Source organism: Nocardia transvalensis, from assembly GCF_015477765.1.
In the GTDB taxonomy this organism is placed as follows: domain Bacteria; phylum Actinomycetota; class Actinomycetes; order Mycobacteriales; family Mycobacteriaceae; genus Nocardia; species Nocardia transvalensis_A.
In genome coordinates, this window is the sequence record NZ_JADLQQ010000006.1 from 57,403 (window position 1) to 115,073 (window position 57,671).

The window sequence follows — 57,671 nt, forward strand, 5'->3', positions numbered from 1 at the left end:
CCACCCGTGCCGACGAACCTCCGCTCGGATATGACGTTTCGGTTCTGCGTCTCGACGAGGTCGACGCCTCCGCGGCATTGTCGCCGGTCGCCGCGGGCACTCTGCCGCAGGCGGCACCGGACAATCTGGCCTGCTTGGTCTTCGGAAACACCCCGACCGAGGGGATGGCGGTCTCGCACCGGTCGATCGTGGCCGACCTGCGCTGGCGGCAACGGCGCTACGGGCTACGGCCCGACGACATCGTGCTACAGCAGGCACCCGGCATGTCGGTGTGGGAGTTGTTCTGGCCGTTGCAGATCGGAGCGCGCCTGCTGATCGCCGAGCCCGAAGGACACGGTAGACCCACCCATCTGATCGACACCATTGCCGAAAAGCGGGCAACCGTGGCGCATTTCGCGCCCTCGATGATCGCCGACTTCGTAACCGCGGTCGAGCGTGATGCGCGGCAGGCCGACATCCGGTCGCTGCGGCTGGTTTTCACCTCCGGCGCGGAGTTGTCGGCGGTCACGGCGCGGGCCTTCCTCGATATCAGCGGCGCGCTGCTACACACCCTGTACGGGCTCATGGCCGTCGACGTGACCGGCCACGAGGTGACCACCGAGGATCGGCCGGCCGTACCGATCGGTGCCGCCGCCGACCACGCCGATCTGCTGGTCCTCGACCGCGAGCTGCGCCCGGTTCCGCCGGGCGTGGCCGGGGAGTTGTACGTGGCGGGCGTGCAACTGGCGCGCGGCTATGCGGGCCGGGCGGCGCTGACGGCCGAACGGTTCGTCGCCAACCCGGAGGGTGCGCCCGGCGATCGCATGTACCGCACAGGTGATCTGGTGCGATGGGTGCCCACCGGGCATGCAGGACCGCGGGAACTGGAATATCTCGGACGCCTCGACTTTTGCCGCACCGCAAACGGTTCGGCTCGGACGGTGAAAAACGCGCAGCTATTTATCGTCAATTTGACGATTACAATCTGTTTCATGGGCAATGCGTTTCGCCTCAACGCGGCGGTGGCGGTGGAGCTGGTCGTACTCACCCTCGGTGCGCGCGCAGTGCCCAACGACACCCTCTGCGCCCTGCTGGTCCAGCGATTGTTCGCGCCCTATCGCGGGCGCTGGGGACTGCCGGGTGGGCTGGTGCAGCAGGACGAAAGCCTGTCGGCGGCGGCCGTGCGGGTGTTGCGCGAGGAGACCGGGATCCGAGGCGACCGGCTGCATTTGGAGCAGCTGGCCACCTATGGCGAGCCGGGACGCGATCCGCGCGGGCGCATGGTCAGCATCGCCTACTTGGCGCTGGTACCGAACCTACCGGCCCCCAGCGCCGGACCCGATGCCGCGGCCGCCGCGATCTGGTCGGTGGAGCAGCTGCTCGCCGATCGCGGGCGCCTGGCCTTCGACCACCACCGCATCCTCACCGACGGCGTCGAACGGGCCCGCGCCAAACTCGAATACACCCCGCTTGCCACCGCCTTCTGCGGCCGCGAATTCACGGTGGCCGATCTGCGCCGCGTGTACGAGGTGGTGTGGGGCTCCACCATCGATCCGCGCAACTTCCACCGAAAGGTAACCAGCACACCGGGTTTCGTCGAGGCGACCGGCCGCACCACCTCGCGCGACGGTGGGCGCCCCGCCCAGCTCTACCGGCCCGGCCCCGCCCGCCTGCTCCATCCGCCGATGCTGCGACCAAGCTGAGTACCCCAGACCGACAGGAAGCTCCCAGCAAAACCGGAGCAACGGTGGGGTATCGACTTCGGGTGTTGTTGCGTGGGTGCGTGTGCCAGAGGATTGCCAGTGGTAAACCAGCAGTATGACGGAGGTGACTGCGGGGGCGCCGGTGACCAGTGGGCGGTCGGCGGAGTTCTGGGGTTACGTGATGTGGGGACTGGCGGGGCTGGCCATTCTTGTGCCCGAGATGGTGGCGGTATTCCACCTCGCCGACTGGCCGACGATCTCCGAGACGATCGGTCATCTGGCGCGCCAGAACGACTGGGTGCGGGTGCTCGTGGTGTTCGTGATCGTGGTGCTGGCCTACTACTCGGTACCGCAGTTGAACCGGAATCCGGAGTTGCCGAGCGTCGTCGCCGGGCGGCAGGTGACAGCCAACGGCAGGATCACCCCGGATATCGACACGGTCGGCTATCACGGCATGGGCGGCTATCTGGTGCTGGCGCTGATTGTCTACACCGCGGGTGTGGTGTTCGCCGCCGGTGCCCGGGAAATGCACCCGGGCACCTTCGTCGGCGCCTACGTCCTCTACGGCCTGATCGCCCTCATGTGGGTGATTGCTCCCAGTGTGCTGGCAATGTTCTTCTCGCGAGAAGTGCCCTTCCCCACGCTGTTTCGCACCATCGGCTACCTCGAGCGCCGCTTCCATCCCCTGGGCGCGGTCCTGCTGGCCCTGCTGGTGATCCTACTGATCCACTTGGCCTTCTACCCGTGGCCCCGGATCGAAACCTGATCACTGCGGCAGCGGGTGCCCGAACAGGACGACTTCCAGCAGCCGAATCACTTTGTCCTGCGGGCAGATTCGATCGTCGCCACCGAACGCGCGACCGAGGTCGACCACCAGCCCGAAGGCGGCCTGGACCAGGATGCGGGCCTGGGCCTCCGACAGTTCCGGCCGCACCTGGACCAGCAGCTTGACCCATTCGGCCACGATCAGCCGCTGAATATTGCGCAGCACGGTGCGCTCCTCCGCGGGCACATGGCCGAATTCGGCGTAGTAGACGAAGGTCAGCTCCCGCTCGGCGAACGAACCCGCGACATACAAGTCGATCAGCTTGGACAGCGCCTCGGCCGGGGTGCTCGACGACGCCGTCGCCGGCCCGATGGCCCCCGACACCCTATCGGCGGCACGACGGAACGCGGCGGCCAGCAGGTCACTCTTGCTGCGGTAGTAGCGATACACCGCCGACGCCGCCGACAGATCCGCCGCGGTCGCGATGTCCTCGACGCTGACATTCGGATAGCCGCGCTCGTGGAACAGCTCCACGGCCTTCTTCAACAGCAACTCGTGTTTGAACGATTGCGGAATCTCGACAGCGCGCGGCGGGCGCGACGAGCTCTCGCCCGTCGGCAGATCGGCTCGGATCAACGCCCATGCCGCCGAATTCAGCACGGCGGTAAGGGGTTTGACGGGAAGAGTGGCGTGGTGATCGCCGATGCTGCTGATCACGCTGAACACCGACACCGAGCGCACCACCCGGTCGCGATGCGACAGGTCGGGCCGCACCTCGCCGATCAGATCCCGCACGATGGCCACCGCGGCGGCGAACTGATCGTCGAGGGTCGTGCGATCGGTGTCGTCGAGATAGCGGCGTTCCCACCGCACCAGCGCTACGGTCGGTCGGTTGGCGATGGTGTCGGCGATCATGCGGTCGAGCACGTGGCCGAGTCGCTGCTCGGCCGACCAATCGGCCGCCTCCTCGGGTAGTGTGACTGCCGCCACCGTCGCGCTGCCCAGTCGCAGCAGCTCCTCCCGGAACAGTGCGTATTTGCTCGGGTAGTGCCGGTACAGGGCGGCGGAGGAGATGCCGAGCTTGCTCGCGATGTCCTCCATGCTGACGCCGTGATAGCCGAGTGAGCCGAACGCGGCCGCCGATGTGGCGGCAATTTGTGCACGGCGATTCTTCGGGCGGCGGCGGATCACGCGCTCCTTCGGTTCAGCCGCCGGCTGCTCTGTTCGCGGCGCGGTTCCGCGCGGTGTTCGGCTCAAGGTGTCGGCCTGTCTCTCGGTAACGGCAGGTCGCGCCGGGTTCGGGCGGACCTGCTCGGGTTGCGGGGCACCGTCGCGACGGCTTCGTGTGCTCCGGCGCTCCTCGACATTCATGCTCGCTATCGTAGCCAGCGAGGGTTGTCGCGCCGTTCAGTGTTACCGACGGTTTCGTCTTACCCGCGGGTCCTCGGCAGCGTCGGCGGTCGGCCCGGTATCGAAATCGCATCGGTTCGATCCGTAGCTCTGGTTCGCCGCGCCGTGCTGGCCGTAGGCTCCGCAGGAATCTCGAAGCCCCCTTGATCCGAACGGAGTGCCCATGCGCACGGTGGACCTGGAACGCACCATCCAGGCGCCCATCGCCGACGTGTTCGAGTGGCTTACCGATGCCACGAATTTCCAACGCGTTCCGCTGATTCGACGTGTGACCCTGGTGCGGCCGGGCAACGTCGCCGAGCACGGCGTGGGCGCGGTCCGGTTACTGGTGACGCCGCTGATGCGGGTGACCGAGGAGATCGTCGAATACGATCCGCCGCGGCTGATGCGGTACAAGATTCTGAATGCCTTTCCGCCGCTGCGCTTCCAGGACGGCAGCCTCACCTTCACCGAGGTGGAGAACGGCACGCGGGTGCGCTGGCATTCGGAATTCGAGGTGGCCGCGCCGATTTTCGGCGGACCGTGGACGCTGGCGTTGCAGCCCCTCGTCGCCCTGGGGATCCGGCTGGTGCTGTCCACCGCCGACCATGAACTGCGCCGGAGTTGACGCGTCCCGAGCGGTTACATGAGCCGGCGCATGAAGTAGGTGTAGCGCAGCGCCGTCGTGACGGCCGACTCGTCGATCGTGGCGCCGGTGCCGTGGCCGCCCTCCGAACCCTCGTAGAACAGGTAGGGGTAGCCCAACGACGCCAGCTTCGCCGCGAACTTGCGCGCATGCTGCGGACCGACCCGGTCGTCCTTGGTGGTGGTCCAGATGAACGGCTCCGGATAGTGCATATCGGGCTTCAGCTGCTGGTACGGCGAGATGGAGGCGAGGAAGGCGCGCTGGGTGGGGTCGTCGACGCTGCCGTATTCCCCGACCCACGACGCACCGGCCGCAATCTGCTCGTAGCGCAGCATGTCCAGCAGCGGCACCCCGATATCGACGGCATTCCACTGTTCGGGATGCTGGGTGAATTCGACGCCCATGAGCAGGCCGCCGTTGGAGGCGCCGGTGATGCCCAGACGCCGCGGCGTGGTGATCTTGCGCGCCACCAGATCCTTTCCGACGGCGGCGAAATCGTCGAAGGCGCGCTGCCGGTTGGTGGTGAGGGCTGCCTCGTGCCAGGCCGGTCCGAATTCGCCGCCGCCGCGGATGTCGGCCAGGGCGAACACCCCGCCGCGTGCGAGCCACAATCGGCCCAGATCGCCGTCGTAGTCCGGGGTCATCGCCGCCCCGAAACCGCCGTAGGCATTGAGGATCGTGGGATTGTTGCCGTCGAGAGGCATGTCGGCGCGGTGGACGACGAAATAGGGCACCTGGGTGCCGTCCGGCGAGGTCGCCTTCAGCTGTTCCACCACCAGGTTCGAGGAATCGAATTGCGGAGCAACGGTTTTCGCCTCGTTCAGGGCGCCGGTCGCGGTGTCCAGATGCCAGAGCGCGGGTGGGGTGAGGAATGAGGTGACCGTGAGGTAGGCCAGGCTGCCGCGGCTGTCGGCGGCGGCCGGGGTGAGGGTGGCGTTGTCGGGCAACGCGAGTGGGGTGGCCGACCACGAGCCGTCGGGCCGCGGGGTGTAGGTCGTGGCGCGGCCGCGCACATCGTTGAGTGACAGGACCACCGCCTGGTCGCGGGTGGTCATCACATCCTGGAAGGCGTCCGCCGGGCCGGGTGTGAACACCGCCGTGGGCTGCGGATGGCCGGGATCGCGTGCGACCGCTTCCGCGTCCAGCGACACCAGTGATCCGGCCGGGAAGGTGGTCCCGTCGGTGGTCCACTCCTGCTCGAGCGACACCAGGAGACGGTTGGCGACCATCCCCTGCAATTCCGCTTTGGCGGGCAGCGCCACCGGCTGTAAACCATTGGCGAGCAGGCGATATTGGCGTTCGAAGAAGGACGGGCTGCGCTCGATGAAGGCCATCCGATGGCCTTGCCCGTCGGTCAGCACGAGTGGAGTGGTGGCTACGTCGGTGCGCTCGCCGCGACCGATCTCCACCGCGTCGGAGAGGGGTTTACCCCGGTCCCACTGGTTCACGACGTAGGCGTACCCGGAGGTGGTGAGCTCGCCGGGCTGCCATTCCCGCGCGACCAGCAGGGTGTTGTCGTCCAACCATGCGATGTCCTGTTTGCCGCGCGGCAGAATGAAACCGTCGGGGACGAATTGCCCCGTGATGATGTCGAATTCGCGAACCGTGACGGCGTCTTCCCCGCCGTCGGACAGCACGATCAGGCACCGGGTCTCGCTGACCGGTGAACAGTCGACACCCTTCCACACCCAGTTCTTGCCTTCGGTGTTCGCCAGGGCATCCAGATCGAGCACGGTCACCCAGTGCGGTTGCGCCGTTTCGTAGTCCGCGACCGAGGTCTTCCGCCAGATACCGTGCGTGTGCTGGGGATCCCGCCAGAAGTTGTAGACCTCACCGTGGATGATCGTCGGCTCGGCCAGCCGATCCGGCGAATTCCCCACCTCCCGCGCCTGTGCGAGATTGTCGGCGTAGCGCGGATCCTGCTGCAGCACACCGAGGGTCTTGCCATTCTCCGCGGCCACCCACTGCTGCACCCGCGCGCTGTCGTTCTGCTCGAGCCACTGAAACTCATCACCGGGCTCCGGCGCCGAATTCCCGCACGCCGCCACCACACCCGCAACCAGCACGACCACTACCCGGAAAACCCAAGAACGCCCCACGCCCGCCTCCCCAAGATCGCTCCGTCGCCCCAGCGTAAACCACCCCACCGACTTCCAACCCCAGCCGCACCCCTCGCACACATACGCACCCACTACAACCGTCCGCACAGGGTGCGAACGCCAACAAAGAGTGCGGCTGCCTCCGTCCCGGCGTCGCCTCTGCCCGTCTCCCGGCGTCGACCCTCCTCGTCTCCCGGCGTCGACCCTCTTCCTCATCCCGGCATGCTTTTGGCCGGGATCACCCCAGGGCGGACAAGGCCATGCGGCGGAGGATGGGGCGGGCGCGGCTGGCCAGGGCGGCCGAGGCGCTGTGGGGGGTGGAGTTGAGTAGGCCGAAGATGGCGTGGGCCTGGACGCGGGCTGCGGGTTCGGCAAGGCCGGGGTGCAGGTCGCGCAGAACGCTCACCCACACTTCGACGTATTGCCGCTGGGTGCGGCGGACCTGGCGGCGGGCGGCCTCGGGCAGGTTCTCCAGGTCGCGATCCTGAATTCGAATCAGCTCCGGCTCGCCGAGGGCGAAATCGAGATGGAATTCGATCAGCCCGGACAGCGCATCCTCGGGCGTAGCGGACTGCGCCACAACGTCTTTCCCGCCCTCGAGCAGCCGCTGGCTGACTCCGACGAGCAACTCGACCAGCAGCGCCTCCTTGTTGGGGAAGTGCCGGTACACCGCGGGCCCGCTGATGCCCGCCGCCGCACCCAGGTCGTCCAGCCGCACGCCCGGGAAGCCGCGGTCGGCGATCAGCCGCGCACCCGCCTCCAGCAACTGCTGCCGGCGCTGCGCCTTGAGCTGCTCGCGCCGCGTGGGCGCGACGGAATCGCTGCTGGTCATCGCGACTCCTCTCGCTTCGTCTGGACAACTCGGTTAGTGAAGATTATCTTAGATTTCAGTTATTGGCGATTAACCGATCTGGCAGGATGGCGTGATGACGGTTACGCAGGACACGCACGTCGACAACCGGGCGGCGCATCTGGCGCTGGTCGAGGACCTGCGCGCACGGCTGGCCGCGGCCGCTCCGGGTGGTCCGGAGCGGGCGCGCGAACGGCACGTCGCGCGCGGCAAACTACTGCCACGGCAGCGGGTGGATCGGCTGCTCGACGCGGGCAGCCCCTTCCTCGAGCTGTCACCGCTGGCGGCCACCGGCATGTACGACGACGATTGCCCGGGCGCGGGGATCATCACCGGAATCGGCCGAGTGTCCGGGCGCGAATGCGTGATCGTCGCCAACGACGCCACCGTCAAGGGCGGCACCTACTACCCGATGACGGTCAAGAAGCATCTGCGGGCGCAGGAGGTCGCCCTGCAGAATCGCCTGCCCTGCATCTATCTCGTCGACTCGGGCGGCGCCTTTCTGCCCCGTCAGGACGAGGTCTTCCCTGATCGGGAGCATTTCGGCCGCATCTTCTACAACCAGGCGACCATGAGCGCCAAGGGCATCGCCCAGATCGCGGCGGTGCTCGGCTCCTGCACCGCGGGCGGCGCCTACGTCCCGGCGATGAGCGACGAGGCGGTGATCGTGCGCAACCAGGGCACGATCTTCCTCGGCGGCCCGCCGCTGGTGAAGGCCGCCACCGGCGAGGTGGTGACCGCGGAGGAACTCGGCGGTGGCGAATTGCATTCCCGCACTTCCGGAGTCACCGACCACCTGGCCGACAGCGACGAGGACGCCCTGCGCATCGTCCGCCGAATCGTGAGCACGCTGGGCCCGAAGACACCCGCACCGTGGGAGATCACGCCTCCGCTGGAACCCATTGCGCCGCAGTCCGAACTGTACGACGTGGTGCCGGTCGACCTGCGCACCCCCTACGACGTCCGCGAGGTCATCACCCGAATCGTCGACGGTGGCGAATTCGACGAATTCAAGGCCGAATACGGCCGTACCCTGGTGACCGGCTTCGCCCGAATCCACGGTCACCCGGTCGGCATCGTCGCCAACAATGGCGTGCTGTTCGCCGAATCGGCGCTCAAGGGAGCACATTTCATCGAACTGTGCGACAAGCGCGTCGTCCCGCTGGTCTTCCTGCAGAACATCACCGGCTTCATGGTCGGCCGCGACTACGAGGCCGGCGGCATCGCCAAACACGGTGCGAAGATGGTGACCGCCGTGGCCTGCGCGCGGGTGCCGAAGCTGACAGTGGTGATCGGCGGCTCGTACGGTGCGGGCAACTACTCCATGTGCGGTCGCGCGTATTCGCCGCGATTCCTGTGGATGTGGCCGAATGCGCGGATCTCCGTCATGGGCGGCGAGCAGGCCGCCTCGGTGCTGGCGACCGTGCGCGGCGACCAGGTGGGCGATTCCTGGTCCACCGAGGAGCAGGAGGCGTTCAAGGCGCCCATCCGCGACCAGTATGAGCGGCAAGGCAATCCGTACTATTCGACGGCACGGCTCTGGGACGACGGCGTCATCGACCCCGTCGATACCCGGACCGTACTCGGCCTGGCCCTGTCGGTCTGCGCGCAGGCGCCCCTCGAATCCGTCTCCTACGGCGTCTTCCGGATGTGATCACGATGATGCACAAATCGCAGCCCGTCCCGTTCGACACCGTGCTGGTCGCCAATCGCGGCGAGATCGCGGTGCGAGTCATCAGGACCTTGCGGGACATGGGAATTCGTTCGGTCGCGGTCTACAGCGACGCCGACGCCGCGGCCCGCCACGTGCACGAGGCCGATGTGGCGGTGCGGCTGGGACCGGCCCCGGCCCGGGAGAGTTATCTCGACATCGATCGCGTCGTCGACGCGGCCAGGCGCACCGGGGCGCAGGCGGTCCACCCGGGATACGGCTTCCTGTCGGAGAATCCGGCATTCGCCGCCGCCCTGGCGAAGGCGGACATCGTCTTCCTGGGGCCACCGGCGCGGGCCATCGAGATCATGGGCGACAAGATCGCGGCCAAGAATACGGTTTCCGAGTTCGGCGTCCCCGTGGTCCCGGGAATCGCCCGGCCGGGCCTCACCGACGCCGAATTGATCGATGCCGCAACGGAAATCGGCTACCCGGTGCTGGTGAAGCCGTCGGCCGGTGGGGGCGGCAAAGGCATGCGGCTGGTGCACGCACCCGAACAACTGCCGGATGCCCTGGTGAGCGCCCGTCGTGAGGCAGCCGCGGCCTTCGGCGACGACACCCTGTTCCTGGAGCGCTTCGTCACCCGGCCGCGGCACATCGAGGTCCAGATCATCGCCGACCAATACGGTCACGTGCTGCATCTGGGCGAGCGGGAATGCAGCCTGCAACGGCGGCATCAGAAGGTGATCGAGGAGGCGCCCTCTCCACTGCTGGACGCCGAGACCCGGGCCCGGATCGGCGCGGCGGCCTGCAATACCGCGCGCAGTGTCGACTACGTCGGCGCGGGCACGGTGGAATTCATCGTCTCCGCCGACCGTCCGGACGAATTCTTCTTCATGGAGATGAACACCCGCCTGCAGGTGGAGCATCCGGTGACCGAGCTGATCACCGGCGTCGACCTGGTCGAATGCCAGATCCGCGTGGCCGCCGGGCAGAAGCTGGCCGCCGGCCAGGACGATATCCGCCTGACCGGACATGCCATCGAGGCCCGCGTCTACGCCGAGGATCCCGGCCGGGACTTCCTGCCGACGGGCGGCACCGTGCTCGAGCTGTCCGAGCCGGAAGGCTCCGGGGTACGGGTGGATTCGGGCCTGCGCGTGGGCACCGTGGTCGGCAGCGACTACGACCCGATGCTGTCCAAGGTCATTGCCTACGCTTCCGACCGCACCGAAGCCATCGCGAAACTCGATCAGGCCCTGGCGAATACGGTCGTGCTGGGCGTGCGCACCAACACCGACTTCCTGCGCTTCCTGCTCGCCGACCCGGATGTGGTTGCGGGACGGCTGGATACGGGCCTGCTGGACCGCCGCGCCGTCGACTTCCGGCCCGAGCCGGTATCGGACGAGCAGTTCATCGCCGCAGCGGTCTTCCGGTGGTTGCGGACCTGGCCGACGGCTGCCTCGGACCCCTGGGAGATCCCGAACGGCTGGCGGTTGGGGATGGCCGCACCGACTACGTTCCGCCTGGCAGGCGGCGACCGCACGGTGCACGTCTCGATCACCGGTGACCCCGATACTGCCCAGGTGTGGTTGGAGGACGCCGAAAAACGCGCTCTGGCTGCCGAATTCGTCACGTCGTCGTCCGGCAACGGCTTCCCGTCGGTGAGCCTTGTGCTCGACGGCATCCGAACCACCTATCGCGTCGCCGAACACGACGGCCAGGTGTGGATCGCCGACGCATCCGGCGTCGCCTCGGTGCGCGAGGTGGCCGAGGTGAGCGCCCGCTCGGCCGCCGAACACGTCGGTGATGCCGAAATCCGCAGCCCGATGCCGGGTTCGGTGATCGCCGCCCCGATCACCTCCGGGGCGGTGGTCGCCGCGGGCGCACCCGTGGTCGTCGTGGAGGCCATGAAGATGGAACACACCCTCACCGCCCCGATCGCGGGAACCGTCGAACTGCTCGTCACCCCCGGCACCCAGGTCCAGGTGGACCAGATCCTCGCCCGCATCGTCCCCGCCGCGGACGACCACCCTGATTCGAAGGACACCTCCGCATGACCGACTTCCTGTCCACGGGCACCCTTCCCGACGAGTATCGCGAACTCGCGCTCACCGTCCGTGATTTCGCACGGCAGGTGGTGGCGCCGGTCGCCGCGAAACACGACGCCGAACACTCCTTCCCCTATGAGGTGGTCGCGGGAATGGCGGATATGGGCCTGTTCGGCCTGCCGTTCCCGGAGGAATACGGCGGTATGGGTGGCGACTACTTCGCCTTGTGTCTGGCCCTCGAGGAACTGGGCAAGGTCGACCAGAGCGTCGCCATCACCCTGGAGGCCGGAGTGTCACTGGGCGCGATGCCGATCTACCGCTTCGGCAACGACAAGCAGAAGCAGGAATGGTTGCCGCAGTTGACCAGTGGCCGTTCGCTGGCCGCCTTCGGCCTGACCGAGCCCGGCGCGGGCAGCGACGCCGGCGGCACCCGCACCACGGCCGTTCGCGACGGCGACGACTGGATCATCAACGGCAGCAAGCAGTTCATCACCAACTCCGGCACCGATATCACCCGCCTGGTGACGGTGACCGCCGTGACCGGGCAGGTCGACGGCAAGAAGGAGATCTCCACCATCCTGGTGCCCACCGACACCCCCGGCTTCGTCGCCGAACCGGCCTACAACAAGGTCGGGTGGAACGCCTCGGACACCCATCCGCTCAGCTTCACCGATGTCCGTGTGCCGCAGGAGAATCTGCTCGGCGAGCGGGGACGCGGCTACGCCAACTTCCTGCGCATCCTCGACGAGGGCCGCATCGCCATCGCCGCCCTGGCCGTCGGCGCCGCCCAGGGCTGTGTCGACGAAAGCGTGCGGTACGCCTCCGAACGCGATGCGTTCGGCCAGGCGATCGGCCGCAACCAGGCCATCGCCTTCAAAATCGCGCGGATGGAGGCGCGTGCCCACGCCGCCCGCACTGCCTATTACGATGCCGCGGCGCTCATGCTCGCGGGCAAGCCTTTCAAGAAGCAGGCGTCGATCGCGAAACTGGTCGCCAGCGAGGCGGCGATGGACAATTCCCGCGATGCCACGCAGATTTTCGGCGGCTACGGCTTCATGAACGAATACGCTGTGGCCCGGCACTATCGTGACAGCAAGATTCTGGAAATCGGCGAGGGCACCACGGAGGTGCAGTTGATGCTGATCGGACGGGAGCTGGGCCTGTGAACGAGCCGATCCGCCGGGTGGTGCAGCGCGGCCTGTGGTTCGAGGAATTCGAGACCGACGTGCTGTACGAGCACCGGCCCGGTCGCACGATTACCGAGGCCGACAATGTGCTGTTCACGACCCTCACGATGAATACCCAGGCCCTGCATCTGGACGCGGCTTTCGCCGATGAGCTGCCGCCGTTTCATCAGCGCCTGGTCAATTCCATGTTCACGCTCTCCACGCTGGTCGGCCTGTCGGTGGCGCAACTGACCCAGGGCACGATCGTGGCCAATCTCGGTTTTTCCGATATCGCCTTCCCCAAGCCGCTGTTCCACGGCGACACCCTGTACGCCGAGACAGCGGTGACCGATAAGCGGGAATCGAAGAGCCGACCGGGGGAGGGGATTGTGACCTTCGCCCACACCGGCCGCAATCAGCACGGCGACGTGGTGGCCACCGCGATCCGCAAAACTCTCGTCCGGAAGAAGCCCGCATGAGGCAGACCTGGCAAATGCCCGGCCCGGCCTGGCTGTTCTGCCCCGCCGACCGCCCGGAACGCTTCGAGAAGGCCGCCGCCGTAGCCGACGTCGTGATCCTCGATCTCGAAGACGGTGTGGCGCAGGCAGACAAGGCCGCGGCCCGCGAGGCCCTGCTCTCGACGCCACTCGACCCGGATCGCACGGTCGTCCGGGTGAACGCGGTCAGCACCCCCGACCACGCCGCGGACATGAAGGCCGTGGCGCGCACTCACTACCAGCGCATCATGCTGCCGAAATGTGAAAGCGCCGACCAGGTTTCGAACCTGTACTACCAAACGATCGCCCTCATCGAATCCCCGCGCGGTGCCCTGGAAGTCGACCGCATCATGCAGGTCGACGACGCGATCGGCGTCATGTGGGGCGCGGAAGACCTGATCGCGGCCCTCGGCGGCAACGCCAGCAGACACCCCGACGGAACCTACCGCGACGTGGCCCGCCACATACGCTCCACCGCCCTGCTCGCCGCCAAGGCCTCCGCCAAGTTCGCCCTCGACTCGGTCTACCTGAACATCCCCGACCTGGACGGCCTGCGTGCCGAGGCCGAGGACGCGGTAGCGGTGGGCTTCGACGCGAAGGTGGCCATCCACCCCAGCCAGGTCCCGGTGATTCGCGAGACCTACGCGCCCTCGGCCGAAGAATTGGACTGGGCTCGAAGGCTCCTGGCCGAGGTCCCGAACAACCGCGGCGTCTTCACCTTCGAGGGCCGCATGGTCGACGGCCCGGTCGTCCACCACGCCGAACGCATCGTCCAACGCGCTACACCCACCCACCCGTAACCCTGGTAATGGGCGTGGGCGAGCATCCAAGTCGGCGAACGTCGAGACGCGGGCTGCGAGGTTGCTCGGTCGGGCCGCCCGCCGGGCGGGATTGCGTCACAATCGGGTGGATTTCCTGAGCTAGGAGAGTGATGGCGGTGGTGGAACCGCAGTGGGTGCCGAGTGCGGAGGATGTGGCCCGGGCGCGGGTCACCGATTTCGCGCGGTTCGTGGCCGAGCGGACGGGTCGCGAGTTCATCGACTACCACGCACTATGGCAGTGGTCGGTCGATGATCTGTCCGGATTCTGGGGGGCGGTGTGGGCGTACTTCGGTCTCGGGCCCGCGCCGCAGCAGGTGCTTGCGAGTGCGGAAATGCCGGGTGCGCAATGGTTTCCGGGGGTGCGGCTGAACTATGTCGATCAGATCGTGCGGCAGGCGCGGTCGGATCGACCGGCCATCGTCTACGCGAGCGAGGACGGTTCGCTCACCGAGATCTCGTGGGCCGAACTGCTCGGCCGGACGGCGGCGTTGGCGGGTGTTCTCCGCGGTCAGGGGGTACAGCCCGGTGATCGCGTGGTCGGCTATATCCCCAATATTCCGGAGGCGATCATCGCCTTCCTCGCAACGGCGAGCCTCGGTGCCGTCTGGAGTGCCTGCGGCCAGGACTATTCGGCGAAGGCGGCCCTCGATCGCCTGGGCCAGTTGGAGCCGGTCGTTCTGGTGACCGCCGACGGTTACCGATACGGCGGCAAGATCCACGACAAGACCGCGGAGATAGCCGAGCTGCGTGCCGGTTTGCCGACGGTGCGAGTGACGGTGGTGGTGTCCCGGATCGACAGCGAGGTGCCCAACTCGCTCGAGTGGGAGCAGATCACCGAGCCGATCGGCACCGATATCGACACCGGCCAGGTCGATTTCGACCACCCGCTGTGGGTCCTGTACTCCTCGGGCACCACCGGCCTGCCGAAGGGCATCGTCCACGGCCACGGCGGTGTCCTGCTCGAACATCTGAAAGCCGCTGCGCTGCAGGCCGATATCGGGCGAGACGACACCTTCTTCTGGTACACCAGCCCGAGCTGGATGATGTGGAATTTCCAGATCGCCGGTCTGCTGGTGGGCGCCACCATCGTCTGCTACGACGGCAGCCCGTCCGCCCCGACGCCGGATGCGCTGTGGGACCTCGCCGCTCGCACTCGCACCAGCGTCCTCGGCACCAGCCCCGGCTATGTGCTGGCCTGCATCAAGGCCGGTGTCGTACCGCGCCGCGATCACGACCTGTCCGCACTGCGCACGGTCGGCATCACCGGCGCGTCGCTGCCGGCGTCCTCGTCGCTGTGGCTGGCCGACAATGTCGGCGAGCGCGTCCAGGTCTCCTCGATCAGCGGCGGCACGGATGTGGTGTCGGCCTTCCTCGGGGGTGTGCCGACCGTTCCGGTGTGGCCGGGCGAGTTGTCGGTGCGATTCCTCGGTGCGGCGGTCGACTCCTGGGATCCCACCGGGCATCCCATCCGCGGCGAGGTCGGCGAGCTGGTGATCACCAAGCCGATGCCCTCCATGCCGGTGAAATTCTGGAACGACCCCGACGGATCCCGGTACCGCAGTGCCTATTTCGACATGTTCCCCGGCGTCTGGCGGCACGGCGACTGGATCACCATCACCGACCACGGCAGCATCATCGTCCACGGCCGCTCCGACTCGACCCTGAACCGCCACGGCATCCGCATGGGCTCGGCCGACATCTACCAGGCCGTCGAATCGCTCCCCGAAATAGCCGAGGCCATGGTCATCGGCGCCGAACAACCCGACGGCGGCTACTGGATGCCCCTGTTCGTCGTCCTCGCCGAAGGGACAGAGCTCACCGACGAGGTGGAGCAGCGCATCAACGCGACTATTCGGACCCAGGTGTCCCCCCGTCACGTTCCCGACGACATCATCGTCGCCCCCGGCATCCCCCACACCCGCACCGGCAAGAAGCTCGAGGTCCCCATCAAGCGCCTGTTCCAGGGAGCCGACCCCGCCCGCGTCGTCGAACGCAGCGCCGTGGACAACCCGGTCCTCCTGGACTGGTACGCCTCGATCGAGATGCCGAAGCCATAGACCTGTCGCTCTCAAGCGGCTAAATCGGCAGAGTTGTCGAGCGACAGGACGCCGTCGACCATGCGGTAGACCGCGGTCATCTGGTGAAGGTGGCTGCGGTCGTGGGTGACCAGCAGGGTGGCGGCGCCGTGGTTGTGGACCACCTCGAGGATGAGGTCGATGATGGCGGCCCCGCGTTCCTGGTCGAGGGCGCTGGTGGGCTCGTCGATGACCAGCAGTGACGGGTCGTTCATGAGGGCTCGGGCGATATTGACGCGCTGGCGTTGACCGCCCGAGAGCTGGGCAGGGCGCTTGTGTTCGTGGCCCGTCAGTCCGACCGAGGCGAGGAGATCCATTGCCTTGCCGTGGGTTTCACGTCGCATGCGGGGTGTGACGAACAAGCGCCGGCCGAGATGGATCATTGCTTCGAGCTGTTCCACGGCCGTGAGAGCCGGAATCAGATTCGGTTGCTGGAAGACGATTCCGATGTGTTCACGGCGCAACCGCGCCGCCTCGCGGCCGCTCACCGTGGCCAGATCGACAGTGCCCGTACCGGTGTCGAGCCGGACCTGGCCGGAGTCCGGACGAATCAGCGTCGACACCACCGCCAGCAGGCTCGACTTCCCCGATCCGGACGGCCCGGTGATCGCGGCGACCTCACCACCGTGGACTCGCAGGTGCACCGCATCCAGTGCGGTGATGCGTTCCGCGCCGTCGGGGTAGGTGAGGGTGACGTCCGAAACAGTCAGCGAGGTCATCGAAATCTCCTGTAGACCTGGGTAATTCAGCGAGCCTGATTGAGCGCGGTGAGCGGATCGGTGGTGGTGAGGAAACGCAACGCGAACGCGGCGCCGAGCAGCCCCAGCCCGATCAGCGCCACGCCTGGCACGAGAGTCGTTGCGGCACTGAGGACGAACGGCACGGCATCACCGATGAACACCGCCGCGAGGGCGGTACCGCCGACGCCGACACCGACACCGGCCAGCAGCACGATCAACGCCTGCCCCAGCGCATCGCGTACCAGGGATCCGGTGGTGGCGCCCAACGCCTTCAACGTCGCGATATCGGGCGTGCGCTGAATCGTCCACACCGTGAAGAACGCCCCGATCACCAGCGCGGAAATGGCGAACAGCATCACCGTCATCAGCGTCAGCGACTTGTTCTCGGCCTGATACGACGCGATCGCCTGCAGCGACCCTTTCACACTGGTCGTGGTGGTGTGCGCGGCCTTGTTCACCGCGTCGAGATCGTGGACGCCGGACACGACCAGCACGGTTGCCGCACCTCCGCGCGGAGTCACCGACTGCCAATCCGACAGCGGCATCCACACCACCGGCGTGTGCGCGAACCAGTCGTCGCCCCCGATCGCGGCCACGGTGAAGGTGGCCGAGCCGAGCGACACCGGGTCCCCGGTCGCGGCCGACAGCTTCTTTGCTGCCGGTTCGGAGAGCACGACCGTCCCCGGCTGTGTAGCCATCCGATTGCCAAAGGCGTTCCCCTGGACTCCGAACAGCGCAACCTGCGTCGGTGCGGAGCCATCGACGGTTGCTCTGGCGCGGCTGATACCCGTGGGGTCGACCGTTGCGCCCGTCTGCTCCCATGCCCGCACCTGCTCGGCGGTCAGGGCCGAGGAATCGAACGACGGCGACGACCCGGTATCGGCGAACACCACTGCCTCTCCGGACATGCGCTGAACAGCGGAAATGTTCTGATGGGCGAGTCCGGCCGTGAGACCGCTCAGAAAGCTCACCAGCAGCGCGATCAACACGACCACCAGCATGATGAGCAGGAAGCGGCCGCGGGCGGCCCGCAGATCTCTGAGCGCGACGAACATGCCTCCACCCTGGCCTCCGCACCCGCCCCGGCCATCGCAATCCGGAACCATTCCCCGACCAGCCAACGGTGGGGAGTCGATTACACCTTTCGATGGATGCCGTGCCGGTAACCGCGCATAAGCTGGCACCGTGCACCGGTCCCCGCTCACCCCTGTCTTCGCCGCGCTGCAGGTCGGGCTGCATGCCCTGATGGTGGTGTTGACGGGTGTGGTGGTCGGGCGGGGCGTGGTGGCCGACAGCGGCCACCGATGGGGGGTCGCCGCACTCGCCGCGGTGTTCCTGATCACGTATTTCGGCGGTGTGGCACTGCGCGGCAGGATCACGGCGTCCCGGGTGTGGTTGGGCGTGCTCACGCTGATGTGGCTGGGTCTGGTGGCGCTGGTGCCGGACGCGGTGTACCTCGTATTCGGTCTGTTCTTCCTGTACCTGCATCTGCTGCCGCGCTTCTGGGGCGTGCTGGCGGTCGCCGCCTCCACGGCCGCCGCGGTGATCGGCTACGAACTGCACAAGGGTTGGAACGTGGGCGGCGTAATCGGGCCGATCGTGGCCGCATTCGTCGCCATCGCGATCGGATGGGGCTATCGGGCGCTGTTCCGCGAGGCCGCCGACCGCCAGAAACTGATCGACGAATTGCTCGCTACCCGGGCCACTCTCGCCGAACAGGAACGCACGGCGGGCAAACTCGCCGAACGCGAACGGCTGGCGCAGGAGATCCACGACACCGTCGCCCAGGGACTGTCGAGCATCCAGCTCCTGCTGCACGCGGTCGAGCGTGCGGCACCGGAACACCCCGCCCTGCAGCAGATTCGGCTGGCCCGCGACACCGCCGCCGACAGCCTCATCGAAACCCGCCAGCTCATCGCGGAACTCACCCCGGCCGCGCTGGAGGGTCAATCGCTGACTGATGCGCTGGAACGAATAGCCCAGCGGGCCAGCACGCCTGGACTGGACACCCAGCTGCTGGTGGAGGGCACACCCGAGCGGCTGCCGATGCCGATCGAGGCCGCGTTGGTGCGGGTGGCCCAGGGCGCGGTGTCGAATGTGGTCCGGCACGCGAAGGCCGACCGCATGCGCATCACGCTCACCTACGCCGACGATGCGGTACACCTGGACGTCGTCGACGACGGTGTCGGTATCGACCCGGAGGTGTTCCGGCGCGGCACATTCGGGCTCAACGCCATGCACAGCCGGGTCGAACAGCAGGGTGGCAGCATGAGCGTCGAATCAGAGCCCGGCCACACCGCCGTGACCGTGTCGTTCCCGCTGGAGGAGTCATGATCCGCCTGCTGCTCGCCGATGATCACGCCATCGTCCGCGCCGGACTGCGCGCGTTGCTGGATTCGGGCGAGGACATCGAGGTGGTCGGCGAGGCCGCCACCGCCGAGGAGGCCGTAGCCTTCTGCAGCACAACCGAAGTCGACCTAGTGCTGATGGATCTTCGCTTCGGGCCCGGGAAATCGGGAGTCGATGCCACCGTGGCCCTGCGTGCCCTACCCGACCCACCCAATGTCCTGGTGGTCACCAACTACGACACCGACGCCGACATTCTGGGCGCCATCGAGGCCGGTGCCTGCGGTTACATCCTCAAGGACACCCCGCCCGCCGAACTGCTGGCCGCCGTGCGGGGCGCCGCCTCGGGGGAGAGCGTGCTGTCCCCCTCGGTCGCCTCCAAGCTCATGACCCGAGTCCGCAAACCCGATACCACCTTGAGCCCCAGGGAAATCGAGGTCCTGCGCCTGGTCGCCGACGGTCACTCCAATCGGGAGATCGGCAAGCGCCTGTTCCTCAGCGAGACGACAGTGAAATCCCACCTGGTGCACATCTACTCGAAGCTGGGCGTGAAGTCCCGCACCTCCGCGGTGGCCCGCGCCCGCGAGCGCGGCGCAATCTGACGTGTATGTTGCCAAAAATTTGCTGTTGAGTCGTATCCTGCATTCATGCTCTCACTCGCCGATCCCGAGGTGCGCGAATTCCTGACCTTCGGCACCCGCACCTGCAAGCTCGCGTTCGTGGCCACCGATGGACGGCCGGTCATCAATCCGGTCTGGTTCGTTCTCGAGGGCGACGAAGTGGTGTTCACCACCGGCAAGGACTCCGCCAAGGGCCGGGCAATCCTCCGCGACCCGCGGGTGGCGGTCTGCGTCGACAGAGAAGAAACTCCGTTCGGTTACGTGCAGATCCAGGGCGTCGCGGCCCTCTCGGAGGATCTGGACGAGATGGTCCGCCTGGCCACCGCAATAGGCAGACGCTACATGGGGGCCGATCGCGCCGAGGAGTTCGGCAGACGCAACGGCGTGCCGGGCGAGCTGCTGGTCCGCGTCCGGCCGGTCAAGGTGCTGGGCAGCCTGGACCTGTCCGGTTAGCGAGTCGCTTGCCAAGGGTTCCGCATGCTCCTCGTACGCTGAACCCATGGCCTCCATCAACGATCCCGAAGTGCGTGAATTCCTCTCCCACGGCACCCGCACCGGCAAGCTCGCATTCGTGGCCACCGACGGCCGCCCGGTGATCAACCCGGTCTGGTTCATCCTCGAGGGCGACGAAATCGTCTTCAACACCGGCAAGGACACCGCCAAAGGCCGGGCAATCCTGCGCGACCCCCGCGTCGCCCTCTGCGTCGACCTGGACGAACCCCCGTACGGCTACTTCCAGATTCAAGGCACCGCAACCATTTCCGAAGACCCCGATGAACTCCTCCGCACCGCCACCATCATCGGCGGCCGCTATATGGGCGCCGACCGCGCCGAGGAATTCGGCAAACGCAACGGCGTCCCCGGCGAACTCGTCGTCCGCATCCGCCCCACCAAAGTCCTCGGCGGCCTCAATATGACGGCCTGACGGACAGGCGATACTCGGCCACTGTTGCTGCGACCACTGCCTCGACATCCTCGGGTAGCAGAAAGCCTTCTTCCGCAAGGTTATTCGCCACAGTGCGGACGGTGGCGGCATACGCCTCGCGGGTGGGGTAGCGATTGCGGACCGACGGTCGGCCGGGCGGGAAGGGGAGTTTGCTGCCGAGGCGTTCGTAGGGGACGGCCGGGAGGCCGTCGACCGGTCGTCGCGGGTTCCAGCCCGTGTAGACCGCGAGCGGGGCCGCCACCGCCGGGAGGCGGATACCGGCGATCTCGTTGCCGTCCTCGTCGACCGCGGAAACCAGCATCGGGTAGGGCTCGCCGCGTCGGGCCGGCCAGCGGCCGATGCCGCGCTCGGCGTCCGGGCCCAGGTCGAGTCGGCGGGCGCAGGGCAGCAGGGCGGGGTCGGGGCGGGCGACGTGCCCGAACTGGTCGAGGACCTTGGCCGGCGGCACGGCGGTGCCGTCGCCGGTGCGCGGTACTCGGCTGTGTGGCGGCTCCACCCCCTCGCTCACCCACTGCTCGAGCGCGATGAGCAGTGCCCGCAGTACCGGGGTGACATCGAGTTCGTTCACCGGGTTGGCCACGGGCAGAATGCTTTTGAGAGGGTTGGGGCCGAAGTGGTCCGCGCCCGCGAGGGCGTAGGTCCGGACATCGGGATCCTCCGGAAGGTCCTGCCCCGTCACCGAATCCACGTGAACCAGAGCGCCGTCGCCGCGCCAATATTCCGACGAGCTGTTGGTGAAGATCGTCTTGGGCACGCCACCCAGCGCCCGCTGCCGTGCCAGCAGACCGGCACTGTCGAACGGCGGCAGCGCTCCGAATCCGTCGTCCTGGGCCGCCGACGGCTGGGCATAACGGTGATTGAACTGGCCGCGTGCTCCGCTGGCGATGTGGGCGAACACCCCGTCGAAGACCATCGCTCCCGATTCGTCGAGATTCAGCCCCTCCCAGAGGAATTGACGCAGCAGCCGCCCCGATTGAGAGATCCCGAACGCATAGGCGTGTTCGATTCCGTCGCTCCGCAGATGCGAGACGACATCCCGGATCGCCAGCATTCCGCATCCAGCAACCGGTGCCCGAGAGGTGCGGTAGATGAGCTCGTACCAGTGAAAGGGCCGGAAGCCACCGTCCAGCGCGACATGCGTGCTGTCGGTGAATCGCCAACTGCCGCGCGGTATTTCGGTGCGATCGCCCTCGGGCGAGGTGCGCACCGTCAGCACGGCATCGGGGTCCGCGATATCGGCGGTGGGGTACTCCGCGAATTGGAACAGGGCCCCCGTCCCCGGCATGACGTCGCGGAGCGGATGACTGGCCTCGGCGGTATCGGCCCGCCAATCCAACCGCATCCACCCCGGCCCGACCTGGGCGTCGGGCACGGTGACACCCAACTCCCCGGGCCCGCGCAGCACATCCCACTGCCACCCACACCAGGCAATGGTCCACCCGCGATCCAGCAGAAACCCGTCCCCCGGATCGAGCCGCTCCGGATTCGCAAAATCGATCTCGGCCCCCAGACTGAACGGCACCCCGGCCCCCAGCCTGCCCCGATTGGCCACAACGAACAGCAGATTCCGGCTCCCACCGTCCTTCGGCCGCAAAAGCCGCAAATCCGCCTCGAACCGCACCAGCCCGTCCCCATCACGCGGCGCCAACTCGAGATCGACAATGCGCCGATTCCCCGGATGCCCCGGGTCCACCGCAAACGCCACGGTCCCGCGCACCCACTCGTACCGCGGGTCGGCGTACGGCCCCACGGATTCGATACGAACCGCCTCGACAGCCACGAATAACTCCCCTCGGTCCGAGTAACCCAGCCGAGTCTATGAGCGCCCCCAATCCACACCCCGGCGTCCGTGACCTAAGTCACCGGCAAATCAGGGACCGCCTGGCAAGCGCCGACGGCCGCTCGCAACCTCCTCCACCAGGTCTTCGTACCCGACCGCGAGTTCGGCCAGCCCCTCCCACACCTCGCCGAGTTCGCAGTCATCGGCACTCGCCAAGGCCGCATAGGCGGACGCCGTGAGTAGGGAGAGCCGATCGACGATCGCCCCCATGGTCTCGGTGTGAATGCGTGCGGAACCCGGAGCGGGCGGGAGATTTTCGTGTATCCACCGGTCGATGCGCCGAATCAGCCGGGCCCGCAGCTCGTCGATCTCGGCCTTGCGCACGGGATCACAACCCAACCGCTGCTCGTGCAACTCGGTCAACGCATGGGCGGCCCGCAACATCGGGTGGTTGTCACAGCCGATTCCCCGGCAAGCATGCAGTAGTTGCTGTTTCGTCGGCAACGGTGCGATCAACACGGCGACGTCCTCGCCGCGCAAATCTTTATCTCCTGGACGACGACCATCCCGGACGGTCGAAAAGTATCCCGCGGCGGCACAATCCACTGCCGAAACCCGGCCTGCGCATCCTGCGGCGAGGGCAACGCAATCTCCCCACCCCTCGGAACAAGACTGACATCGAGCCGAAACAGCACCGCGAACAACGACATATCCTCCGGCAAATCCGGCCGAACGAGATACGTCCACCGCCGCGACCGCACATGAGACACGATCGGCCCCACCGTAATTCTCTTGTGCAACATGTCGTCCCGCACTCGCTGCCCCAACGCCCCGGGCACCGTAATCGCCCCCACCACACCCGCTCTGATGACTATGCGCCCCGTCTGCGGATGAATCCCCGCCGGTAACCCGCAAGTACGCCGATAATACGCACACCGCGAAGCAACCGTATCCGCGAATGCCAGGTAGTCCATGGGGCCCCCATCGGCCGGTGTTCGGGCGGTTATGGATCCGTGCTCGCCGTAGCATCTGCGGCGCTGACGGGTACGACCTCAAGCTGAACACGCCTCTCCCCCCTGAAGATCCCATCGTGGGAATCCCATCATTTTGCCCTCAAAGTCTCAGAGTGGGTGCCACCATGGGAAAGTTCGTTTCCCACGACAGGACAGCGCTAGGAGCCTTGGGATGACTGATGGAGGCGGCTCAACCCTTCCCCGGCGGCAGATCGGGAAGCTGCTTCGCGATGGGCGCAGCGAGGTCGGGTTCACCCTCGAACAGGTCGCGGCCATGATGCAGTGGAGCAAAAGCAAGTTGTCGCGCATCGAAAAGGGAGGGGGCGGAGGAATACTCCGCGAAGTCGATATGCGCGAACTGGGCCGCATCCTCGAGTTCGACGACGAGAAGGCGGAGGCGCTGGTCGCGCTGGCACAGCAGATCGACGCCAAGTGCTGGTGGCACACCTTCGATGATGTGATCCGTAAGAGCTTGAATATGTATGTCGGACTCGAATCGGCTGCCACGTCGCTGGAGATCTTCCGACCCGACATAGTTCCGGGGTTGTTCCAAACCCGTGACTACGCAAGAGCGCTCGATCGGACCTATTTCTCAAACGAATCCGATGAAGAGCTGGAGCGGCGCGTGCAACTGCGGATCACACGTCAGGCCATCCTCACCAGGCGCAGGAGACCGGTAACGGTTGAGCTGATCCTGCACGAGTCGGTGCTCCGGACCGTTGTTGGTTCTCGCCGGGTGATGGCAGCTCAGTTGCGCTACATCGCAGACCTCGGTACTCGCGAGAATGTCACTGTACTGATTTTGCCCTCCGAGAAAGGGTTTCCGGTTGGATTTCCGGTCGGGCCATTCGTGATCTTGAACTTCGGACAAGACACCAACGGCAACGAATCCTCCCCGCCAGTGGTCTACGTTGAGGCGCTCACCGGCGACATGTACCTTGAGAGAGAACAAGATACGAAGGAATACCGCAGAGCTTCCGCGATTCTTCGCCAGGCAGCGCACGACGCCGTAGCCAGCCGGGGCCTGCTGCGGCGGATGGCAAGGGAGTACGAAGCGTGAGAGTTGACCTCTCGGCCGCAAGGTGGTTCAAGAGCACCCACAGCGCCGGCGGCGGCGAATGCGTAGAGGTCGCCTTCCTGGCCAGCGGCCACATAGGCATCCGCGACTCCAAGAACCCCACGGGCCCAGCTCTCATCTTCACCCCCACCGAGTGGGATGCCTTCACGAGGACCATCACCACAGACGCCCTCCCCCACCCCTGACCCAACCCCCCGACCGACCCCGCCCACCCTGGCGGGGTCGTCCCGTGTCCCCCAAAAAAGGGCGTGAACGAGCATTCATGTGAGTAAACGTCGAGAAGGGGACTGCGTGGTTGCTCGGTCGGTGAAGGTGTCGGTGGGGTGGGGGATGTTTGGTGGGTATGGGGGGTTAGAGGAGCCGTTTGTGGGGAAGTGGGCCGTCGCTACTGGGCTGGTTACGCGGTGGCAGTTGCAGCATGACTTCGAGAGGGTCGCGCCAGGGGTTTATGTGCCCCACGGGGTTCGGCTTGATGCTGTGGGGAGGGCGAAAGTGGCGGGGCAGTGGGCGAAGGGGGAGGGGGTGCTCGTTGGGTACTCGGCGGCTGCGTTGCTTGGGGCCAAATGGATCGATCCCGAACTTCCGGCCGAGATTGCGCTCCCTACCTGTCGGCACGCGCCCCCGGGCATACGTGCGGTGCAGAGTCGGATCGCCGACGATGAGTGTTGCGACAGAGACGGCTTCACCGTGAGCACGCCGGTTCGGACCGCGTTCGATCTCGGGCGGTGCCTTCCGCGCGACAAGGCCGTGCCGGTCCTCGACTCACTCTGCCGGGCGACAGGCTTGTATCCGAACGATGTGCTCACCTTTGCCGAGCGGTATCCCGGGGTCCGCGGCGTGCGGCGGCTTCGTACCCTCATACCCCTCGTGGATGCGGGTGCGGAATCGCCGCAGGAATCACTCACTCGCCTGTTGATCATCGACGATGGACTCCCACCCCCAACCACCCAGATAGTTATCCGCGACAGCTACGGAACGCTCATCGCCCGCGTGGATATGGGTTGGGAGGAGTGGCGTATCGCCGTGGAGTACGACGGGATCCAGCACTGGAGCGACTCACGTCAGCGGACAAAGGACATAGACCGCTACGCTGTCCTGCAAGAGCTGGGCTGGCTCCCCATCAGGGCCAACGCCAACCTCCTCCACCACCGCCCCCATATCCTTCTCGACCGAATCCGCTCGGCCCTGTTCTCCCGCGGTGCTCCTATCCGAAAACCCTGGGCGAGGTAGCGATCACGGGGACGGCGCCCGTGCGCCAGGTGATTCGGAGGGACAGCTCACGCAACCTCCATCCGTCGGCCGTGCGGGCGGCCTGTCCTTCGAAGACACCGCCGGCGAGGAAGTGGGATTCGAGGGCGAATGCGTCGCTGCAGTCCTCGGCCCAGAGATGCATTGCTGTCATATTGGCGCGTAGGCGAGCTGTATCGCCTTCGAAATCGATGAGGTGGTCGGTTATCACGTGATGGGTGGCGCGAAATTTCGTGACGACCGTGAGCTGTTGCTCGGTGATGGCCTCGCGGCCGACCAAGGCCGTACCGGTGGGGTTCACCAGCCGCCCGTCCACGGTGAACGTCGCATCCACCAGCGCCCGATCGAGCCGTTTGTCGTCGATCGCACCGTAATAGCGGCTGAGCAGTTCCTGTACCTGTACCCGGTCTACCGAAGCTGTTGCGGCAATTGTCATGTCAGAGACAATCGCCTGTCGCGCTTGCGTGGCTCTTGCTTCCCGGTTGCGCCCGTCTAGGCGGGGCGGTGGGTCAGGACAGCGAGGCACATCCACGCGGCTTCGGCGGCCAACTCCGCCGTGGTCATGTCGATCGTGCCGTCGAGCCAGGCTTCGATGAGTTGGTTGACGCCGCCGGTGATGAAAAGGGCTGACCTGTGAAGTAGTTGCGGGTCGGGGGTTTCGCCGAGGGCGTCGGGTGCGTTTTGGACAACCAGGTCGGCGATCGTCGCGAGCACATCGCGGCGGCGCTGGGCCAGGCCGGGGACTCCGGCCGGGTCGCTGGCGGCGATTCTGTGCACATGCGGGTCCTCCGCGATCGCATCGAGAAAGGCACGCAGCGCCGACTCCAATTTGTCGCTCGCCGAGCCCTCTTCGGTGAGGCCCGCCTGCACCATCACCGCGAGCAGCTGATCGCGCACATCGTCGGCGACCGCGACCAGGAGTTCCTCTCGACTCGCGAAATGCTCGTAGAAGTAGCGGTCGGTGAGCCCGGCGGCCTTGCAGATGCCGCGCACGGTGACCGCGGCGAGCCCGGATTCGCCCCATACGCGCCGACCTGCCGCTATGAGCCGGGCGCGGCGGTCGGCGCGGCGCTCCTCGGCGCTGACGCCGCCGTAGCTGCGGACCGTGCCAGATCTCGTCATTGACACGACTCTAGGCCAACCCTAAATTGGAGGACATACGTCATCAGATGACAGGCGTCGTCAGATTCGACTCGAAGGAGCGCCCACGATGACAGTCACTACGCCGGGCCTGTACCGCCAGGTCTACGCGCCGCTGTTGGACGAACTCGACTACCGCGTCGACCAGATCGACGGGCGCCTGCCGAAGGAGTTGACCGGAACGCTGTATCGGATCGGGCCCGGCAGGCATCAGGTCGGACGTTCCTTGCTGCACAACGTTTTCGACGGCGACGGGATGATCTCGCAGTTCGTGCTCGACGGCTCCTCGGTGCGCTACCGCAACCGGTACGTGCGGACCCGGCACTTCATGCACGGACAGCGCTCGGACCGGATCCGATATCGCGGTGTGGGAGATCAGATTCCGGGCGGCCCGTTGGCGAACATCGGACGCCTGCCCGCGAATGTGGCCAACACCAACATCGTCAACTATGCCGGAGGACTCCTGGCGCTGTGGGAGCTGGGGAACCCGCATCGGATCGATCCGGACTCACTGGAAACATTGGGGCCCACCGACTTCGACGGCAAGCTCGGGTTTCTCGGCGCCTTCTCGGCGCATCCGAAATGGGATCCCGACACCGGCGACATGTACAACTTCGGCTTGGATCTGCTGCCGACCCCGCGCATCCGCACCTATCGGGTCGACCGAAGCGGAAGGCTGCACCGGCTCGCCTCGGTGTCGATGCTCGACCTGCCCTGGAACCACGACTTCGCCCTGACACAGCGCTATCTCGTCTTCGTCCTCGATCCGATCCTGCCGAACATCGCCAAGCTGGCCTTCGCTACGCATTCCTTCATCGACTCACTGGACTTCAAGCCCGCCAAGGGGACTCGTTTTCTCCTGGTGCCGAAATCGGGTGGCAAGCCTCGCATCATCGATCACGCGGCGCTGCTGCACCTACACGTCACCAACGCCTACGACGAGGGCGACGATGTGGTGGTCGAACTGGTACGCCTGGACACCGCCTGGTCCGAGATCCGCCGCATGACCGGCATGGTCAACCGCGACCTTCTCGACACCCCGCAGTTCCCCGACTCCCGGCTCATGCAGTACCGAATAACAAAGAGCGGCAAGGTAATCGAACGGCAACTCACCGAACACCCAGGCGAATTCCCGCAATACGACTGGCGCCGCTCAACCCGCAAGCACCGCTACAGCTACCTGTCGGGCGCAGGCGGCCCCGTCGGCCTCTTCAACTCCATCATCAAAATCGACCACCACACCGGAGCTCTCACCACCTGCGACCTCGGTCCCAGCTCAGTCGGCGAACCTCTCTTCGTCCCGCGCGCCCCCGATGCCCCCGAAGACGACGGCTGGCTCCTGGCCCTCAACCATCACCTCCCCGAAAACCGCTCTCAACTCCTCATCCTCGACGCCCGCCACCCCGACCGCGGCCCCCGAGCCACCGCCTGGCTCAACCACCCCATCCCCTGGGGCTTCCACGGCACCTTCACCCACCGCCTCGCCACCCTCTAGCTCGGCCGGCCGTGATAGGCGAGCGGACGTGCACAAAGGAGTTATCCACAGGGGGTGGTTGCTCGCTTGTGGTGGCGATTGTAAGGTTTTCGCAGGTAGCGGGGGGTTGGTTGCCCCGTCGACGCTCTGCCGAGAGTGAAGGGGTTCGGATGAGTCGCACGTGGAAAGCGTTGTGTGCGGTTGTGCTGGCCGTCAGCGCGGGGGTGGCGCTGGTGGGGTGCGGGAAGTCGACGGATGGTTCGCCGACCTCCGCCCCGCAGACGGCCGTTGCGAGTACGACTAGCGGGTCGGGTGCTGTGGCGTCCTCGGCTGCTGCCGCGGCGTGGGATCCGTGCAGTATTCCGGATTCAGCGATCGGGGGGCTCGGGCTGGATGTGAGCACCAGAGACAACAAGCTTGCAGGTACCGAGTTCGATGGATGGAAGGTGTGCCACTGGCGGTCGGTGGCCAAGACATTCGACTTCGCGATCCTGTCATCGGACCGCACTCTGGCGGAGTCGAGGCAGCGGACCGACTACCAGGACTACACCGACCTAACTGTCGGTTCCCATGCGGCGCTTCAGTTTCGACCGGTCGGCTCAGCGCACGATCTAGAATGTCTGATCAGCGTCGAGGTGCCCCATGGCTTGGTCGACTTTCAGGTTGTGAACCGGTATGGGGCCGCAGGGGCGGGGGAGCCGTGCGCCGAGGTGCGTCGGCTAAGTGATGCTCTGATTCAATATTTGCCCAGCTAGCCGAGGAGGGGGAGGATGAAGCTCGGTGTTGATCCCAACGAATGGAAGCGACTGCTAGATCAGGCTAATGCAGGCGCACTCTCATTGGACCCGGAGGTGGGGAAAGGTCTGGACAAAGTCTGCGATGACCACATTGAGAAGCTGCAGGACGTCATCTTTCTGATCCGTGGTATCACTCGCATAACAGGCTTCGGCGCGTTCGACTCGGGCCGGACACTCGAAAACAAGTTCTCCCTGACGGCCTCGGGTACCGAACGTTCACTAGATACCGTGATCAAGCAGCACATCGATGCCGTCCAGACCATGAAAGAGGTTGTCGCCAAAGCGATCGCGAACTTCGTTGCTCAGGATGAAGCTGCTCGTGACCGGATTGCGGCGGTGGAGGGGGCCGAGTGAGTTACGAGGAGTATCGGCGGCGGATCATCGATGCGCAGCAGCAGTGGAATGCCGAGCGGGACTGGATTTACAAGACGCAGGCGCAGGGGAATTACAGCGGCATTTTCGATGGGGATATGCAGCCGCCGCATCTGACCAAGTCGGACAGCTTCGAGCATATGAGCATCGAGCAGATGCGGGATTCGGTGGCGGCGATGAAGCCGAAACTGGTGTACGACGCGGTGTCTGCGTGGGCGAAGATCGGAATGGACCTCGCCGGAGCGTTCGCGCTGTTCGAACGCGAATTCGGAAGAACCACCAATGGGGGTTGGACCGGGGTCGCAGCCGATGCCGCAGTCGATGCGGTCAAACGGTATTCCGAGCGGTCGACCCCGCTGTCCCAGGCGGCGACGGCGATCAGTTTGAAGCTGTCGGAGATGCGAACCGGCCTGGAGGAGACCCAGGCCCTGATGCCGGGTGTCCCGGAGCGGACCATCGTCAGCGGTAAGACGCTGCCCAAGGACGGCGTCATGAAGATCGACGATCACAACAGGGCCGAGGCCGAGGAGGAAGGGCGGCGGATCCTTCGCACAATCTATGGGCAGGTCGCCGCCCAGACCGATGTCGGGATGCCCTACATGCCCTCTGCTCCCAAGATTGTGGACGGTGTGGGCGTGCCGAGCGGTCCTGTCGGGCCGACGAGCGTCGATCCTGGTGGTACCGACCAGGGTGGGAGGGGCAGCGATACTGACGGCCAGCCTGGTGATAGGCCGGGCGAAGGCGGTCAGTCGGGGGAGAGTCCGCAGAACGGTGAGTCCGGAGACCAACAAGGTGACACTCGAACCGCTTCTGCTGGAATGGATTCCACAAATTCGGCTGGTATGTCGCAGCAGAGTTCAGGCCAGCCATCACAATCCGGCTCGGCGAGCACGTCTCCTGCGGGCTACACCCCAGGTGGTACGTCGGGAGTGCCTGGGGTTGGGGGTTATTCGGGTGGGCGCTCGGGGCCGGGTGGTCGTGGCAGTAGCGCGGGGCCTGGTGGTGGCGGAGGCCCAGGAAGCCGGGTGGCCGGTGGGCCCGGTCGCAGCGTGCCGGGCGGGGTGATCGGAGGTGCTCCGGCGGCTGCTTCGGTGCGACCGGGAATCGGTGCTCCTGGTGCCGCGGGCATGCCCGGGATGGGTTTTCCGGGGCATGCGGGGAAGGGGCAGGACGAGGAGGAACGGACGAAAGGCGTTCCTGATTACCTCATCACGCAAGAGCACGGTAACGAGTTGATCGGTGTCGATGAGTTGCCGAAGGCCGTGCCGCCGGTGATCGGTGGGGACGATGCACAGCGTTAGGTACACCGGGCAGGAGTTCGAAATCCTCTGGGCGGGGTATGGGCGGGATCGGCTTCCGTACCCGCTGCAGTATCGGCCCGACATCGACGGCTTCGATGAGCTGAAGAAGTTCCGGGAGGCCGCGGTGGAGAGCCTGCTCGGGAAGTATGCCGTCGAGGTGGAGCGGGCGATCGACGTGTTGTTGGAGCCCGATGTTCGGGTGGAGGCCAAAGGGTTTGGGGGACGGGATGCCTCGGAGGTCTATCGGTTTCACGGTGCTATCCGTGGGCAAGCGGGGGTTGCGCTGGTTCAGATGCCGGGGGCTGCGCCGGACACGGGTGGTGATGTGATGCTGAGCTATTGTGGCGCAAGGGAAGTCGCGCAGCTGACCGTTGCATCTTTGCCGAAAAGGGGGCCTGGCAGCAATCCTCCGTTGGAGGTTCGGCGGGAGGAGCTTGCGGCCGATAGTGAGCGGCATGTGCGGCGGGCCTACGAGGTGAGTCTGGTCGAGCAGTTGAATCGGGTGTTCAAGCGGGATCGGTTGGGGCTGGGGGAGATAGGGATATTTCCCGGACCCGCACTGGATGCTCGGCCTGCGCCGGGGCGGGGATTTTGGTGGATGGACTATGAGGACGGCCGGTACTACGTGAAGACGGGCAATCCGATTGTCGCGAAGCCGGTGGATGCGGAGCGGATGGCCGCGGAGATCCACCGGCTGGCCACCCTCACGCAGCGCTACTACCGAGAAGATCGGGAGCACGAGGAGTATCTGCGCTCGCGGTGACCCTGTCGAATTCGGCCGAAATTTACTACCTTGATGCTCGTGAGTACTCGAAAAATATTCGAGCACAATAAATTTGGCCGATGGGGTGAAGAATGACCCTCTTGTACACGGGCTCCGGCCCCTACTGCTACAGCAACTCACTCGCCATGATGTTCGGCGAGGAGGCGCCGCCACCGGCGGTGATCGAGGTGCTGACCGGTGCGCCGTTCGGCATGGCTCTGGTCGGCGGGAAGACGCCCTTCTTCGATCCGTACGGCTGGACGCCCGAGATCGGGATCGACGCCGCCGTTTCCCTGCTGGGTTGGCGATGCCAGGTCGAGAGCGGCGGCACCGAGGAGGAAGCGGAGCAGCGGCTGCGGAAACACCTCGATACGGGACCGGTGCTCATCGGCCCGCTGGAAATGGGGCTGCTGCGCTATCAGCCCGAGATGACCGGTCCGATCGGGGCCGATCACTACGTGGTGTCGCTGGCGGTGGAGGACGACCGCGTGCTGCTGCACGACCCGCAGGGCCACCCGTTCGCAACGCTGCCCCTGGCGCAGTTCATGGCCGCGTGGCGGGCACCCCTGGATTACGGTGCCCCCTACACGATGCGAAGCGGCTTCACCCGTGAACGTGAGGTGCCCGTGGACGACGCGCTCCGAGCCTGTTTGCCGACCGCCCGCGCATTCCTGTCGAACAGAAAGGACCTACCCACCCCGGAGGGCACCCTCGGCACGGCGGCAGCCGCAGTGGCCCTGGCCGACCTGCTCACGACCGATCCCCACCCCGAACTAACCAACCACCTGGCCCATTTCGCCATCAGGGTCGGCGCCCGCCGCTTGTCCGACGCGTCGGCAGTGTTCCACACCCTCGGCCTCCGGCCCGCAGCCGATCTACTCACCACCCAATCAAAACTGGTCGGCTCTCTCCAATACGACATCGTCACGGGCAACTACCCTGCGGCCGCTCACACCCTCCACCAACTAGCCCCAACCTACGACCACCTCGCCACCACCCTCCCCCTCTAGCCCGGGCTGGGTGGCGGGGTGGGTGTGTGCGCGGGGGGAGGGAGGAAGGGTGTGAATACACTCACCACATGACCGTGCACTTCATTGGGGCAGGGCCCGGGGCCGCGGATCTGCTGACTGTGCGTGCGGTGAAGTTGTTGCGGGAGTGTTCGGTTTGGCTTTATGCGGGGACCTATTTGGATCCCGAGGTGTTGGCGCACTGTGGGCCCGGGGCCGAGTTGATTGATACTCAGCATCTGGATCTCGATCAGATCATCGACTATTGCGTCGAGGCTCATCAGGCGGGGCAGGAGGTGGCGCGGCTCTGCTCCGGGGATCCGTCGGTCTACTCCGCGCTCACCGAGCAGACGCGCAGGCTGGACGCGCGCGGGGTTCCGTGGGACATCACCCCTGGTGTGCCCGCCTACGCGGCCGCGGCCGCGCTGCTCGGGAGTGAGCTCACCGTTCCCGAACTCGTGCAGTCGGTGGTGCTGACCCGCACCCGGGCTCGCTCGACCGCGATGCCGGAGTCGGAGAACCTGGCCGCCTTCGCGCAGACGAAGGCGACCCTCGTCCTGCATCTGGCCATCACCCGGATTCGCCCGATCGCCGAGGAGCTGTCCGTCGAATACGGGACGGACTGTCCGGTCGCCGTCGTCTATCGCGCCAGCCAGCCCGAGCAGCTCGTGCTGCGCGGCACCCTCGCCGATATCGCTGACCAGGTCGAGGACGCCGGACTGCGGCGGGCCGCGGTCATTCTCGTCGGGCGCGCGCTCACCCCGGCGATCGACTGTGCCGAATCACACCTGTACGATCCGGCGCGGATCCGTCACGTCGCATCCGGTCCAGGGCACTGAAAACCCGATCGACGCCACGCGGTAGGTTCAGATACCTTGCCCGGCGGAATATTTCATCCCATAACCCTCAGGTCCAGGTCTAATGCATGAAAGCTATGAGCCTTTTTGGTCGCTGACCCGTCACGGACGGTAGATTGGTTCGGTGTTCATCAGCGAGGTTCAGTGTGTGACCGATCCATGGCCGGCCGGCATGGTCAGGCCCATGTAACAAGATCGGCCTATAGGACGGATAGGTCCTATGAACATTTTTGTCTGATTTGAGATTCGAAGTGAGCCCCGACCGCGGACGCCACGCTTGGAATAGGTGAGCGTCGGCGTCGGTGTGCCGTCGGGGAGCGCGCCACGGCGTTCGGAAGCGAGGTTACGGTTGAACCGGCTGGATTTCGGCGGAAGCTCGGGGGAGGAACTCTTCCCGCTGTCTCCGGCGCAGCTCGGTATCTGGTATGCCCAGCATCTGGATCCGCAGGTGCCGATCACCATCGCCCAATACGTCGACCTGCGTGGCGACCTGGATGTCGAGGTGCTCGAACAGGCCAGTATCGACGCCTCGCACGAGCTGGGTTCGGGCTTCCTGCGTATCGTCGAACGCGACGGTGAGCCGCTGCAGTATGTCGATCACACCATCGCCGACCACGACAAGGTCGTCTACATCGACCTGCGCGACGCCGAGGACCCGGAGGCGGCCGCGCACGAGTGGATGCGCGCCGAGTACAGCCGCCCGCTGAACCTGGTCACCGACCGGTTGATCAAGATGGCGGCGCTGCAGCTCGCCGACGACCACTGGTTCTGGTACACCCGTGCCCATCACATCGCGCTGGACGGTTTCGGCGCGATGACCAATATGACCCGGATCGCCGAGCTGTACACGGCGTATCTGGCGGGCGCCGAGCCGACGCCGTCGAAGGCCGCCGATCTGCGCACGCTGGTTGAATCCGAACTCGCCTACCGCGACAGCACCCGCTTCCAGACCGATAAGCAGTACTGGGCGCAGCGGGTGGCCGGGCTGGAGGAGGGCTCGAGCCTCACCGGCCGCAATGCCGCACCCGCCCCGCTGAACGGGGTGGTGACCGCCGCCCTGTCCGATGACCGCAATGCCCTGCTCGACGAGGCCGTGCGCCGCCACGATTCGTCGCCCGCCGGACTTCTGATCGCCGCGTTCGCGGCATATCTGGCGCAGTGGACCGGCAGCGAGGACGTCATCCTGAGCCTGCCGGTGACCGCGCGTACGACCGCGGCCATGCGCCGCTCCGGTGGTGCGTCGTCGAATATCGTGCCGCTGCGCCTGCGTGTCGGATACGAGACCACGATCGCCGAACTGCTGAAGGCCGTGCAGGTCGAGGTGTCGGGTGCACTGCGGCATCAGCGCTACCGGCACGAGGACATCCGTCGCGACAGTGCCGGTGGCGGCGCGGTCACCAAGGAGTTCTTCGGCCCGTGGGTCAACATCATGTTGTTCCACGACGAACTGGTGCTGGGCTCGCAGACCGGCAAGCTGCATGTGCTCTCGACCGGCGCGATCGAGGATCTGGGCGTCAACTTCTACCAGTCCGAGGGCGGTGCCCGCGCCCGCATCGACTTCGAGACCAACCCCAACCTCTACACCGACACCGAAGCACGCCAGCATCATTCGCGTTTCCTGGAGTTCTTCGACCGGTTCCTGACCGCCGGTGCCGAGCAGGCGCCGTGGGGCCTGCCGATCACCACCGAGGCCGAGCTGGACCGCACCCTGGCCGCGTGGAACGATTCCGACCACGACGTGCCGGTCACGACGCTGTCGGCGCTGCTGGACGAGCAGATCGCGCGCACCCCGGACGCCGTCGCCCTCGACTTCGAGGGCGAGCAGCTCACGTATGCGGAGTTCGGTGCGCGGGTCAACAGGTTGGCACGTTACCTGATCGCCGATGGCGTCGGTCCGGAATCGCTTGTGGCCCTGGGTATGCGGCGCTCGCTGGACCTGGTGGTCGGTATGCATGCGGTGCTGAAGGCCGGTGGCGCGTACGTGCCGATCGACCCCGATCATCCCGCCGAGCGTACCGCCTACATCCTCGAATCCGCTTCTCCCGTCTGCGTTCTCACGGTCTCCGGCGACGAGCTGGAGCTTCCAGAGACGGTCCGGCGCGTCGAGATCGACACCCTCGATACCGCCGAATTCTCCGCCGACCCGATCGCCGATGCCGATCGCCGGGCCCCGCTGCGGCCGGACAACACGGCGTACGTGATCTACACCTCGGGTTCGACCGGCCGTCCGAAGGGCGTGGCGGTCACCCACCACGCCATCGTCAACCAGCAGCTGTGGATGCTGGACGAATACGCGCTGACCGCGGACGACGTCTACCTGCAGAAGACGGCGACCACGTTCGACGTGTCGCTGTGGGGTTATTTCCTGCCGCTGATGGTCGGCGCCAAGCTGATCGTCGCCACCCCCGACGGGCACCGCGACCCCATCTATGTCGCCGACATGATCGAGCGGCACCGGGTGACGGTCACCGACTTCGTGCCGTCCATGCTCACGGTATTCGTCTCCCACACCACCGCCGCCCAATGCGCTTCGCTGCGTGCGGTTTTCGTGATCGGCGAGGCGCTGCCGCCGGAGACCGCCGCCGGTTTCCGGGCCATCTCGAATGCGGGCTTGCACAACCTGTACGGCCCCACCGAGGCCGCCGTGTCGGTGACCTACTGGGAGGCCACCGAGGCCGACACGACCACGGTGCCGATCGGTGTGCCGGAGTGGAATGTCGAAGTCTACGTGCTGGATTCGCGGCTGCGCCCGGCCGCCATCGGTGCCCCGGGTGAGCTGTATCTGGCGGGCCGTCAGCTGGCCCGCGGCTACCTGGGCCGCCCGGACCTCACCTCGGACCGCTTCGTCGCCAACCCCTTCGGGGGAGCCGGTTCGCGCATGTACCGCACCGGCGACCTGGTGCGGTGGAGCGAGTCGGGGGTCCTCGAGTACATCGGCCGCACCGACTTCCAAGTCAAATTCCGCGGCCAGCGCATCGAACTCGGCGAGATCGAGACCGACCTGCTGGCGCATCCCGCGGTCAGCCAGGCCGTGGTGCTGGTCATGGATACCGCCACCGGTCAGCAGCTGGTCGCGTATGTCGTTGCCGCGCCGGGTCTTTCGGTCGATCCGATCGAGCTGACCCGGTTCGTCGCCGAGAAGCTGCCCAGCTACATGGTGCCCGCGGCGATTATGGTGCTGGACGCGTTCCCGCTCAACACCTCCGGCAAGCTGGACCGAAAGGCGCTGCCGGAGCCGGTGTTCAGCGCCGACGCCACCGGTTACCGGGCCCCGCGCACGCAGGCCGAGGAGATCGTCGCCGGAATCTTCGCCGATGTGCTGAGCCAGGAACGGGTCGGCATCGACGACAACTTCTTCGACCTCGGCGGTAACTCGCTGGTCGCGACCCAGGTGGTGTCGCGGATCTCGGCCGCCTTCACCATCCAGCTGGGCGTGCGCGCGCTGTTCGAGACCCCGATCGTGGCCGGGATCGCCGCCCGCGCCGAAGCCGCCACCCCGGCCGAGGTGTCGCGTCCGCCGCTGGTCGCCCAGCAGCGCCCCGGGCGGGTGCCGCTGTCGCTGGCGCAGCAGCGCATGTGGTTCATCAACCAGTTCGACCCGAGCGTGCCGACCTACAACCTGCCGTTCGTGGTCCGGCTGCGCGGTGAGGTCGATATCGACGCGCTGACCGCGGCGCTGCTGGACGTGATGGAGCGCCAGGAGTCGCTGCGCACGATCTTCCCCGAATCCGGTGACGGCGGCTACCAGCAGGTGCTGCCGATGGATCAGGTCGAACTGGAGATTCCGGTCGTTCCGATCTCGGCGGCCGAATTGCCCGGTGTGCTGGCCGAATTCGCCTCCACTGGCTTCGACGTGTCGAATGAGCTGCCGATCCGGGTGCGGATCTTCCAGGTCGCGGGCTCGAACGGGCACGGGGCCGATTACGCGGTGGCGTTCGTGGTGCACCACATTGCCGCCGACGGTTTCTCCTTCGGCCCGCTGGCCCGCGATGTGACCGCCGCCTATCTGTCGCGTGCCAACGGCGAGGCGCCGAGCTGGACGCCGCTGCCGGTGCAGTACACCGACTTCAGCCTGTGGCAGCGGCAGGTGCTGGGCTCGGAGGACGATCCGGAGTCGATGGCCGCCCGCGAGATCGCCTACTGGCGTTCGGCACTGGCGGGCCTGCCCGATCAGCTGGATCTACCGACGGATCGGCCGCGGCCGGCGGTGCAGAGCTTCCACGGCAGCCGCGTCACCTTCGACATCGATGCCGACCTGCATGCCCGCTTGTCGAGTCTGGCTCGGGCACAGGGTGTTTCCCTGTTCATGGTGCTGCACGGCGCGTTGGCGGTGCTGCTGGCCCGGCTGTCGGGCACCACCGACATCGCGATCGGCACCCCGGTGGCCGGGCGCGGCGAGCAGGCGCTCGACGACCTGATCGGCATGTTCGTCAACACCCTGGTGTTGCGCTCGGAGGTCGACGGCGCCGAGTCGTTCGGCGACTTCCTGTCCCGCACCCGGGAAACCGATCTGGCCGCGTTCGCGCATGCGGATGTGCCGTTCGAGCGGCTGGTCGAGGTGCTCAACCCGACCCGGTCGCAGGCGCGGCATCCGCTGTTCCAGGTGATGCTGTCGTTCCAGGAGCTCTCGCACGCCACCATGGAGATGGCGGGGCTGTCGGTCTCGGCCGAGGAGCTCGAGGTCGATATCGCCAAATTCGACCTGCAGTGGACGCTCACCGAACAGCGCGGCAGCCACGGGGAGCCGAACGGTGTGTCGGCGGTGGTGTCGTATGCGACCGATCTGTTCGACGCCGCCACGGTCGCCGAATTCGGCCACCGGTATCTGCGCGTGCTGCAGGCCGCGGTCGAATCCCCCGAGACGCGGGTGCGCGAGATCGAGATCCTCGATGCCTCCGAACGCTCTCTGGTGCTCGAACAGTGGAACCGGACCGCACACGAACTGCCTTCGGTGACAACGGTTCTGGATCTTTTCTCCGAACAGGCTCGGGTGCGCCCACAGGCGACGGCGCTGATCTTCGATCCGGGTGAGCGCTCCGGTGGTGAATTCGGCCCCGCCACCGAACTGTCCTACGCCGAATTCTCCGCACGCGTGAACCGGTTGGCGCGCAAGCTGATCGACGACGGCGTGGGGCCGGAGTCGTTGGTGGCCGTCGGCATTCGCCGCTCGATCGACATGCTGGTCGCCATCTACGCGACCATGGCCGCCGGCGGCGGCTATGTGCCGATCGATCCGGATTACCCGGCCGAGCGCATCGACTACATCCTCGCGACCGCGGATCCGGCATGCGTGCTGACCACCGCGCACGACGCCGCCGATCTCGGTGGCGATCGCGCACTGCTGGAAATCGACCGGCTCGATCTGGACGGATACTCCGACGCGCCGATCGATCCGGCCGAGCGCCGCGGCGAGCTGCGCTCCACCAATACCGCCTACGTGCTGTTCACCTCCGGCTCGACCGGGCGCCCGAAGGGTGTGGCCGTCTCGCACGCCTCGGTGATCAACCAGATCGCCTGGATCACCGCCGAATACGAGATCGACGACACCGATGTGGTGCTGCAGAAGACGCCGGTCACCTTCGACGTGTCGGTGTGGGAGCTGTTCGGCACGTTGGCCGTCGGCGCCAAGATGGTCATCGCCGCACCCGACGGACACCGCGACCCGATGTACCTGTCCGAGGTTATCGGCCGCCACCGGGTCACCATGACCTCGTTCGTGCCGTCCATGCTGTCGGTGTTCGCCTCCAGCGCCTCGGCCGCCGAATGCTTGTCGCTGCGTACGGTTCTCGTCGCCGGGGAGGCGTTGCCGCCCGCCACTGTCGCCGCGTTCCGCAAGTTCTCCACCGCGGCCGTGCACAACCTGTACGGCCCCACCGAATTCACGGTGCACTCCACCGCGTGGCCGATCACCGACGCGCACCCGGCGTCGGTGCCGATCGGGCGCCCGGTGTGGAATGCCCAGGCCTATGTGCTCGACGAGGGTCTGCAGCCGGTGCCCGCCGGGGTGCCGGGCGAGCTGTACCTCGGCGGCACCCAGGTCGCGCGCGGCTATCACGGCCGCCCCGACCTGAGCGCGGAACGCTTCGTGGCCAACCCCTTCGGGGCCGGAGCAAGTGCGGGGAGCCGCCTGTACCGCACCGGCGACCTCGTGCGCTGGTCCACCCGCTCCGCGGGCGGAAAGGAGGTGGGCGTCCTCGAATACATCGGCCGCACCGACTTCCAGGTCAAGTTCCGTGGCCAGCGCATCGAACTCGGGGAGATCGAGACCGCGCTGCTCGGGCATCCGGCCGTGAATCAGGCCGTGGTGCTGGTCATCGACACTGTGGCCGGTGATCAGCTGGTCGCCTACATCGTCACCACGCCGGGACCGGTCGATCTCGACCACATCAAGGCGACGTTGCACCGCACGCTGCCTGCCTACATGGTGCCCTCGGCGCTGGTCGTGCTGGAAGCGTTCCCGCTCAACGCCTCCGGCAAGCTGGACCGTAAGGCGCTGCCCGCGCCGGTATTCGAGGTGCGCGAATTCCGCGCTCCGACAACGCCGATCGAGGAGATCGTCGCGCAGACCTTCGGCGAGGTGCTGGGCGTGGCCCGCGTCGGCGTCGACGACGACTTCTTCGAACTCGGCGGCAACTCGCTGATCGCCACCCAGGTCGCCTCGCGCCTGGGTACCGCGCTCGACACCCGGGTGCCGGTGCGAATGCTGTTCGAGGCCAGCACCGTTGCCGCGCTGGCCGCGCGCATCGAATCGCACGCCGGGGACGGCGCCCGCAAGGCGCTGGTGGCGCGCGAGCGGCCCGAGCAGGTGCCGCTGTCGCTGGCGCAGCAGCGCATGTGGTTCCTCAACCGCTTCGACACCGAATCGGCGGTCAACAACATCCCGGTCGCCATCCGGCTGTCCGGTGAGCTGGACGTCGCCGCCCTGCAGGTCGCGGTCATCGACGTCATCGACCGGCACGAATCGCTGCGCACCGTCTTCCCGGAGACCGGCGACGGCCCGGTGCAGGTGATTCTGGATGCGGCGCAGATCGTTCCGGACCTGACGCCGGTTCCGGTCACCGAGGACAACCTCATCGATCACCTCGTCGAGCTGGCGTCGATGGCCTTCGACGTCACCAGCGAGGTGCCGCTGCACGCGCGGCTGTTCGAGATCAGCGAGTCCGAGTACGTGCTCGGGATGGTGGTGCACCACATCTCCGCCGACGGTTGGTCGATGGGGCCGCTGGCGCGCGACGTCATGGTCGCCTATGCCGCCCGCACCTCGTGGGAGCAGCCCGCATGGGCGGAACTGCCCGTGCAGTACGCCGACTACGCGCTGTGGCAGCGCGAGGTGCTGGGCTCGGAGGACGATCCGAACTCGTTGATCTCCAACCAGATTCGCTACTGGACCAATCAGTTGGCCGATCTGCCCGACGAACTCGTGCTGCCTTCGGACCGGCCGCGGCCCGCTGTCGCCAGTTACCAGGGCGGCACCTACCCGTTCGTGATCTCCGCCGAGACCCAGCGGCGGCTGATCGAGCTGGGCCGCAAGCACAATGCGTCGCTGTTCATGGTCATGCACAGCGCCTTGGCGGTGCTGCTGGCGCGGCTGTCGGGCACCGGCGACATCGCCATCGGCACCCCGGTCGCCGGTCGCGGTGAGGCCGCCCTCGACGACCTGATCGGCATGTTCGTCAACACCCTCGTGCTGCGCACCAACGTCGAGGGCGAGGCCACCTTCGCGGATCTGCTGGCGCAGGCGCGCGATACCGACTTGCATGCGTTCGCGCACGCCGATGTGCCGTTCGAACGGCTGGTGGAGGTGCTCAACCCGGCGCGTTCGCAGTCGCGGCATCCGCTGTTCCAGGTCATGCTGACCTTCCAGAACACCCGGCAGGCCACCCTGGAATTGCCCGGCCTGCGGGTCAACGGCATCGACTACGACACTCGCCTGGCCAAGTTCGACCTGCAGCTGACCCTGCAGGAGGCGCAGGACGCCCACGGCGAGGCCGCGGGCATGTCGGCCGAATTCTCCTATGCCGTAGACCTTTTCGACGAGGCGACCATCGCGGCGTTCGCGCAGCGGCTGGATCGGGTGCTCGCCGCGGTCACCGCCGACCCGGAGGCGCCCCTCGGCGACATCGATCTGATGTCGGCGACCGAGCGGGCGCGAGTGCTGACGGATTGGAACGAGACCGCCCATGAGGTCCCCGGACTCACACTCGTCTCGCTGTTCGAGAAGCAGGCCGCCGCGACACCCGATGCGGTGGCGCTGGTCTTCGAGGACGAGCAGCTGACCTATGCCGAATTCGCCGAGCGCGTGCATCGGCTCGCGCGGCGGCTGCTCGCCGACGGCGTCGGATCGGAATCGCTGGTGGCACTGGCCATTCGGCGCTCCATCGATCTGGTGGTCGGGATGTACGCGGTGCTGGAAGCGGGGGCGGGCTATGTGCCGCTGGACCCGGACCAGCCCGCGGACCGCATCGACTACGTGCTGGACACCGCCCGCCCGGCGGCGATTCTCACCACCAGCCGCGACGACTTCGTCACCGGCCGCAATGTGCCGGTGCTGGAGATCGACACGCTGGCGCTGGACGGCTTCGACGCCGCGCCGATCGCCGATGCCGAACGGGCGCAGCCGATCAGGCCGGGGAACACGGCCTACGTCATCTTCACCTCCGGGTCGACCGGCCGCCCGAAGGGTGTGGCCGTCGAGCATGCCGCGATCGTGAACCGGCTGCTGTGGATGCAGCACGAATATCCGATCGGTCCCGAGGATGCGGTGCTGCAGAAGACCCCCGCGACCTTCGACGTGTCGGTGTGGGAGTTCTTCTGGCCGTTGCAGACCGGTGCGCGGCTGGTGGTCGCCAAGCCGGACGGGCATCGGGATCCGGTCTATCTCGCACAGATCATCGCCGAACAGGGCATCACCACAGCGCATTTCGTGCCATCGATGATGTCGGTGTTCGTGTCCGCCCTCAACGCCTCCGGCGTCGAGGGCATGGGAGGAACGCAGCTCGGGGACGCGGAAGAGATGCGGCTGCGGCAGGTGTTCGCCTCCGGTGAGGCGCTGCCCGCGCCGACCGCGCAGCGCCTGCGGGAACTGACCGGCGCGCGGCTGCACAACCTGTACGGCCCGACCGAAGCGGCGGTCGACGTCACCTACCACGAGGTGACCGAGGCGGACGAGACCTCGGTTCCGATCGGCCGCCCGGTCTGGAACACCCGTGTCTACGTGCTGGATTCGCGCCTGCATCCGGTCGCTCCGGGTATTGCGGGTGAGTTGTATCTGGCGGGCGATCAGTTGGCGCGCGGCTACCTCGGCCGCCCCGACCTGTCGGCGGACCGGTTCGTCGCCAATCCCTTCGGCGCACCCGGCGAGCGGATGTACCGCACCGGTGACCTGGTCACCTGGTCTCCCCGCTCCGCGGGCGGAACAGAAGTGGGTGAGCTGAACTACTTGGGCCGCACCGACTTCCAGGTGAAGCTGCGCGGTCTGCGCATCGAACTGGGCGAGATCGAGGCGGCACTGCTGGCGCAGCCGGGGGTGGCCCAGTCGGTGGTCGTGGTCCGCACCGACGCCCACGCCGGTGATCAGCTGGTGGGCTATCTCGTTCGTGAGCCCGGGTTCGCCATCGATACGGATGCGGTGAAGACCGCACTGGCGCAGTCGCTTCCGGCGTACATGATCCCGGCCGCGCTGGTCGTGCTGGACGCCTTCCCCGTCAACGCCTCCGGCAAGCTGGACCGCAAGGCCCTGCCCGCCCCGGTGTTCGAGACCCGGCAGTTCCGGGCCCCGTCGACGCCGATCGAGGAGATCGTCGCCGAGATCTTCGGTGATCTGCTCGGTGCGGAGCGGGTCGGTGTGGACGACGACTTCTTCGAGCTGGGCGGCAACTCGCTGGTGGCCACCCAGGTCGCCGCCCGGCTCGGTGCCGCGCTGAACACCGAGGTCGGGGTGCGCACCGTCTTCGAGGCGCCCACCGTGGCGGCACTGGCCGCGCGGGTGGAGTCGCACGTGGGATCCGGTGTGCGCCAAGCGCTCACGGCCCTGCCGCGACCGGAATATCCGCCGCTGTCGCTGGCCCAGCAGCGCATGTGGTTCCTCAACCGGTTCGACACCGATTCGGCGGCCAACAACATCCCGGCGGCTGTCCGGCTCAGCGGCACCCTGGATCTGGACGCGCTGCGCGGCGCCGTCGCCGATGTGGTGGCGCGGCACGAGTCGCTGCGGACCATCTACCCCTCGCACGAGGGCATCGCCTACCAGAAGGTGCTGCCGTCGACCCGGGCCATCCCGGAGCTCACGGTCGTGGACACCACGGAGAACGAATTGTTCTCCGCCGTCTACGAATTCGCGGGCCGTGGCTTCGACGTCACGCACGAGCCACCCGCTCGGCTGCGACTGTACCGACTGGGCGCGGCCGACCACGTGCTGGTGGTCGTCGTGCATCACATCGCCACCGACGGCTTCTCGATGACGCCGCTGGTGCGCGACCTGATGACGGCCTACGTGGCGCGCACGGCGGGCACCGAGCCCGGCTGGGCGCCGCTGCCGGTGCAGTACGCCGATTACGCGCTGTGGCAGCGGGATGTGCTGGGCTCCGAGGACGATCGGCGCTCGCTGATCTCCCAGCAACTCGACTACTGGCACGATGCGCTGGCCGGACTGCCCGACGAACTGCGTTTGTCGACCCGCCCGCGCCCGGCGGTGGCCTCGTATCAGGCGGGTACCCACCGCTTCCGGGTGCCGGGCGAGACCATCGACGCGCTGGGCCGGGTCGCGCACGCGCACGGCACCACGCTGTTCATGGTGGTGCACAGCGCCTTTGCGTCACTGCTGGCGCGGCTGAGCGGCACCGACGACATCGCCATCGGCATTCCGGTCGCCGGACGTGGTGAGCGGGCGCTCGACGATCTGGTCGGCATGTTCGTCAATACGCTCGTGCTGCGGTCCCAGGTCGATGCCGGGGCGCGGTTCAGCGATCTGCTCGCGCAGGTGCGCGAGCGCGACCTGGCCGCCTTCGCGCATGCGGATGTGCCGTTCGAACGGCTCGTCGAGGTGCTCAACCCGGCCCGCTCGCAGGCGCGGCATCCGTTGTTCCAGGTGATGCTGTCGTTCCAGAACCTGGGCCGCACCGAGCTGGAGCTGCCCGGTCTGACGGTCACGCAGCTGGGAATCGACCAGCAGACCGCGAAATTCGATCTGCAGCTGACGTTGGTGGAGGGTCCCGGCGGCGAGGCCGGTATGGAGGCCGAACTGGTCTTCGCAACCGACCTGTTCGACGCTGGGTTCGCGACCGCGTTCGCGCAGCGGTTCCTGCGTATCCTGCAGGCCGCCGCGGCCGATCCCGCCGCGCTGATCGGTGACCTGCCGCTGCTGGATGCCACCGAGCACACGCTGGTGCTCGAGCACTGGAACGACACCGAATTCCCGATCGCCGCCGCCTTGCCGACGGTGTCGGAGGACGCGGCCGCCACCCTGGTCTCCCTGTTCGAGGCCCAGGTCGCCCGCACCCCCGACGCGGCCGCGGTCAGCTTCGAGGGGACAACTCTGTCCTACGCCGAGTTCGCCGCCCGGGTCCGCCGCCTGGCCCGCTGGCTGATCGGCCAGGGCGTCGGCCCGGAATCGCTTGTCGCCCTCGGCATGCGCCGCTCCATCGACCTCGTGGTCGGCATGTACGCGGTCACGGCCGCGGGTGGCGCCTACGTGCCCTTGGACCCCGACCACCCGGCCGACCGCATCGAATACATCCTCGACACCGCGCGCCCGGTCTGCGTCCTCACCTCGGGTGCAGACCTGGACTCCGCGATCGGTCGGCAGATCCGCATCGATGAGCTCGACCTCACCGAATTCGCCGACACTCCGCTGACCGATGAGGACCGGCGGGCGCCGCTGCAGCCGTCGAATACCGCGTATGTGATCTTCACGTCCGGCTCGACGGGGCGGCCGAAGGGCGTGGCGGTCGCGCACGACGCCATCGTCAACCGCCTGGTGTGGATGCATGCGCAGTACGGGCTCGGCGCCTACGACGTTGTACTGCAGAAGACTCCGGCCACCTTCGACGTGTCGGTGTGGGAGTTCTTCTGGCCCTTGCAGGTCGGGGCGCGGCTGGTGGTCGCCAAGCCGGACGGACACCGCGATCCGGCGTATCTGGCCGATCTCATTGTGCGCGAGGGCGTGACGGTCACCCACTTCGTGCCGTCCATGCTGGCCCTGTTCGTGGCCGAGCCGAAGGCGGCCGAATGCACCGGCCTGCGGCACGTTTTCGCCTCCGGTGAGGCGCTGCCCGGGAGCACCGCGCAGCGGTTGCGCGCGTTGACCGGGGCGCGGCTGCACAACCTGTACGGTCCGACCGAGGCCGCGGTCGACGTCACCTATCACGAGGTGACCGCCGAGGATCACGCGTCGGTGCCGATCGGTGCGCCGGTGTTCAACACTCAGGTCTATGTCCTCGATGCCCGGCTGCGACCGGTTCCGGTGGGTGTCGCGGGTGAGCTGTATCTCGCGGGCGCCCAATTGGCTCGCGGCTATGTGGCGCGCCCGGATCTGACCTCGGATCGGTTCGTCGCCAACCCCTTCGGGGCGTTGGGGAGCGATACCGCGGGCTCTCGGATGTACCGCACCGGCGACCTGGTGGTGTGGACCGACAACGGTGAGCTGGAATACCTGGGCCGCACCGACTTCCAGGTGAAGCTGCGCGGTCTGCGCATCGAACTCGGCGAGATCGAGGCCGAGCTCACGGGCCTTGCGGAGATCGCGCAGGCGGTCGTGGTGGTGCGCACCGACGAGCGCACCGGGGATCAGCTGGTCGCCTACCTGGTTCCGGCGAAGAGCTCGCCGGAGACGGAGGGGATCGACACCGATGCGGTGAAGTCGGCTCTGGCGCAGAAACTTCCGGCCTACATGGTGCCCGCGGCCTTCGTGGTGCTGGACGCCTTCCCGCTCAACGCCTCCGGCAAGCTGGACCGCAAGGCGCTGCCCGCGCCGACCTTCGCGGCCAAGGTGTTCCGCGCCCCGACCACCTCGGTGGAGCAGACCGTGGCCGACACCATCGCCGAGGTGCTGGGCGTGGAACGGGTCGGCCTGGACGACGACTTCTTCGAACTGGGCGGCAACTCGCTGATCGCCACCCAGGTCGCCGCCCGCCTGGGTGAGGCGCTGGATACCGAGGTGCCGGTGCGTGCGCTGTTCGAGGCGTCCACGGTGGCCGCGCTGGCCGCGCGCGTGGAATCGCGTGCGGGACAGGGCCGTATCCCGCTGACCGCGCGCCCGCGTCCCGACCTGGTGCCGCTGTCACCGGCCCAGCAGCGGATGTGGTTCCTCAACCGCTTCGACAACCGCACCGCGGTCAACAACATCCCGGTCGCCGTCCGCCTGACCGGTGACCTGGATATCGCCGCCTTCACCGCGGCCGTGCGGGATGTGCTGGCCCGCCACGAGACCCTGCGCACCATCTACCCCGAGGTGGAGGGCGTCGGCTACCAGCAGGTGCTGCCCGTCTCCGAGGTCGCGTTCGAGCTGACCGCCGAACCGGTGAGCGCGGCCGACCTGCCCTCGCGCATCGCCGAACTGGTGAGCGTGTTCTTCGACGTCACCCGCGAGATCCCGTTCCGCGCGGACCTGTTGCGGATCGACCAGCGCGAGCATGTGCTGGTGGTGGTCATGCACCACATCAGCGGTGACGGCTTCTCGCTGCGCCCGCTGCTGCGCGACGTGGTGGCCGCCTACTCCGAACGCGCCCGCGGCGAGACCCCGCAGTGGGCGCCGCTGCCGGTGCAGTACGCCGACTACGCGCTGTGGCAGCACGAGGTGCTCGGCGACGAGGCCGATCCGCAGTCGCCGGCGCATCAGCAGATCGCGTACTGGACCGAACAGCTGCGCGATCTGCCGGATCAGATCGAACTGCCCGCCGACCGGCCGCGACCCGAGGTCGCCACCAATGCCGGTGGGACGCATGCGTTCTCGATCGATGCCGACCTGCATGCCGCGCTCACCGAGCTGGCGCGCGCACGCGGCGTCACCCTGTTCATGCTCATGCACGCGGCGCTGGCCACCTGGGCGGCGCGGCTGTCGGGCAGCACCGATATCGCCATCGGCACCCCGATCGCGGGCCGCGGCGAACGGGCCCTCGACGATCTGGTCGGCATGTTCGTCAACACGCTCGTGCTGCGGACGAATGTGGAGAGCTCGGCCTCGTTCACCGACCTGCTGGACGAGGTGCGGCGCACCGATGTGGCCGCCTTCGCGCACGCCGATGTGCCGTTCGAGCGGCTGGTCGATGTCATCAGCCCCGTCCGGTCGCAGGCGCATCACCCGCTGTTCCAGGTGGCGCTCACCTTCGAGGCCGCCGGTCAGCGCGACGCCGCGCGGGCGACACTGCCCGGCCTGGACCTCGAGGTTGTCGACTTCGACCCGGGCACGGCGAAATTCGATGTGCAGCTGACCGTCGGCGAGGCCCTCGACGGTGGGCTGACCCTGTCGTGGAACTACGCCACCGACCTGTTCGATCCCGAGACGGTCGCCGCCTTCTCCGATCGCCTGGTGCGAATCCTGCGCGGCATCGCCGAAGATCCGGCGGTGATCGTGGGAGATATCGACCTGCTCGGCGAGTCCGAGCGGCTCGATGTGTCGCAGCGCTGGGTGTCGTCCGGAAACGACGGGGGCGCCGGCCTTTTCGCCGACCGCACGACCACCCTGTCGGGGCTGTTCGATGCCGCGGTGGCGTCCTACGGCGACCGGGTGGCGGTGAAGTTCGGCGACGACCGGCTCACCTACGCCTCGCTGGATCAGCGCGCGAACCAGTTGGCGCGCAAGCTGATCGCGGCGGGTGCGGGTCCGGAAACCCTGGTCGCGGTGATCCTGCCGCGGTCGGCCGATCTGGTCGTCGCCCTGCTGGCGGTCATCAAGTCCGGTGCGGGCTACGTGCCGATCGACCCGACCTATCCGGCCGACCGCATCGCCTACGTGCTGGCGGATGCGGCACCGACCGGTGTGATCGTCGACAGCAGTGTCGATGTCGAATTGCCGGAGGGTCTGCCCACCGTGCTCATGGACGACTTCGGCATGGATGTGCCCGATGTCGTCGATGCCGGCGAGGGCCCGGTCACCGACGCCGATCGCCGGGCGCCGCTGACCGCCGACAGCATTGCCTACGTCATCTACACCTCCGGCTCGACCGGCCGCCCGAAGGGCGTGGCCGTCGCGCACTCGAATGTGGTGCGGCTGTTCGCCAACACCGACCGCGAATTCGGCTTCGGGCCGAACGACGTGTGGACGTTGTTCCACTCCTTCGCCTTCGACTTCTCGGTGTGGGAGCTGTGGGGACCGCTGCTCTACGGCGGCACCCTGGTGGTCGTCGACTACTACACCTCCCGCTCGCCCGAGCAGTTCCTGGAACTGCTGCGCCGCGAACGGGTCACGGTGCTCAACCAGACCCCGTCCGCGTTCTATCAGCTGGCCGAGGCCGACCGGAATGCCGCACAGGCGAGAGAAGGACTGAATCTTCGCTACGTGGTGTTCGGCGGTGAGGCGCTGGAGCTGCGCCGACTCGCCGACTGGGTCGCACGGCACGGGGATGCGCGGCCGCAGCTGGTGAACATGTACGGCATCACCGAGACCACGGTGCACGTCTCGCACCGCGTGCTCGATGCCGAAACTATTGCCGCCGCAACGGGTTCGGTGGTCGGCCGGGCCATCGCGGGCCTGCGCGTGTACGTGCTCGACGACCGCCTGCACCCGGTGCCGGTGGGTGTCGCGGGCGAAATGTATGTCGCCGGACCGCAATTGGCGCGTGGGTACCTGGGCCGCCCGGACCTGACGGTCTCGCGGTTCGTGGCCGACCCCTTCGGGGAACCAGGCAGCCGGTTGTACCGCACCGGTGACGTCGCGCGCTGGAACCGGCTGGGCGAACTGGAATACCTGGGTCGCGCCGACGACCAGGTGAAGGTCCGCGGCTTCCGCATCGAACTCGGCGAGATCGAGGCCGCGGTGCTGGCCCAGCCCGGTGTCGCGCAGGCGGCGGTCATCGTGCGCGAGGACCAGCCGGGCGATCAGCGGATCGTCGCCTACGTGGTGCCCGGCGAAAAGCATGCCGGGATGACGGTTATCGATGTGGAGACCGTGCGCGACGGTGCCGCCGAACGCCTGCCGTCCTACATGGTGCCGTCGGCGTTCGTGGTGCTCGATCGGATTCCGTTGACCGTCAACGGGAAACTGGACCGGCGCGCCCTGCCCGCCCCGGCGGTGCAGGCGCGGGCGTTCCGCGCGCCGGAGACCCCGGTACAGGAGACCGTGGCCGCGGTCTTCGCCGAGGTGCTCGACCTCGAGCGGGTCGGCCTCGACGACGATTTCTTCGCCCTCGGCGGCAACTCGCTGATCGCCACCCGCGTGGTATCGCGCATCGGCGCCGCCGTCGGTGCGACCGTCGCGGTGCGCATGCTGTTCGAGGCGCCGACCGTGGAGGCCCTGGCCGCCCGGCTGGAGTCGCACACCGGCGGTGAAACCCGGCCGCGGCTGGTGGCACGCGCCCGGTCGGCATCGGAGCTGGTGCCGCTGTCGTTCGCGCAGCAGCGCATGTGGTTCCTCAACCAGTACGACAAGTCCTCGGCGGCCTACAACCTGCCGCTGGCGATCCGCTTGTCGGGTGAACTCGACACCGCCGCATTGGAATTGGCCGTCTTCGACGTGGTGCGCCGGCACGAGTCGCTGCGCACCCGCTACCCGGAGCACGGCGGCACCCCTATGCAGGTGGTCGTCCCGGCCGAGCAGATCGTGCTGGATCTGCGCGCCTACCCGGTGTCGAATGCCGAATTGACCACGGCCGTCACCGAATTCATCTCCACCGGATTCGACGTCGCCGAGCAGGTCCCGCTGCGGGCGAGGCTGTTCCAGGTGCAGGCCGACGAGCATGTGCTGGTCGTCGTGGTGCATCACATCGCCGCCGACGGCTTCTCGATGAGCCCGCTGGCCCGCGACGTGATGACCGCCTACACCGCCCGCACCCAGGGCAGCGCGCCCGGCTGGACGCCGCTGCCGGTGCAGTACGCCGATTTCGCGGTGTGGCAGCGCGAGGTGCTGGGCTCGGAGGAGGATCCGGAGTCGCTGCTGGCCCGCCAGGTCACCTATTGGCAGCAGGCACTGGCCGGAATCCCGGACGAGCTGGCGCTGCCCACCGATCGACCCCGTCCGGCCGTCGCCTCGCACCGCGGCGCGACCCTGCACCGCACCCTGGCGCCCGAACTGGTCGGTGCGCTGGAAGCCATTGCCCGCGAACGCGGTTCGTCGCTGTTCATGGTCATGCACGGTGCGCTGTCGGTGCTGCTGGCGCGGCTGTCGGGCGGTGACGACATCGCCGTCGGCACCCCGATCGCGGGCCGCGGCGAGGCCGCGCTCGACGATCTGGTCGGCATGTTCGTCAACACGCTGGTGCTGCGCACCGGCCTGAACCCGGCCGAATCGTTCTCCGCGCTGCTCGGTCGCATCAAGGACACCGACCTCGAGGCCTTCGGCAATGCCGACGTGCCGTTCGAGCGGTTGGTCGAACTGCTCGCCCCGGAGCGTTCGCAGGCCCGCAACCCGCTGTTCCAGGTGATGCTGGCCTTCCAGAACCTCGACCGCGCCACCCTGGATCTGCCGGGTCTGACGGTGTCGGCGCTGGATCTGGAAGAGAACATCGCCCGCTTCGACCTGCAGTTCACGCTGTCGGAGATCCCGACCGTCGTCGCGATGGACCAGGATTCCGTCGGTACCGAACCGACCCCGGTCGCTCCGTCGGCCATCCCGGCGAAGGCCGGGATCCAGGCGGCGGTAGATTCGGGCCTCAGCCGCAATGACGGGGGAAGTCACAGCGGCGGTATGGCTCTCTCGCTCACCTACGCCACCGACCTGTTCGACGAGTCGACGGCCGCGGAGATCGTGCAGCGCTGGGTGCAGGTGCTCGAGGCGATCGCCGCCGATCCCGACATCACCGTCGGCGCCATCGACATCCTCGACGCGACCGAGCGCGCCGACCTGATCGCACGCACCGGCCTGCCCGCCGAACCCGCGCGCACCCTGCCGGACATGCTGGCCGAGGCCGCCGCTCGCGACCCGCAGGCCCCCGCGGTGGTGTTCGAGGGGAGGAGTCTGTCCTACGGAGAGCTGGACGAGCGGTCGAACCGCTTGGCGCGCTTGCTGATCGAGCGCGGCATCGGCACCGAGGATCTGGTCGCGATCGCCGTGCCCCGCTCGGACGAGTCCTACTTCGCCGAATGGGCGGTGTCGAAGTCCGGTGCGGCATTCGTGCCGATCGACCCCACCTACCCGGCCGACCGCATCGCCCACATGGTCACCGACTCCGGTTCGCCGGTGGGCCTGACCGTGTCGTCGATGCGCGGCGAGCTGCCGGAATCGGTGGACTGGCTGGCCATCGACGAGGTGGACCTCGATGACTATTCCGGCGCAGTCGTCACCGACGCCGATCGCGTGCGGCCGCTGCGTCCGGAGCATCCGGCCTACGTCATCTACACCTCCGGCTCCACCGGTGTGCCGAAGGGCGTCGTGGTCACCCACGCCGGTCTGGCCAACTTCCGGGCCGAGCAGAACGAGCGCTACCACATCGATTCCGATACCCGCGCACTGCATTTCGCGTCCCCGAGCTTCGACGCCTCGATGCTCGAGTTCCTGCTCGCGATCGGTGCGGGTGGCACCCTGGTGGTCGTGCCGCCGGGGGTCTACGGCGGCGAGGAGCTGTCGGAACTGATCCGGCGCGAGCGGGCCACCCACACCTTCCTCACGCCGTCGGTGCTGGCCTCGCTCGACCCGGCCGCACTGGCGGACATGAAGGTGATCGTCGCCGGGGGCGAGAACGTCCCGGCCGACTTGGTCGCGAAATGGGGTGGGGCAGCCGACGGTTCGGGCCGCCGTTTCCACAACGGCTACGGTCCGACCGAGACCACCATCATGACCAATATCAGCGAGCCGCTGTCGCCCGGTGATCCGGTCACCATCGGTGGCCCGATCCGCGGCATGCAGTCGCTGATCCTGGATTCGCGGCTGCGGCCGGTGCCGGTGGGTGTCGCGGGTGAGCTGTATCTGTCGGGCATTCAGCTGGCGCGCGGCTATCACGCGCGGCCGGGTCTGACCGCGGACCGGTTCGTCGCGAACCCCTACGGGGACAAGGCCAGTGGCACCGAGCGCATGTACCGCACAGGTGACGTGGTGCGCTGGACCCACCACGGCGAGGTGGAATACGTCGGCCGCTCCGACTTCCAGGTCAAGGTGCGCGGCTTCCGCATCGAGCTGGGCGAGATCGACGCCGCGCTGGCCTCGCACGAGCATGTCGACTTCGCGGTCACCGTCGGTCACGAGAACTCGGCCGGTGCCACCTCGCTGGTGTCGTATGTCGTTGCCGGGCAGGGGCATTCGATCGACGTCGCGGCGCTGACCGACCACGTCGAACAGCGCCTGCCCGCGTATATGGTGCCCTCGGCGATCATGGTCATCGACCGGATCCCGCTCACTCCGGTCGGCAAGCTGGACCGCAAGGCGCTGCCGGAGCCGGTGTTCGCGACCGAGGTCACCTTCCGGGCGGCGCGAACCCCGGTGGAACACACCATTGCCGAGGTGTTCGCCGAGGTGCTCGGTGTGGAGCGGGTCGGTGTGGACGATTCGTTCTTCGCCCTCGGCGGTGATTCGATCGTCTCGATTCAGCTGGTGTCGCGGGCCAAGGCGCGTGGGGTGATCTTCACTCCGCGTGACGTTTTCGAGCAACGGACCGTGGCCGGGCTGGCCGCGGTCGCCGAAACCGCGGACGGCCGCGGCGATGCGGCGCCGACGCTGGTCGAACTGCCCGGCGGCGGGGTCGGCACCATGCCGCTCACCCCGGTGGTGCGGTTCATGGTGGAGCGGCCGGGTTCGTTCCGGCGCTTCCACCAGCTGCTGGCCCTGGAGCTGCCGATCGGTATCGACCGCGACGGTATCGCCGCCACGGTCGCCGCGGTGATCGACCGCCACGACATGCTGCGGGCGCGGTTGCGCCGCCATGCGGGCGCGGAGTGGATCATCGAGACCGCGGCCCCCGGCACGGTCGACGTGGACGCGCTCATTGACCGCACCGAATTCGACCCCGCCGTCGACGATGCGGACGTCGTCGAGATCGCTTCCGCCGCCGTGGATGCCGCGCTGGATCGGCTGGATCCGGAAGCGGGCGTGGTGGTCCGGTTCGTGTGGCTGGAGCCCACCACCACCTCCTCCGAATCTCCGGCGAGGCCGGGACGCTTGGTCGTCATCGCCCATCACCTGGTGGTCGACGGTGTGTCCTGGCGCATCCTGGTGCCCGATTTCGTGACCGCGTGGGGTCAGCTGGCGGCCGGGCAGGCTCCGGAGCTGGTGGCCCCGGCGACCAGCATGCGCACCTGGGCGCACGCCCTCGAGCGGGCCGCCGCCGACCGCGTCGCCGAACTCGATTGGTGGCGTGAGGTTGTCGAGGGCCCGGATCCGCTGCTCACCGAGCGGCCGTTCGACCCGGCCGTCGACGTCTCCGGTGTCATCGACAAGCATCGCGTCGAGGTCTCGCCCGAGGTCACCAGGGCGCTGCTGACCACCGTTCCGGCGCTGTTCCACGGCGGCGTGAACGACGGCCTGGTCACCGCGCTGGTGCTGGCCCTGGCGAAGTGGCGTGCGCAGCGGGGAATCGACGCTGACTCCGCGCTCGTCCGCATGGAAGGCCATGGGCGCGAAGAGGAATTGGTGCCGGGTGCGGACCTGTCGCGCACGGTCGGCTGGTTCACCGCGATCTTCCCCGTGCGTTTCGACCTGTCCGGCATCGATATCGACGCCGCGCTGGCCGGGGGACCGGCGATGGGCCGGGCCATCAAGGCGATCAAGGAGCAGTTGCTCGCCGTGCCCGACAAGGGTCTCGGCTACGGCCTGCTGCGCTATCTGAACCCGGAGACGGCCGGGCAGCTGCCCGCCGAGCTGCCGGGCCAGGTCAGCTTCAACTACCTGGGCCGGGTCTCCGATACCAGCGTGCCGGATTCGCTGCGCGGCTTCGGCTGGGTGCCCGCGCCCGAACTGGGCGACCTCGGTGGTTCCTACGACGCCGATATGCCCGCCATGGCACCGCTGGACGTCAACGCGATCGTGACCGGCGACCGCCTGTCCGCGCAGATCGGTTATCCGACAACCCTGTTGGCAGCCGACGCCGTGCGCGAGTTCGGCGCGCTGTGGACGCGGGCGCTGGAAGCCGTTGCGCACCATGCAGACTCGGCCGATGCCGGTGGGCACACGCCGTCGGACTTCCCGCTGGTGCGGATCTCGCAGGCCGATATCGACGGCTGGGAGCGGCGCTTCCCGGCCTTGACCGAGGTGTGGCCGCTGTCGGCGCTGCAGGCCGGTCTGCTGTTCCACGCCCAGCTCGCCGCCACCTCGGTGGATGTGTACACCGCGCAGGCGGTTCTGACTCTCACCGGTCGAGTCGACGCGGCCCGGTTGCGGTCGGCCGCGCAGGCGCTGGTGGACCGCTACGAGAACCTGCGCACCGCCTTCGTGGCCGACGCCCAGGGCAACCCGGTGCAGGTGGTGCTCGACGGCGTGCGGGTGGCGTGGGCCGAACACGATCGCCGCGGCACCGGCGATGCGAGCGATCTGATCGAGGCCGACCGCATGCGGCGGTTCGATCTCGCCGAGCCACCGCTGATCCGGTTCACCCTGATCCAGGTTGGCGACGACCGGTGGACACTGGCGGTGTCCAACCACCACATCCTGCTCGACGGCTGGTCGATGCCGCTGCTCATGCGGGATCTGCTGGTGCTGTACGCGACTCGCGGTGATACGGGTGCGCTGCCCGCCGCCCGCTCCTACCGCCACTTCCTGGAGTGGGTGGCGCAGCAGGATCATGCGGCCTCGCTGGCCGCGTGGACCAGGGCGCTGGCCGGGGTGTCGGAGCCGACGCTGCTCACCCGGCCGGATGCCGGGCGCGAGATCACCAGCCTGTCCGGCGAATACCTCTTCGACCTGGACGAGGCGGCGACCGCGCGGCTCACCGAACTGGCCGCGCAGCTGGGCGTCACCGCCAATACGGTGCTGCAGACGGCGTGGGGAATCCTGCTGGGCCGCATGACCGGTCGCGACGACGTGCTGTTCGGCACGACCGTGTCCGGCCGCCCCGCGCAGCTGGCCGGGGTGGAATCCATGGTCGGCCTGTTCATCAACACCGTCCCGGTGCGAGTGCGGTTCGACGCTTCGGAGTCGGCGCGGCAGCTGCTGACCCGCACGCAGGGCGAACAGGCCGATCTGCTCGATCACCACTACATCGGCCTGGCCGATATCCAGTCGGCGGCCGGAATCGGCGGACTGTTCGACACCTTGGTGGTGTTCGAGTCCTATCCGGTTGATGCCGAAGGCATTCAGCGCCAGGCCGCCGATATCGACGGCATGGCCGTGACCGGTCTGGAAGCCGCCGACGCCACCCACTATCCGCTGACGCTGATCGCTCAGCTCGACAGCCGTCTGCGCATCCGCGCCGGATATCTGCGGGATCTGTTCGACGAAAACACGGTTCGCCGCATCGCCGACCGGCTGGTGCGCGTGCTGACCGCGATCACCGCCGAACCCGATGTCGTGGTGGGCGAGATCGATCTGCTCGATACCACCGAGCGTGAGCTGATCGTGTCGCGGTGGAACGACACCGCCTTCGACGTGCCCGCGGTGCTGGAGAGCCGGTCCGTCGAGACGGCGACGCTGGTGTCGATGTTCCAGGCGCAGGTCGAGCGCACGCCGGACGCGACGGCCCTCACGTTCGAGGGGACCGGTCTGTCCTACGCCGAGTTCGGCGCGCGGGTGAACAAGCTGGCGCGCTGGCTCATCGAACGCGGAGTGGGCGCGGAATCGTTCGTGGCGCTGGGCATGCGGCGCTCGATCGATCTGGTCGTCGGCATGTACGCGGTGACCGTGGCCGGTGGCGCGTATGTGCCGCTGGATCCGGATCATCCGGCCGAGCGCACGGAATACATTCTCGCGACCGCGGATCCGGTATGTGTGCTCACCTCCGGTGACGATCTCGACATCGACACCGCGCAGGTGCGCATCGATCTGCTCGACCTGTCGGGCTACTCGATTGCGCCGGTGACCGATGCGGACCGGCGTAACCCGCTGCGGCCGTCGGACACCGCGTACGTGATCTTCACCTCCGGTTCGACGGGCCGCCCGAAGGGTGTGGCGGTGCCGCACGAGGCCATCGTCAACCGGTTGGTCTGGATGCAGTCCGCGTACGGCCTCACCGCCGACGACGCGGTGTTGCAGAAGACTCCGGCGACCTTCGACGTGTCGGTGTGGGAGTTCTTCTGGCCGTTGCAGATCGGTGCGCGCTTGGTCGTGGCGAAGCCCGACGGGCATCGCGATCCCGCCTACCTGGCCGAGCTGATCGCGGCCGAGAACGTGACGGTCACCCACTTCGTGCCGTCGATGCTGGCGGTGTTCGTCGCCGAGGACGCCGCCGCGCGCTGCACCTCGCTGCGGATGGTGTTCGCCTCCGGTGAGGCGTTGTCGCCCAAGCCCGCCCATCGACTGCGTGAGTTGACCGGTGCCGAGCTGCACAACCTCTACGGTCCGACCGAGGCCGCGGTGGACGTCACCTACCACCGGGTGACCAGCGGGGATGAACTCTCGGTCCCGATCGGTCGGCCGGTGTTCAACACCCAGGTGTACGTGCTGGACGGGCGGTTGCGGCCGGTGCCGGTGGGCGTCGCGGGTGAGCTGTATCTCGCGGGCGTTCAGCTCGCGCACGGGTACGTGGCGCGTCCGGACCTCACTGCTGATCGGTTCGTGGCCAACCCCTTCGGGGCGCCGGGCAGCGGCTCTCGCATGTACCGCACCGGTGACCTCGTGGCGTGGACCGAGACCGGTGAGCTGGAATACCTGGGCCGCACGGACTTCCAGGTGAAGCTGCGCGGTCTGCGCATCGAATTGGGTGAGATCGAGTCGGCGCTCGTCGCGCTGGACGAGATCGCGCAGGCGGTCGTGGTGGTCCGCAGCGATGCCCACACCGGCGAGCAGCTGGTGGCGTATGTGATTGCCGCACAAGGACTGTCGGTCGATCCGGAGGATGTCCGCGAGCAGCTCGGTGAGCGGCTGCCCGCGTACATGGTGCCGTCGGTGCTGATGGTTCTCGACGAATTCCCGCTGAACGCCTCGGGCAAGCTGGACCGTAAGGCCCTGCCCGCCCCGGTCTTCGAGGCCGCGGTGTTCCGCGCACCCACCACTCCGGTGGAGGAGATCGTCGCGGGCACCTTCGCCGAGGTCCTCGGTGTCGAGCGGGTCGGCCTGGACGACGACTTCTTCGCCCTCGGCGGCAACTCGCTGATCGCGACCCAGGTGGCGGCGCGCCTGTCGGAGGCCCTGGACACCCAGTTGGGTGTGCGCGAGATCTTCGAGGCATCCACGGTGGCCGCACTGGCCGCGCGGGCGGAATCCCGGTCCGGGGCGGGCGGGCGCAAGGCCCTGGTGCCGCAGCCGCGCCCCGAGCGGGTGCCGCTGTCG

Annotated in this window: 33 protein-coding genes (2 of these 33 only partly in view); 24 read left to right on the forward strand and 9 right to left on the reverse strand. The window is 67.4% G+C overall.

From position 1 onward, the window contains the following. Nucleotides 1-1,682 carry the 3' portion of an AMP-binding protein gene (locus tag IU452_RS18380; RefSeq protein WP_195110320.1) on the forward strand. 391 nt of this gene lie to the left of the window's left edge, so 1,682 of the gene's 2,073 nt are visible here — the last part of the coding sequence; its start codon lies beyond the left edge, outside the window; the stop codon is at nt 1,680-1,682. A gap of 115 nt (nt 1,683-1,797) precedes the next feature. Continuing rightward, complete coding sequence (locus IU452_RS18385; protein WP_195110321.1) at nt 1,798-2,448, forward strand: hypothetical protein; 651 nt, start codon at nt 1,798-1,800, stop codon at nt 2,446-2,448. Here IU452_RS18385 and IU452_RS18390 read toward each other — a convergent pair whose 3' ends face one another. Then, nucleotides 2,449-3,705, reverse strand: a complete 1,257-nt coding sequence (locus IU452_RS18390) for a TetR/AcrR family transcriptional regulator (protein ID WP_228818321.1) — start codon at nt 3,703-3,705, stop codon at nt 2,449-2,451. It lies immediately after the preceding gene. Between the two features lie 316 nt (nt 3,706-4,021). Here IU452_RS18390 and IU452_RS18395 point away from each other — a divergent pair, with 316 nt between their 5' ends. Continuing rightward, nucleotides 4,022-4,465 (forward strand): SRPBCC family protein, encoded by a 444-nt coding sequence (locus IU452_RS18395; RefSeq protein WP_195110323.1) that lies wholly within the window; start codon nt 4,022-4,024, stop codon nt 4,463-4,465. A 14-nt stretch (nt 4,466-4,479) separates the two neighbouring features. Here the strand turns inward: IU452_RS18395 and IU452_RS18400 are convergent, their stop codons facing one another. Both IU452_RS18400 and IU452_RS18405 read right to left on the reverse strand, forming a co-directional pair. Next, nucleotides 4,480-6,582 carry a prolyl oligopeptidase family serine peptidase gene (locus tag IU452_RS18400; protein WP_324192693.1) on the reverse strand — a complete coding sequence of 701 codons (2,103 nt, stop codon included), beginning with the start codon at nt 6,580-6,582 and terminating at the stop codon, nt 4,480-4,482. Between the two features lie 238 nt (nt 6,583-6,820). After that, the gene (locus tag IU452_RS18405; RefSeq protein ID WP_195110325.1) at nt 6,821-7,414 is read right to left on the reverse strand and encodes a TetR/AcrR family transcriptional regulator; all 594 of its coding nucleotides are present in this window, start codon (nt 7,412-7,414) and stop codon (nt 6,821-6,823) included. A gap of 94 nt (nt 7,415-7,508) precedes the next feature. On the opposite strand from IU452_RS18405, the gene IU452_RS18410 reads away from it, so the two are divergent. The 6 genes from IU452_RS18410 to IU452_RS18435 all read left to right on the forward strand — a co-directional run bounded on the left by IU452_RS18410 (nt 7,509) and on the right by IU452_RS18435 (nt 15,672). Further along, nucleotides 7,509-9,086 (forward strand): carboxyl transferase domain-containing protein, encoded by a 1,578-nt coding sequence (locus tag IU452_RS18410; protein WP_195110326.1) that lies wholly within the window; start codon nt 7,509-7,511, stop codon nt 9,084-9,086. Between the two features lie 5 nt (nt 9,087-9,091). Beyond that, on the forward strand, nt 9,092-11,140 hold the full coding sequence (locus IU452_RS18415) for an acetyl/propionyl/methylcrotonyl-CoA carboxylase subunit alpha (RefSeq protein WP_195110327.1): 2,049 nt from the start codon (nt 9,092-9,094) through the stop codon (nt 11,138-11,140). Further along, nucleotides 11,137-12,297, forward strand: a complete 1,161-nt coding sequence (locus IU452_RS18420; protein WP_195110328.1) for an acyl-CoA dehydrogenase family protein — start codon at nt 11,137-11,139, stop codon at nt 12,295-12,297. Before IU452_RS18415 ends, IU452_RS18420 begins: the two co-directional genes overlap by 4 nt. Continuing rightward, nucleotides 12,294-12,776, forward strand: coding sequence for a MaoC family dehydratase (locus IU452_RS18425; RefSeq protein ID WP_195110329.1), 483 nt, complete (start codon nt 12,294-12,296; stop codon nt 12,774-12,776). The genes IU452_RS18420 and IU452_RS18425 overlap by 4 nt, the downstream gene beginning before the upstream one ends. Then, complete coding sequence (locus IU452_RS18430; RefSeq protein WP_228818224.1) at nt 12,773-13,594, forward strand: HpcH/HpaI aldolase/citrate lyase family protein; 822 nt, start codon at nt 12,773-12,775, stop codon at nt 13,592-13,594. The genes IU452_RS18425 and IU452_RS18430 overlap by 4 nt, the downstream gene beginning before the upstream one ends. A gap of 131 nt (nt 13,595-13,725) precedes the next feature. After that, nucleotides 13,726-15,672 (forward strand): acetoacetate--CoA ligase, encoded by a 1,947-nt coding sequence (locus IU452_RS18435; protein ID WP_195110330.1) that lies wholly within the window; start codon nt 13,726-13,728, stop codon nt 15,670-15,672. Between the two features lie 11 nt (nt 15,673-15,683). Here the strand turns inward: IU452_RS18435 and IU452_RS18440 are convergent, their stop codons facing one another. Together IU452_RS18440 and IU452_RS18445 are read right to left on the reverse strand one after the other, a co-directional pair. Continuing rightward, the gene (locus IU452_RS18440; protein ID WP_195110768.1) at nt 15,684-16,415 is read right to left on the reverse strand and encodes an ABC transporter ATP-binding protein; all 732 of its coding nucleotides are present in this window, start codon (nt 16,413-16,415) and stop codon (nt 15,684-15,686) included. A 20-nt stretch (nt 16,416-16,435) separates the two neighbouring features. Further along, a complete protein-coding gene (locus IU452_RS18445; RefSeq protein WP_195110331.1) occupies nt 16,436-17,485 on the reverse strand; it encodes an ABC transporter permease in 1,050 nt (349 codons plus the stop codon). Nucleotides 17,486-17,615: 130 nt separating this feature from the next. On the opposite strand from IU452_RS18445, the gene IU452_RS18450 reads away from it, so the two are divergent. Genes IU452_RS18450 through IU452_RS18465 form a run of 4 tightly spaced genes read left to right on the forward strand, consistent with a single transcriptional unit; the run spans nt 17,616 to nt 20,321 of the window. Further along, nucleotides 17,616-18,764, forward strand: a complete 1,149-nt coding sequence (locus IU452_RS18450; RefSeq protein ID WP_195110332.1) for a sensor histidine kinase — start codon at nt 17,616-17,618, stop codon at nt 18,762-18,764. Further along, nucleotides 18,761-19,378: a response regulator gene (locus IU452_RS18455; protein ID WP_195110333.1), complete on the forward strand. Its 618-nt coding sequence runs from the start codon at nt 18,761-18,763 to the stop codon at nt 19,376-19,378. Before IU452_RS18450 ends, IU452_RS18455 begins: the two co-directional genes overlap by 4 nt. 45 nt (nt 19,379-19,423) lie before the next feature. Then, on the forward strand, nt 19,424-19,849 hold the full coding sequence (locus IU452_RS18460) for a PPOX class F420-dependent oxidoreductase (RefSeq protein WP_195110334.1): 426 nt from the start codon (nt 19,424-19,426) through the stop codon (nt 19,847-19,849). Nucleotides 19,850-19,895: 46 nt separating this feature from the next. Next, nucleotides 19,896-20,321: a PPOX class F420-dependent oxidoreductase gene (locus IU452_RS18465; RefSeq protein WP_195110335.1), complete on the forward strand. Its 426-nt coding sequence runs from the start codon at nt 19,896-19,898 to the stop codon at nt 20,319-20,321. On the opposite strand, the gene IU452_RS39195 is transcribed toward IU452_RS18465, so the two are convergent. Further along, a complete protein-coding gene (locus IU452_RS39195) occupies nt 20,305-22,122 on the reverse strand; it encodes an alpha/beta hydrolase domain-containing protein (RefSeq protein ID WP_195110336.1) in 1,818 nt (605 codons plus the stop codon). The genes IU452_RS18465 and IU452_RS39195 overlap by 17 nt on opposite strands. 90 nt (nt 22,123-22,212) lie before the next feature. Next, on the reverse strand, nt 22,213-22,641 hold the full coding sequence (locus IU452_RS18475; RefSeq protein WP_324192694.1) for a DUF4254 domain-containing protein: 429 nt from the start codon (nt 22,639-22,641) through the stop codon (nt 22,213-22,215). 666 nt (nt 22,642-23,307) lie between these two features. On the opposite strand from IU452_RS18475, the gene IU452_RS18480 reads away from it, so the two are divergent. The 3 genes from IU452_RS18480 (at nt 23,308) to IU452_RS18490 (ending at nt 25,443) form a co-directional block, all read left to right on the forward strand. Next, nucleotides 23,308-24,195: a helix-turn-helix domain-containing protein gene (locus IU452_RS18480; protein WP_195110337.1), complete on the forward strand. Its 888-nt coding sequence runs from the start codon at nt 23,308-23,310 to the stop codon at nt 24,193-24,195. Continuing rightward, complete coding sequence (locus IU452_RS18485) at nt 24,192-24,398, forward strand: DUF397 domain-containing protein (RefSeq protein ID WP_195110338.1); 207 nt, start codon at nt 24,192-24,194, stop codon at nt 24,396-24,398. The genes IU452_RS18480 and IU452_RS18485 overlap by 4 nt, the downstream gene beginning before the upstream one ends. Before the next feature lie 79 nt (nt 24,399-24,477). After that, a complete protein-coding gene (locus IU452_RS18490; RefSeq protein ID WP_324192695.1) occupies nt 24,478-25,443 on the forward strand; it encodes a hypothetical protein in 966 nt (321 codons plus the stop codon). Here the strand turns inward: IU452_RS18490 and IU452_RS18495 are convergent. Both IU452_RS18495 and IU452_RS18500 read right to left on the reverse strand, forming a co-directional pair. Further along, nucleotides 25,418-25,897 (reverse strand): nuclear transport factor 2 family protein, encoded by a 480-nt coding sequence (locus tag IU452_RS18495; protein ID WP_195110339.1) that lies wholly within the window; start codon nt 25,895-25,897, stop codon nt 25,418-25,420. The two genes, IU452_RS18490 and IU452_RS18495, sit on opposite strands and share 26 nt — an antisense overlap. 56 nt (nt 25,898-25,953) lie before the next feature. Further along, nucleotides 25,954-26,583, reverse strand: a complete 630-nt coding sequence (locus IU452_RS18500) for a TetR/AcrR family transcriptional regulator (protein WP_195110340.1) — start codon at nt 26,581-26,583, stop codon at nt 25,954-25,956. An 88-nt stretch (nt 26,584-26,671) separates the two neighbouring features. On the opposite strand from IU452_RS18500, the gene IU452_RS18505 reads away from it, so the two are divergent. The 8 genes from IU452_RS18505 to IU452_RS18540 form a co-directional block, all read left to right on the forward strand. Continuing rightward, complete coding sequence (locus tag IU452_RS18505; protein WP_195110341.1) at nt 26,672-28,096, forward strand: carotenoid oxygenase family protein; 1,425 nt, start codon at nt 26,672-26,674, stop codon at nt 28,094-28,096. A 149-nt stretch (nt 28,097-28,245) separates the two neighbouring features. Then, nucleotides 28,246-28,830: a DUF3558 domain-containing protein gene (locus IU452_RS39515; RefSeq protein ID WP_195110342.1), complete on the forward strand. Its 585-nt coding sequence runs from the start codon at nt 28,246-28,248 to the stop codon at nt 28,828-28,830. Nucleotides 28,831-28,845: 15 nt separating this feature from the next. Further along, complete coding sequence (locus tag IU452_RS18515) at nt 28,846-29,226, forward strand: hypothetical protein (RefSeq protein ID WP_195110343.1); 381 nt, start codon at nt 28,846-28,848, stop codon at nt 29,224-29,226. Next, nucleotides 29,223-30,545, forward strand: a complete 1,323-nt coding sequence (locus tag IU452_RS18520) for a hypothetical protein (protein ID WP_195110344.1) — start codon at nt 29,223-29,225, stop codon at nt 30,543-30,545. Before IU452_RS18515 ends, IU452_RS18520 begins: the two co-directional genes overlap by 4 nt. Then, nucleotides 30,532-31,308, forward strand: coding sequence for an ESX secretion-associated protein EspG (locus tag IU452_RS18525; RefSeq protein ID WP_195110345.1), 777 nt, complete (start codon nt 30,532-30,534; stop codon nt 31,306-31,308). Before IU452_RS18520 ends, IU452_RS18525 begins: the two co-directional genes overlap by 14 nt. A 92-nt stretch (nt 31,309-31,400) precedes the next feature. Next, nucleotides 31,401-32,318 (forward strand): hypothetical protein, encoded by a 918-nt coding sequence (locus IU452_RS18530; RefSeq protein WP_195110346.1) that lies wholly within the window; start codon nt 31,401-31,403, stop codon nt 32,316-32,318. Between the two features lie 68 nt (nt 32,319-32,386). After that, complete coding sequence (gene cobM / locus IU452_RS18535; RefSeq protein ID WP_195110347.1) at nt 32,387-33,154, forward strand: precorrin-4 C(11)-methyltransferase; 768 nt, start codon at nt 32,387-32,389, stop codon at nt 33,152-33,154. Between the two features lie 367 nt (nt 33,155-33,521). After that, nucleotides 33,522-57,671, forward strand: the 5' portion of a protein-coding gene (locus tag IU452_RS18540; protein WP_228818228.1) for a non-ribosomal peptide synthase/polyketide synthase. The gene runs 19,857 nt beyond the window's last position; only the first 24,150 of its 44,007 coding nucleotides appear in the window; it begins with the start codon at nt 33,522-33,524; its stop codon lies beyond the right edge, outside the window.

Coding starts and splice junctions, on each gene's coding strand:
- IU452_RS18410 (WP_195110326.1), top strand. CDS start 7,509: ATGACGGTTACGCAGGACACGCACGTCGACAACCGGGCGGCGCATCTG.
- IU452_RS18505 (WP_195110341.1), top strand. CDS start 26,672: ATGACAGTCACTACGCCGGGCCTGTACCGCCAGGTCTACGCGCCGCTG.
- IU452_RS18445 (WP_195110331.1), bottom strand. CDS start 17,485: ATGTTCGTCGCGCTCAGAGATCTGCGGGCCGCCCGCGGCCGCTTCCTG.
- IU452_RS18525 (WP_195110345.1), top strand. CDS start 30,532: ATGCACAGCGTTAGGTACACCGGGCAGGAGTTCGAAATCCTCTGGGCG.
- IU452_RS18420 (WP_195110328.1), top strand. CDS start 11,137: ATGACCGACTTCCTGTCCACGGGCACCCTTCCCGACGAGTATCGCGAA.
- IU452_RS18480 (WP_195110337.1), top strand. CDS start 23,308: ATGACTGATGGAGGCGGCTCAACCCTTCCCCGGCGGCAGATCGGGAAG.
- IU452_RS18530 (WP_195110346.1), top strand. CDS start 31,401: ATGACCCTCTTGTACACGGGCTCCGGCCCCTACTGCTACAGCAACTCA.
- IU452_RS18500 (WP_195110340.1), bottom strand. CDS start 26,583: ATGACGAGATCTGGCACGGTCCGCAGCTACGGCGGCGTCAGCGCCGAG.
- IU452_RS18455 (WP_195110333.1), top strand. CDS start 18,761: ATGATCCGCCTGCTGCTCGCCGATGATCACGCCATCGTCCGCGCCGGA.
- IU452_RS18385 (WP_195110321.1), top strand. CDS start 1,798: ATGACGGAGGTGACTGCGGGGGCGCCGGTGACCAGTGGGCGGTCGGCG.
- cobM (WP_195110347.1), top strand. CDS start 32,387: ATGACCGTGCACTTCATTGGGGCAGGGCCCGGGGCCGCGGATCTGCTG.
- IU452_RS18415 (WP_195110327.1), top strand. CDS start 9,092: ATGATGCACAAATCGCAGCCCGTCCCGTTCGACACCGTGCTGGTCGCC.
- IU452_RS18435 (WP_195110330.1), top strand. CDS start 13,726: ATGGCGGTGGTGGAACCGCAGTGGGTGCCGAGTGCGGAGGATGTGGCC.
- IU452_RS18460 (WP_195110334.1), top strand. CDS start 19,424: ATGCTCTCACTCGCCGATCCCGAGGTGCGCGAATTCCTGACCTTCGGC.
- IU452_RS18515 (WP_195110343.1), top strand. CDS start 28,846: ATGAAGCTCGGTGTTGATCCCAACGAATGGAAGCGACTGCTAGATCAG.
- IU452_RS18495 (WP_195110339.1), bottom strand. CDS start 25,897: ATGACAATTGCCGCAACAGCTTCGGTAGACCGGGTACAGGTACAGGAA.
- IU452_RS18405 (WP_195110325.1), bottom strand. CDS start 7,414: ATGACCAGCAGCGATTCCGTCGCGCCCACGCGGCGCGAGCAGCTCAAG.
- IU452_RS39515 (WP_195110342.1), top strand. CDS start 28,246: ATGAGTCGCACGTGGAAAGCGTTGTGTGCGGTTGTGCTGGCCGTCAGC.
- IU452_RS18430 (WP_228818224.1), top strand. CDS start 12,773: ATGAGGCAGACCTGGCAAATGCCCGGCCCGGCCTGGCTGTTCTGCCCC.
- IU452_RS18395 (WP_195110323.1), top strand. CDS start 4,022: ATGCGCACGGTGGACCTGGAACGCACCATCCAGGCGCCCATCGCCGAC.
- IU452_RS18465 (WP_195110335.1), top strand. CDS start 19,896: ATGGCCTCCATCAACGATCCCGAAGTGCGTGAATTCCTCTCCCACGGC.